Genomic DNA, 54,095 nt, shown 5'->3' on the forward strand with positions numbered 1-54,095 from the left:
ATCGGCATCGACAGCAAACACCTGCCGCGCCTGACCGAACGCTTTTACCGCGTCGACTCCAGCCGCAACTCCAACACCGGCGGCACGGGCCTGGGTCTGGCCATCGTCAAACACGTACTGCTGCGCCATCGCGCACGGATGGAGATCAGCAGCGTGCCCGGTCACGGGAGCACGTTTACCTGCCATTTCGCTCCGGCCCAGATCGCTCAGGCACGGGTCATCAGCGCCGCTGAGTAATGCCGGACTAGGCAATCGCCAGGTCAGCCGCTACATTGGCTGACTTGCGCCTGCCTTTTCAGGTGCGGATTTTTCTTTCTTCGAATCACACGGAACCCGCAAAACTCCATCATGGACCCTTCCCCTGGCTTGTCCCTCGCAACAATATTCGCCGATTTCGGCATGATTCTTTTCGCTCTGATCCTGGTTCTGCTCAACGGCTTCTTCGTTGCGGCGGAATTCGCCATGGTCAAACTGCGCTCGACCCGGGTCGAAGCGATCGCCGAGCAGCACGGCTGGCGCGGGCACATCCTGCGCACGGTGCACAGTCAGCTCGATGCTTACCTCTCGGCGTGCCAGCTCGGTATCACCCTCGCCTCCCTCGGTCTGGGCTGGGTCGGCGAGCCGGCATTCGCGCATATCCTCGAACCGCTGCTGAGCGCAATCGGCGTGCAGTCGGCCGAAGTCGTCAAAGGCATCTCGTTCTTCACCGCGTTCTTCATCATTTCCTACCTGCACATCGTGGTCGGCGAGCTCGCACCCAAATCCTGGGCGATCCGCAAACCCGAGCTGCTGTCGCTGTGGACTGCGGTGCCGCTGTACCTGTTCTACTGGGCCATGTACCCGGCGATCTACCTGCTCAACGCCAGCGCCAACACCATCCTGCGCATCGCGGGGCAAGGTGAGCCCGGCCCGCACCACGAGCACCATTACAGCCGTGAAGAACTGAAACTGATCCTGCATTCCAGCCGTGGCCAGGACCCGAGCGACCAGGGCATGCGCGTACTGGCCTCGGCGGTGGAAATGGGCGAACTGGAAGTGGTCGACTGGGCCAACTCCCGGGAAGACTTGATTACGCTCGAATTCAACGCGCCGCTGAAAGAAATCCTGGCGATGTTCCGTCGCCACAAGTTCAGTCGTTACCCGGTGTACGACAGCGAGCGCAAGGAATTCGTCGGCCTGCTGCACATCAAGGACCTGCTGCTGGAACTGGCGGCGCTGGATCACATTCCCGAGTCGTTCAACCTCGCCGAGCTGACCCGCCCGCTGGAGCGGGTGTCGCGGCACATGCCGCTGTCGCAGCTGCTGGAGCAGTTCCGCAAGGGCGGCTCGCACTTCGCCGTGGTGGAAGAAGCCGACGGCAACATCATCGGCTACCTGACCATGGAAGACGTGCTGGAAGTGCTGGTCGGCGACATTCAGGACGAACACCGCAAGGCCGAGCGCGGCATCCTCGCCTACCAGCCGGGCAAGTTGCTGGTACGAGGCGATACGCCGTTGTTCAAGGTCGAGCGCCTGCTGGGGATCGACCTGGACCACATCGAAGCCGAAACCCTCGCCGGGCTGATCTACGAAACCCTGAAACGGGTGCCGGAAGAGGAAGAAGTGCTGGAAGTCGAAGGCCTGCGGATCATCATCAAGAAGATGAAAGGTCCGAAGATCATTCTGGCCAAGGTACTGATGCTCGACTGACGGGGTTTACTGCTTGCCCAACGCAAAGTTGGGCAACGCCCCCAGCGGCTGGTTGAACTGATACGGAATCGACACCAGCCCCATCCCGGTATTGCGCTGCACCACAAAGTGCAGGTGCGGACCGGTGCTGTTGCCGGTGTTGCCGGACAGCGCCAGCGGACTACCTACCGTCACCCGCTGACCTTCCCGCACACTCACCGATCCTTGCTTGAGATGCAGGTACACGCCCATCGTGCCGTCGTCGTGCAATATCCGCACGAAGTTGCCGGACGGATCGGTGCCGCGCCCGTTCTGGGAATTCTCGGTCTTCACCACCACCCCGGCTCGCGCGGCGATGATCGGCGTGCCGACCGGCATGGCGATATCCATCGCGTATTTGTTCTTCGGCCCGAAATGGCTGTAGTCGCCATTGGCGCCCTGACTCAGACGGAACGGCCCGCCCCGCCACGGAAACGGATAGCGATAGCCCTGAGCCGCGCCAGCCGGGTCACCGAGGGAATACTGGAACATCGGCGTGTACACCAGCGGCTTGCCGCCGGACACCGCCGTCAGCAGCGCCAGCCGCGTATTGCTGCGCGCCGGCAACACCCGGCGGATCGTTTGCGCCGGCGCGCCACGCACGTTGCTCAACCCGGTAAACGCCAGCGCAACCTCGACCGGCGCATACAGGTCGTTGCGCACGAACACCACGTCCGCGCCCTTCTGCTTCTTGATGTCGAGATAGACCTGGCGCTCGAGGCGCTCGACCATCCGGTCCTGAAACACGAACACCTGGGAGCCTTTGCTCGGACGGTCGCTGTACGAAACCACTCCGTTGGCATCGGTGGACTTGTAGATCGTCATGGCTACAGTCGAGGTGGAGGCCATGAACAGACCACAGAAAAACAGCAGGCGCAGGGGCATGGGCAAACGTTCTGTCGAGTAAGGCCTGGGAATGAGCCTAGCAGCTGAAGCAGACCAGGCTAGTCGACAGATGTTTCAAATTGGCGTGAATGATCGTCCCCACGCTTTGCGTGGGGGGACGCGGAGCGTCCCTTGAGGCATTCCCACGCGGAGCGTGGGAACGATCAATGTCAGGCGACGAAGATTACGCGCCTGGAACGAAGTGCTTCTGCGCCGTGCCGCGGGCGATCAGGCGGGAGATGTAGTCGAGCTTCTGCGCGTCCTGGTCAACGAAGCGGAAGGTCAGTTGCAGCCAGTCACTGTCGGGTTTCGGCTCGTGGGCGACGACGGCGTGCAGGTAGCCGTTGAGACGGGCGATTTCGGCGTTGTCGCCCTGCTCCAGGTCCAGCACGGCGCTGTCGAGGACCTGAGGCAGGGTGTCGGTGCGTTTCACCACCAGCAGCGCTTCCTTGATGCTCAGGGCCTTGATCACGCATTGCTGGGTGCCGCTCGGCAGGCGCAGCTGGCCCTGACCGCGACCACCGGCCGGAGCGCTGGAAGCTGCCGGGGCTTTCACGGGCGGGCTGTTGAGCAGGCCGCGCTGCGGCGCGGCGGCAGGTGCCGGGGCCGCAGCGGCAGGCTTGGCAAACGGGTTGGCCGCAGCAGCAGTCGGTGCGGAACCGGCTACGGCAGCCTTGCCGCCGGTCAACGCGCTCAGGGAGTCGTTGCCGAATGCCGAGTTCATCTTGGTCGGAGCGCTGTTCATCAGGGTGTCGAGCTTGCCGACCTTGTTCAGGGCCTGCTTGACCTTGGTCAGCAGTTGCTCGTTGGTGAACGGCTTGCTGACGTATCCGGTGACGCCGGCCTGGATCGCCTGCACAACGTTTTCCTTGTCGCCCCGGCTGGTGACCATGATGAACGGCATGGTCTTGAGGTTGTCCTGCTCACGGCACCAGGTCAGCAGTTCGAGGCCGGACATTTCCGGCATTTCCCAGTCGCACAGCACCAGGTCGAAGGCTTCCTTGGCCAGCATGGCCTGAGCCTTCTTGCCGTTGATGGCGTCCTCGGCGCGGATCCCCGGGAAGTAATTACGCAGGCACTTTTTCACCAGGTCACGAATGAACGATGCATCGTCCACGACCAACACACTGATCTTGCTCATCCAACACCCCTATTAAAATCCCGGCAAGCATAACGCTGGCTGATGGCACATTGCCAAAACTCTTCAGTCACGCCGGGACTTTTCGTTCGCGGGTGCTGCTTTTTAATTCGCTCTTCAACTCGGATCCGCTTTCTGAAAGCAGAAACAAAAACGCCCGGCCAAAGGGCCGGGCGCTTTTCTCAGGCAATCTTACTTATCGTCAGCATCGTCCGGAACATTAGCGGTTTCGCCACTTGTCCCTTCAACTTCTTCCTTCATGCGCTTGAGGCCCATGTGGCGCACGTCGGTGCCGCGCACCAGGTAAATCACCAGCTCCGAGATGTTGCGCGCATGGTCGCCGATCCGCTCCAGCGAACGCAGTACCCAGATAATGCTCAAGACCCGCGAGATAGAGCGCGGGTCTTCCATCATGTAGGTCGCCAGTTCGCGCAGGGCGGTCTTGTATTCGCGGTCGATGATCTTGTCGTACTGCGCCACCGACAACGCCAAGTCGGCGTCGAAACGGGCAAAGGCGTCCAGCGCATCACGCACCATGTTGCGCACCTGGTCGCCGATGTGGCGCACTTCGACGTAACCGCGCGGCGCTTCACCCTCTTCGCACAGCTGAATCGCACGACGGGCGATCTTGGTCGCTTCGTCGCCGATGCGCTCCAGGTCGATCACCGACTTGGAGATGCTGATGATCAGACGCAGGTCGGACGCCGCCGGCTGACGACGGGCCAGAATGCGCAGGCATTCTTCGTCGATGTTGCGTTCCATCTGGTTGATCTGGTCGTCGATCTCGCGCACTTGCTGGGCCAGGCCCGAGTCGGCCTCGATCAGCGCGGTGACCGCGTCGTTGACCTGCTTCTCGACCAGCCCGCCCATGGCCAGCAGGTGGCTGCGCACTTCTTCCAGTTCGGCGTTGAACTGCGCGGAAATGTGATGGGTAAGGCCTTCTTTACTAATCATGTTGGCGTCCTTGGAGCGTCCGGTAAGGTGCGAGCGTCAATTCAGTGAGCGACAACCAGTGTCTGCTAGCCGTAACGACCGGTGATGTAGTCTTCGGTCTGCTTCTTGGCCGGATTGGTGAACAGGGTATCGGTGTCGCCGAATTCCACCAGTTTGCCCATGTACATGAATGCCGTGTAGTCGGACACCCGCGCTGCCTGTTGCATGTTGTGGGTCACGATGACGATGGTGAACTTGGATTTGAGCTCGTAGATCAGCTCTTCGACTTTCAGGGTCGAGATCGGGTCGAGTGCCGAGCACGGTTCGTCGAGCAGCAGCACTTCCGGTTCCACGGCGATGGTACGGGCGATCACCAGACGCTGTTGCTGACCACCGGACAGGCCGAGGGCCGAGTCATGCAGACGGTCTTTCACTTCGTCCCACAGGGCCGCGCCCTTGAGTGCCCACTCGACGGCTTCATCGAGGATGCGCTTCTTGTTGATGCCCTGGATGCGCAGGCCGTAGACCACGTTTTCGTAGATGGTCTTGGGGAACGGGTTCGGCTTCTGGAACACCATGCCGACCCGGCGACGCAGCTCGGCCACGTCTTCGCCCTTGCGGTAAATGTTGTTGCCGTACAGGTTGATCGCGCCTTCGACGCGGCAGCCGTCCACCAGGTCGTTCATGCGGTTGAAGGTACGCAGCAGCGTGGACTTGCCGCAGCCGGACGGGCCGATGAAGGCGGTCACGCGCTGTTTCGGGATGTTCATGCTGACGTCATACAGCGCTTGTTTGTCGCCGTAGAACAGGCTCAGGCCCGGCACTTCGATGGCCACGGTTTCCTGCTCGAGGTTCAGGCTCTGCTTGTCGCGGCCCAGGGCAGACATGTTGATGCCGTGGGTATGTGTTTCGTGCTGCATGGGAGATCCCCTGTGCTAACAAATTCGGTTCGTTTTTTGTGGGAGCCAGCCTGCTGGCGATTCAGGCAACGCGGTGTCTCTGTGAATCCGCGGTGATGCCTTCGCGAGCAAGCTCGCTCCCACATAGAAATCAGTGCTGCAAATCAGCTGTCCAGCGCCTTGTACTTCTCGCGCAGGTGGTTACGAATCCACACTGCCGACAGGTTGAGCACGGCAATCACCAGCACCAGCAGCAACGCGGTGGCGTACACCAGCGGTCGTGCGGCTTCGACGTTCGGGCTCTGGAAGCCGACGTCGTAGATGTGGAAGCCCAGGTGCATGATCTTCTGGTCCAGGTGCAGGTACGGGTAGTTGCCGTCCACCGGCAGCGACGGCGCCAGTTTCACCACACCCACCAGCATCAGCGGCGCCACTTCACCCGCGGCACGGGCCACGGCGAGGATCATGCCGGTCATCATGGCCGGGCTGGCCATTGGCAGAACGATCTTCCACAGGGTTTCAGCCTTGGTCGCGCCGAGAGCCAGCGAGCCCTCGCGCACGGTCCGCGGGATGCGCGCCAGACCTTCTTCAGTGGCCACGATCACCACCGGCACCGCCAGCAGTGCCAGGGTCAGCGACGCCCAGAGCAGGCCCGGCGTACCGAAGGTCGGTGCCGGCAGCGCTTCCGGGAAGAACAGACGGTCGAGCGAACCGCCCAGCACGTAGACGAAGAAGCCCAGACCGAACACGCCGTAAACAATCGCCGGAACGCCCGCCAGGTTGTTCACCGCAATCCGGATAACCCGGGTCAGGGTGTTCTGCTTGGCGTATTCACGCAGGTAAACCGCCGCCAGCACGCCGAACGGGGTCACGATCATCGCCATGATCAAAGTCATCATCACGGTGCCGAAGATCGCCGGGAAAATCCCGCCTTCGGTATTCGCTTCACGGGGGTCGTCGGAGAGGAATTCCCAGACCTTGTTGAAGTAGAAACCGATCTTGGTCATCGTGCCCATGGCGTTCGGCTGGTAGGCGTGAACCACTTTGCCCAGGCCGATTTCGACTTCCTTGCCGTTGGCATCGCGAGCGGTCAAAGCGTCGCGGTTGAACTGTGCGTGCAGATCGGTCAGACGGGCTTCGACGTCCTGATAGCGGGCGTTCAGCTCGGCACGTTCGGCGTCCATGTCCGCTTGCGCGGTGGCGTCGAGTTTGCCTTCCAGTTCCAGTTTGCGACCGTGCAGACGGATGCGCTCGAGACCGGCGTTGATCGCGCCGATGTCGGTTTTTTCCAGCGACTTGAGCTGCGCGGCGAGGCCATTCACGCGGTTGATCCGCGCTTGCAGCTCAGGCCAGGCCGCTTCACCTTCGGCGATCACCTTGCCGTCCTGCTTGACGTTGACCAGGTAGCCGTAGAAGTTGCCCCACTCACGGCGCTCCAGCGCCATCAGCTCCGGCGGGTTCGTCTGGTTGGTCAGCCACTCGCCGACGATCCAGGTGAAGTCGTTGCCGTTCAGGTCACGGTTGCCAACCTTGATCAACTCGCGGGTCATGAATTCCGGACCTTCGTCAGGCACCGGCAGGCCGGCGCTCTTCAGACGGGCGCGCGGCACTTCTTCTTTCTGCACCACTTCGCCCACGACCAGATGCTGGCCCTGGCCGGGTACGTCATAGCTGGCGTGGATCAGATCCGCCGGCCAGAAGTGACCCAGACCGCGCACGGCGATCACCGCCAGCAGGCCAATGGTCATGATGACCGCGATGGACACCGCGCCACCGCTGATCCAGACGCCGGGGGCGCCGCTCTTGAACCATCCTTTCAGGGAGTTCTGTTTCACAGACTTCTACCTTTCTTAAAGCGACGAGTATTTCTTGCGCAGACGCTGACGAATCAGTTCCGCGAGGGTGTTCATGATGAAGGTGAACAGCAGCAGCACCAGCGCCGAGAGGAACAGCACGCGGTAGTGGCTGCCGCCGACTTCCGACTCCGGCATTTCCACCGCGACGTTGGCGGCCAGGGTGCGCAGGCCTTCGAACAGGTTCATTTCCATGACCGGGGTGTTGCCGGTGGCCATCAGCACGATCATGGTTTCGCCGACCGCACGGCCCATGCCGATCATCAGCGCCGAGAAGATGCCCGGGCTGGCGGTCAGGATCACCACGCGAGTCATGGTCTGCCACGGCGTGGCACCGAGGGCCAGCGAGCCCAGGGTCAAGCCGCGCGGGACGCTGAACACGGCGTCTTCGGCGATCGAGTAGATGTTAGGGATCACCGCGAAACCCATGGCCAGACCGACCACCAGTGCGTTGCGCTGGTCGTAGGTGATGCCCAGGTCGTGGGAGATCCACAGGCGCATGTCACCGCCGAAGAACCAGTTCTCCATGAACGGGCTCATGTACAGCGACAGCCAGCCCACGAACAGAATCACCGGGATCAGCAGCGCACTTTCCCAGCCGTCCGGGACTTTCAGGCGGATCGATTCAGGCAGGCGGCTGAAGGTGAACCCGGCGAGCAGAATGCCGATCGGCAGCAGCATCAGCAGGCTGAAGATACCCGGCAGGTGCCCTTCCACATACGGTGCGAGGAACAGACCGGCGAAGAAGCCGAGGATCACCGTCGGCATCGCTTCCATCAGTTCGATCACCGGCTTGACCTTGCGGCGCATGCCCGGGGCCATGAAGTACGCGGTGTAGATCGCAGCGGCGACGGCCAGCGGAGCAGCCAGCAGCATCGCGTAGAACGCGGCTTTCAGGGTGCCGAAAGTCAGTGGCGACAGGCTCAGTTTCGGCTCGAAATCGGTGTTGGCCGCAGTCGATTGCCAGACGTATTTAGGCTCGTCGTAGTTCTCGTACCAGACCTTGCTCCACAGCGCGCTCCACGACACTTCCGGGTGCGGGTTGTCGAGCAGCAGCGGTTGCAGCTTGCCGCCGGCTTCGACGATCACGCGGTTGGCCCGTGGCGACAGACCGAACAGGCCCTGGCCTTCGACCACCTGATCGACCAGCAGGGTGCGATGCGCGGTGCTGTGGAACACGCCGAGCTTGCCGCTGGCGTCCAGGGCCAGGAAGCCTTTGCGACGCTCCTCAGCGGTAATTTCAACGATCGGCGTGGTGCCCATCTGGAAGGTGCGGATCTGCTTCAGGCGCAGCTCGCCATCGGTGTCGCGAGCCATGAACCACTGGGCCAGGCCACCCTTGGAATCGCCGACGATCAGCGAGATGCCACCCACCAGTTGGGTGGCGGCAGTGACTTCGGCTTCGCCGTTTTCCAGCAATTTGTAGCGACCGTTGAGGCTCTTGTCGCGCAGGCTGAACACGTCGGCCTGGGCACGCCCGTTGACCACGTACAGCCACTGCTGGCGCGGGTCGACGAAGATGTTTTTCACAGGCTCGGTCATCTGCGGCAGATCGATACGCTTCTGCTCGTTGGTGACTTCGCCGGTCATCATGTTTTCTTCGCTGGTCAGCGACAGCACATTGAGTTGCGAACCGGTGGAGCCGACCAGCATCAGGGTCGAGTCGGTGGCGTTGAGGCTGACGTGCTCCAGTGCACCGCCGCTCTCGTTCAGCGCAATCGGCGCTTCGCCGTACGGGAACTCGATCGCCGGGGTGATGGTTTTCTTGCCTTCCGGGTAGCTGACTTTATAGGTGTGACGGAACACCAGCGCCTGACCGTTGGACAGGCCCACGGCCACCAGCGGATGGCCCGGCTGGTCTTCGCCGATGGAGGTCACACTGGTGCCTGCCGGCAAAGGCAGATCGACGCGCTTCAATTCAGCGCCACTGTCGATGTCGAAGAACAGCGCCTGGCCCTTGTCGGAAACGCGCATGGCCACCTGATTCTGCTCTTCGAGCGAAATCATCAGCGGCTTGCCGGCGTCCTGCATCCAGGCCGGGGTGATTGCATCTTTCGCGGTCAGGTCAGCACCTTTGAACAGCGGCGCAACCACATAGGCGAGGAAGAAGAAGATCAGGGTGATGGCTGCCAGCACCGCCAGGCCGCCGACGAGGACGTACCAGCGAGTGAAGCGATCCTTGAGCGCGCGAATGCGGCGCTTGCGTTGCAACTCAGGCGTATTGAAGTCAATGCGCTTGGGAGGGTTCGTAGTCATTTTGGAATTGGCCAGATCATTCATGCGCACACCCTAGCGATCCTGTATGACAGAAAGATGACAATGCAGTGACGCACCAAATCCGCCGCCAGCAGGGCACTGGCAGTGGATAGAAGAATTCGGGGAGTGTGGGGCCGGGCCGCTTGCGGGCCGGGCCCCACACATGAGTCAGGCGGGGTTCACCCCTGACTCAGTTTGTTACTTTTTTGCGACTTCAGCGCCGCCTTCCTTCAGACCCAGGTCAGCCAGTGCTTTTGCAGCAACCTTGGCTGGCAGTGGGATGTAACCGTCTTTCACGACCACTTCCTGACCCTGTTTCGACAGAACCAGTTTCACGAACTCGGCTTCCAGCGGGGCCAGAGGCTTGTTCGGGGCTTTGTTGACGTATACGTACAGGAAACGCGACAGCGGGTACTTGCCGTTCAGGGCGTTTTCTTCGCTGTCTTCGATGAAGTCAGTGCTGCCTTTCTTCGACAGAGCAACGGTTTTCACGCTGGCGGTCTTGTAGCCGATGCCCGAGTAACCGATGCCGTTCAGCGAGGAGCTGATCGACTGCACAACCGAAGCCGAGCCTGGCTGTTCGTTGACGTTAGGCTTGTAGTCGCCTTTGCACAGGGCTTCTTCCTTGAAGTAGCCGTAAGTGCCGGATACCGAGTTACGACCGAACAGTTGAACCGGCTTGTTGGCCAGGTCGCCGGTCACGCCCAGGTCACCCCAGGTTTTCACGTCGGTCTTGGCGCCGCACAGACGGGTGGACGAGAAGATCGCGTCAACCTGTTCCATGGTCAGGTGCTGGATCGGGTTGTCCTTGTGCACGAATACAGCCAGGGCGTCCACGGCAACCGGGATAGCGGTTGGCTTGTAGCCGTATTTCTGCTCGAAGGCCGCCAGTTCGGTGTCCTTCATCTTGCGGCTCATCGGGCCCAGGTTGGAGGTGCCTTCAGTCAGCGCAGGTGGCGCAGTGGCGGAGCCTGCGGCCTGAATCTGGATGTTTACGTTCGGGTATTCTTTTTTGTAGTTCTCAGCCCAGAGGGTCATGAGGTTGGCCAGGGTATCGGAGCCGACGCTGGACAGGTTGCCCGACACACCAGTGGTCTTGGTGTAGCTCGGGATAGCAGGGTCAACAGCGGCAACCGCGTTGGCAGTCGCAACGCCAGCAGCGACAAAAGTCATTGCCGCCATCAAACGCTTCAGTTTCATGCCTTACTCCTAGCAGATAGGGTGTGTTAAGTCGGGGCCAAGTATCAGCAGGCCGTGTGAACACTCTATGGCTGAAATATGACAATTGGATGAAAGGCCAGCATGTCGTGACAGATCGTTCCCACGCTCTGCGTGGGAACGCCGCCATGGACGCTCCGCGTCCGCTTCAAGACGTGACGCGGAGCGTCACAGGATGCATTCCCACGCAGAGCGTGGGAACGATCAGCGTGAGGGGAATTTAGCGACCTTTGCTCCACAACCACGCGCCGACCAGGATCCCCATCCCGCACAGCACCGCTACATAGTAGGCAGGCCCCATCGCGCTTTCTTTCAGCAGCAGGCTGACGACCATCGGGGTCAGGCCGCCGAAGATCGCGTAAGCGACGTTATAAGAAAAGGACAGACCACTGAAGCGCACGACCGGCGGGAACGCTTTCACCATCACATACGGCACCGCGCCGATGGTGCCGACCAGCAGTCCGGTCAGCGCATACAGCGGGAACAGCCAGTCCGGGTGATCGACGAGGCTGTGATAGAAGGTCCATGAGCTGGCCAGCAGCGCCGTGCAACCGACCACGAATACGCGTCCGGCACCGAAGCGATCCGCCAGTGCGCCGGAAATGATGCAGCCAAAGCTCAAGAAAACGATGGCAAGGCTGTTGGATTGCAGCGCGGTGGTCGGCGAAAAGTGATAGACCGTTTGCAGCACGGTCGGGGTCATCAGGATCACCACGACGATCCCGGCGGACAGCAGCCAGGTCAGCAGCATCGACACGGCGATGGCCCCGCGATGGTCACGCAGCACTGCACGCAGCGGCACTTCTTCGGCCAGCGCCTTGCGCTGTTGCAGTTCGGCGAACACCGGAGTTTCATGCAGCCAGCGACGCAGGTAGACCGAGAACAGGCCGAACACGCCACCCAACAGGAACGGGATCCGCCAGGCGTAATCCGAAACTTCCGTTGGCGTATAGATGCCGTTGATCGCAGTGGCGACCAGCGAGCCGAGCAGGATGCCAGCGGTCAGGCCGCTGGTCAGGGTGCCGCAGGCATAGCCGATGTGCTTGCCGGGTACGTGTTCGGAAACGAAGACCCACGCCCCCGGAACCTCACCGCCAATCGCAGCGCCCTGGATCACCCGCATCAACAGCAACAGGATCGGCGCCCACAGGCCGATCTGCGCGTAGGTCGGCAGCAGGCCCATGATCAGGGTCGGCACGGCCATCATGAAAATGCTCAGGGTGAACATCTTCTTGCGCCCCAGCAGGTCGCCGAAGTGCGCCATCACGATCCCGCCCAGCGGCCGCGCGAGGTAACCGGCGGCGAAGATGCCGAAGGTCTGCATCAGGCGCAGCCACTCGGGCATGTCGGCCGGGAAGAACAATTTGCCGACCACGGTGGCAAAGAACACAAAGATGATGAAATCGTAAAACTCCAGCGCGCCCCCCAGGGCCGATAGCGACAGAGTCTTGTAGTCATTGCGGGTCAACGGTCGTGCGGGTTGGTCGGGCTGCGCGAGGCTCGAGGGCGCTGTGGTCATGGCAAGGTCTTCTCTTATAGTCGGATCTGCCGCCACAACAACGCTGGCTGTGGCTCGGGCAGGTTCGGCACCATAGCAAATTGTTCGAAAAAGCACATAGAGACGCGTATTTGCCGGTCGAAATGAGAACCGGACGGTCGTCGCGGAGTCTACCGACCGATATACTCGCAACCTTGCTCCGGTTTGTAAGGGGTTGCTGTGCGAAAACGCCGTTGGCCCGACCCTTGCTCGGGATTAGCCGGTTTCGCAGAGTTTCTCCTTAGGCGCCTGATGGAAAACGTGACGAACGTAGTATGTTCGGTGCTGAATCGTTTTTCCCGAAGACGGCTACCACCAGCAATACCCAACGAAGAGTCACGGGTCAGAGGCACCCCAGGCATGATAGAGCTCGAACAAGAAGATCCGATCCCGCAAGGCGACCTGGCCCTGCAAATCACCGCACTTCCCCGCGAAACCAACGGCTTCGGCGATATTTTCGGCGGCTGGCTGGTGGCGCAGATGGACCTGGCAGGCACTGCCATGGCCAGCCGCGTCGCCGGTGGCCGTGTCGCAACCGTCGCCATCGACCGCATGGCTTTTCTGGTGCCGGTGGCTGTCGGCGCGCAATTGTCCTTTTATACCCAGACCCTGGAAATCGGCCGCAGCTCGATCCAGATGATGGTCGAGGTGTGGAGCGACGACCCGCTGTCCAGCGAGTGGCGTAAAGTGACCGAAGCCGTGTTCGTGTTCGTTGCCATCGATGGCAGCGGTCGCACCCGTTCGGTTCCGCCGCGCGCCTGTTAAACCTCGCGGCCGTTTCACGGTCGATAGTCGTCCAAGTTGCTGATCGAGAGTTGCCCCATGAACACGCCCAACGTTGAAGCCGTGAAACTGGATGAACTGAACTGCTGGCGCATCCGCCACGGTCAGGCCGAAGTGCTGGTGGCCCAGCAAGGCGCGCACATCCTCAGTTATCAGGTAGACGGCCAGCCGCCACTGATCTGGCTGAACGACAAGGCCGTGTTCAAGACCGGCAAGAGCATCCGCGCCGGCGTGCCGGTGTGCTGGCCGTGGTTCGGCATCTTCGCCCGCAACCCGCAGAGCGTGCAGGCGATGCGCACGAGCGAAGAACCGGCCGGGGCCCACGGATTTGTCCGGGCGATGGATTGGGAACTGGGCGGCATCGAAGCCGAAGGCGAAAGCCTGAAAGTGGAATTCAAGCTGCCTTACCCCGAGGGCGGTTTTGCGGAATGGCCGCATCAGGTCGACCTGACCCTGACCCTGCGCCTCGACGATCAGTTGCACATCAGCCTGACCAGCCACAACCGTGGCACCGACACCGTCAGCATCAGTCAGGCGCTGCACAGCTATTTTGCGGTCAGCGATGTGCGCAACGTGCGCGTCGAAGGCGTGAATGGCCTGGACTACATCGAGACCCTGGATGACTGGAAGACTCACACCCAGCAAGGCGATCTGCGTTTCGCCGCAGAAACCGACCGCATCTACCTCGACGCCCCACCGCAATTGAGCATCATCGACCCAGCCTGGGAACGACGCATCGTGCTGAACACCACCGGCTCACGCACGGCGGTGATCTGGAACCCGTGGATCGACCGCGCCGCCGCGCTCAGCGACATGGATAACGACGGCTGGCAACGCATGCTGTGCATCGAGACGGCGAACGTGATGAACGATGTGATGAACCTGGCGCCGGATGCCAGCCACACCCTGGGTGTGAGCGTCGGCAGCCAGCCCCTCTGAAAACAAAAATCGCAGCCCTGGGGCTGCGATTTTTTTTGCGGGTCGCAATTACAGATCCGATTCCTGCACCACCCGCACCTTGTCCGCGTCCAGCGCATACGCCGCATCGGCCAGGTCATTGCTGACCTTTTCGATCTTCAGCGTGCCGGTCACCCACAGCGGCGTGTAGATGTCATCCAGCTTCAAGCCTTTTGGATAACGCACCAGCACCAGTTGATTCGGCGGCGGTGGCGGCACATGAATGCACGCGCCCGGATACGGCACGAGGAAGAACAGCGTGCTGCGCCCCTTGGCGTCGGACTCCAGCGGCACCGGATAACCGCCGATACGGATGTGCTTGTCGTTCATCGACGCCACGGTCTTGGTCGAATACATCACCGCCGGCAAACCCTTGGCCTGCTTCATCCCGCCTTTCTGGGTGAAGGTGCCGGTGGCTTCCGGGGAGTTGTGGTCGATTTCAGGCATGGCCTCAAGGGCTTTCTGATCCGACTTGGGCATCAGTTCCAGCCAGTCGGTTTCCGGCAGATCGCCGGCGTGAGCCAGACCGCTGCCCAGCAAAAGGAGAGTCAATAGAAGACGGCGCATGGAGGTGCTCGGTAAAGGATGCTCGAATAAGGAGGGAACGCTGAATCGCCGAGCATTCTAGCCCTCCCTGCCGGATTGGCAGAGAGGGCTTTGTCGCTTTGGATCAGTTCTTTTTGATCAGGCCGTAGATCACCAGCAGGATGATCGCGCCGACCAGCGCGCCGATGAAGCCTGCGCCCTGACCCGCCTGATAGATGCCCAGGGCCTGGCCGCCGTAAGTGGCTGCCAGCGAACCGCCGATACCGAGCAGGATGGTCATGATCCAGCCCATGCTGTCATCGCCCGGTTTCAGGAACCGCGCCAGCAGGCCGACGATGAGGCCGATAAAGATGGTTCCGATAATTCCCATGGCATTTCCCTCTGAATAGTAGATATGCCCAAGCCTAGTCAGACTTTGGCATCCTGCCATGAGAGAGCGGCGGCCCCTTAATGGTTCCGCCGCTGCCAGATGAAACTGTCGTTACTCGGCGATCAGCGCTTCGACCTTGAGGATCTGCTGCTCGAGAGTCGCCTTGTCCTTGCAGCGCAGATTGGCGTGACCGACCTTGCGCCCGGCCTTGAAGGCCTTGCCGTAGTGATGCAGGTGGCAATCGTCGATGGCAATGACCTTCTCGACCGGCGGAACCACACCGATGAAGTTGAGCATCGCGCTCTCGCCGACCTTGGCAGTCGAACCCAGCGGCAGACCGGCAACTGCTCGCAGATGGTTTTCGAACTGGCTGCACTCGGCGCCTTCGGTGGTCCAGTGCCCGGAGTTGTGCACGCGCGGAGCGATTTCGTTGGCCTTGAGGCCACCGTCGACTTCAAAAAACTCGAACGCCATCACGCCGACATAATCCAGTTGCTTGAGCACGCGGCTGGAATAGTCTTCGGCCAGCGCCTGCAGCGGGTGATCGGAGCTGGCGACCGACAGCTTGAGGATGCCGCTGTCGTGAGTGTTGTGCACCAGCGGATAGAACCTGGTCTCGCCATCGCGGGCGCGCACGGCGATCAGCGACACTTCACCGGTGAATGGCACGAAGCCTTCCAGCAGGCAAGGCACGCTGCCCAGTTCGGCGAACGTACCGACCACGTCTTCCGGCTTGCGCAGGACTTTCTGGCCCTTGCCGTCATAACCCAGGGTGCGGGTTTTCAGCACGGCCGGCAGACCGATCGAAGCAACGGCGGCGTCCAGGTCGGCTTGCGACTGGATGTCGGCGAATGCCGGGGTCGGAATCCCGAGGTCCTTGAACATGCTCTTTTCGAACCAGCGGTCGCGAGCGATGCGCAGGGCTTCGGCACTCGGGTAGACCGGTACGAATTGCGAAAGGAAGGCCACGGTTTCGGCCGGGACGCTTTCGAACTCGAAGGTCACCAGATCGACTTCATCGGCCAATTGGCGCAGATGATCCTGATCGCCGTAATCGGCCCGCAGGTGTTCGCCCAGCGCAGCGGCGCAAGCGTCCGGCGCAGGGTCGAGGAAAGCGAAGTTCATGCCCAGCGGGGTGCCCGCCAGGGCCAACATGCGACCCAACTGGCCGCCACCGATTACACCGATCTTCATCTCAACAACCTCAGGCAATACGTGGGTCTGGATTGTCCAGGACGCTGTCTGTCTGCTCGGCACGGAAGGTCTTCAGTACCGCGTGGAATTGTGGATGCTTGGCGCCCAGGATGCTCGCCGACAACAGCGCGGCGTTAATCGCGCCCGCCTTGCCGATGGCCAGAGTCGCAACCGGAATACCGGCCGGCATCTGCACGATCGACAGCAGCGAGTCGACGCCCGAGAGCATGGCCGACTGCACCGGCACGCCCAGCACCGGCAGGTGGGTCTTGGCCGCACACATGCCTGGCAGGTGGGCTGCGCCACCGGCACCGGCGATGATCACCTCGATGCCGCGGCCTTCAGCCTCTTCGGCGTACTGGAACAGCAGATCCGGGGTGCGATGGGCGGAAACCACCTTGACCTCGTAAGGGATGCCGAGCTTTTCCAGCATATCGGCGGTGTGGCTAAGGGTGGACCAATCGGACTTGGAGCCCATGATCACGCCAACCAGTGCACTCATCGTCGCGCCTCTTCTCTCTGGGCGCCCGCAGGCGCGTCAAAAACAACAAGCCACGCAGGATGCGTGGCTTGTTGTAGGAAAAATGGCCGGACGAACCGGCCGAAGGCCGCGCAGTATACCGCAAAGAAAGCAATAAACAGCCCCCGTTGCGACCATCTGTCAAATGAGCCAAAGCCCCGGTTTTATTGACTCAAAGGTCAGCGCCAGCGCATTCAGGAAGATTGTGCGGCACCGCCTTCCAGCTTGCGCCACAACAACCGCACATTAGCCTTGCGCACCAGCGCACAGCGGTACAGGCGAATCTCCAGCGGCACATGCCATTGCGGACCACCGCAGATCACCAGTTCGCCCCGGGCCAGTTCGTTCCGCACACTCAACTGCGGAACCCAGGCAATGCCGAGGCCTTCCAGGGCCATGCTTTTAAGGCTGTCAGCCATAGCGGTTTCATAGATGGTGGTGAAGCGCAGCTGACGCTGACGCAGCAATCCGTTTACCGAACGCCCGAGAAACGCCCCGGCGCTGTACGCCAGCAACGGCACACTGCCCTCGCCTTCCAGATCGAACAGCGGTTTGCCGTTGGCATCCGCCGCACACACAGGAAGCATTTCGGTGTGGCCCAGGTGCAGCGACGGGAAGATTTCCGGGTCCATCTGCATGGCCGCGTCCGGGTCATAGAAGGCCAGCATCAGATCGCAGCCACCTTCACGCAGCGCGTGCACTGCGTCGCCGACGTTGGTCGCCACCAGCCGCGTGGCGATGTTCAGGCCTTCGTTGCGCAGTTGCGCGATCCAGCGCGGGAAAAAACCGAGGGCCAGCGAGTGCGCCGCCGCGACCTGGATCACTTCGCCCTGCCCGCCTTCCAGATGATGAAGATGGCGCAGCACTTCACCGAGCTGCTCGACCACGGTGCGCGCGGTCACCAGGAACAGTTGCCCCGCCGCTGTCAGCTCGACCGGCGTACGCGAGCGGTTGACCAGCGTCAGGCCCAGTGCTGCCTCCAGGCTGCGGATCCGCCGACTGAACGCCGGCTGGGTCACGAAGCGCCGCTCGGCCGCCTGCGAGAAGCTGCGGGTGGCGGCCAGAGCACTGAAGTCCTCGAGCCATTTGCTTTCCAGATTCATCACGTCCTCCCGGACACGCACCAAAACGGGTCACACGTCTGCCGCGCACGCGGCGTCACACGGGCATTATGCCGAATGTGCATAGGGCAGTGTTTAACAGCATTGGCCCAAAAACTCCCACAAGCCTAGCATTCGCAGCGTTCCGGCACAGACCGGGTCCATATCGAGATGATTTCTATCATGTCCTCCGCTGCATCATTCCGCACAGAAAACGACCTGCTTGGCGCCCTCGAAGTCCCTGCTCAAGCGTATTACGGCATCCAGACCCTGCGAGCGGTGAACAACTTCCGCCTCTCGGGCGTTCCGATTTCGCACTACCCGAAGCTGGTTGTCGGTCTGGCGATGGTCAAACAGGCCGCCGCTGACGCCAACCGTGAGCTGGGCCATCTGAGCGAAGCCAAGCACGCTGCCATCAGCGAAGCCTGTGCACGTCTGATCCGCGGTGATTTCCACGAAGAGTTCGTGGTCGACATGATTCAAGGTGGCGCCGGTACCTCCACCAACATGAACGCCAACGAAGTGATCGCCAACATCGCGCTGGAAGCGATGGGTCACCAGAAGGGCGAGTACCAGTACCTGCACCCGAACGACGACGTGAACATGGCGCAGTCGACCAACGACGCCTACCCGACCGCGATCCGTCTGGGTCTGCTGCTGGGTCACGACGCGCTGCTGGCCAGCCTCGACAGCCTGATTCAGGCATTCGCGGCCAAGGGTGAAGAGTTCAACCACGTCCTGAAGATGGGTCGTACCCAGCTGCAAGACGCCGTGCCGATGACTTTGGGTCAAGAGTTCCGCGCCTTCGCCACCACCATGAGCGAAGACCTGGCCCGTCTCAAAACACTGGCTCCGGAAGTCCTGACCGAAGTGAACCTGGGCGGCACCGCGATCGGCACCGGCATCAACGCCGACCCGCGCTATCAGGCCCTGGCCGTAAAGCGTCTGGCGCTGATCAGCGGTCAGCCGCTGGTTCCAGCCGCCGACCTGATCGAAGCCACCTCCGACATGGGCGCCTTCGTGCTGTTCTCCGGCATGCTCAAGCGCACCGCAGTCAAGCTGTCGAAGATCTGCAACGACCTGCGTCTGCTGTCCAGCGGCCCGCGCACCGGCATCAACGAAATCAACCTGCCGGCGCGTCAGCCAGGCAGCTCGATCATGCCAGGCAAGGTCAACCCGGTCATCCCGGAAGCCGTGAACCAGGTGGCCTTCCAGGTCATCGGTAACGATCTGGCGCTGACCATGGCAGCCGAAGGCGGCCAACTGCAACTGAACGTGATGGAGCCACTGATCGCTTTCAAGATCCTCGACTCGATCCGTCTGCTGCAACGCGCCATGGACATGCTGCGCGAGCACTGCATCGTCGGCATCACCGCCAACGAAGCGCGCTGCCGTGAACTGGTCGAACACTCGATCGGTCTGGTCACCGCACTGAACCCGTACATCGGCTACAAAAACGCCACCCGCATCGCCCGTATCGCCCTTGAAAGCGGCCGCGGCGTGCTGGAACTGGTGCGCGAAGAAGGTCTGCTCGACGAAGCCATGCTCGCCGACATCCTGCGCCCGGAAAACATGATTGCTCCGCGTCTGGTGCCTCTGAAGGCCTGATCCGACGCGTTACTTGTAGCACCGCTCACCAGGTCGAGGGACTAGACACCTCTCACCTTTTGAGGGCTTGGGGAGCATTCCCCGAGCCCTTTTTTTTAACTGTTTGAACCTGAGAACCGTATGTATGGAAGCTGGCCGCAAACCGGCTCCCAGACAAGCCCGACGCCGGTAACGTCGGGTGTTTCAAAGCTTCGTTTCGTCGCTTGCACCACAACCGTGCAGACGGGCGCCGCACTGATCGGTATAGTGCCGCCCCTCTTCGCGTGAGCGGTCGTCGGTAACGAGGCCATAACCCATGCGAAACCCGAACTAATAACAAACCCGCGATATGGATCCGGGACGAAACCCTCGCCTCGCCCGTTGTGCCGCGCGCACACCGGTGTAACGCGATGTTTCCGACCATCCAGCATTTGCTTACACAATAAACAGCGAGGAAAAATCCATGCTCGAAGTCATCAACGACTTCCTCTCAGGGAAAGTACTGATCGTGCTCATTGTCGGGCTCGGTAGCTACTTCACGATTCGCTCGCGTTTCGTTCAATTGCGCCACTTCTTCCACATGTTCGCGGTGTTCCGCGACAGCCTCAAAGGCAACGCCGGGCAGCTCAGTTCGTTCCAGGCCCTGATGCTCAGCCTTGCCGGCCGCGTCGGTGCGGGCAACATCGCCGGTGTCGGCATCGCCGTGACCCTCGGTGGTCCGGGTGCGGTGTTCTGGATGTGGGTGACCGCTCTGGTCGGCATGTCCAGCAGCTTCTTCGAATGCACCCTGGCCCAGGTCTACAAGCGCGCCGACGGCGACGGTCTGTACCGTGGCGGTCCGGCTTACTACATCCAGCACGGCCTGAAACTCAAAGGCATGGCGGTGGTGTTCTCGATTCTGCTGCTGGTCACCTACGGCTTCGCCTTCATCGGCCTGCAGTCCTACACCGTGACCCACTCGCTGCAAAACGCCTTTGCCTTTGACCCGCAACACACCGGCATCGTCCTGGCTGTGCTGCTGGCCATTACCTTCATCGGTGGCATCAAGCGTATTGCCTCGGTGTCCGACCTGCTGGTACCGATCAAGACCCTGGCCTACATCGGCGTGACCCTGTACGTGATCGGCACCCAGATCGAACACGTGCCAGCCATGCTGGAAACCATCTTCAAGAGTGCCTTCGGCCTCGACCCGGCTTTCGGCGGCCTGCTTGGCAGCGCCATCGTCATGGGCGTGAAGCGTGGCGTATTCGCCAACGAAGCCGGTCTGGGCAGTGCGCCGAACGTCGCCGCCGTGGCCGCCGTGAAGCACCCTGGCGCTCAAGGCGTGGTTCAGGCGTTCAGCGTGTTCCTCGATACTTTCGTGATCTGCACCTGCACCGCGCTGCTGATCCTGCTGTCGGGCTTCTACACCCCGGGGTTCGAAGGTGACGGCATCGTCCTGACCCAGAACTCGCTGGCCGCCGTGGTCGGTGACTGGGGCCGCCTGTTCGTCAGCGTCGCGCTGTCGCTGTTCGTCTTTACTTGCATCCTCTACAACTACTATCTGGGCGAAAACAGCCTGCAATTCCTCACCCGCAACCGCGCTGTGCTGATGACGTTCCGCGGTCTGGTGCTGGCCCTGGTGGTCTGGGGTTCGATGCAGGATCTGTCGACCGTGTTCGCCTTCGCCGACATCACCATGACCTGCCTGGCCTTCGTCAACCTGATGGCCCTGGCCATGCTGTTCAAGGTCGGCATGCGCGTGATGCGCGACTACGATGCGCAGCGCCGCGCCGGCGTCGACCAACCAGTGTTCGACTCCAGCAAGTTCAGCGACCTGGATCTGGACCTCAAAGCCTGGCCTGTCAATCCGTCGGCCGACACCCAGGCCAACACTCAGCCGCAAGGCATCCCGGCAGCGCAACGCTGATCGGGTAAAAACCGGGCGCAGCTCTTGCGCCCGGCGTGACACAGGCAGCGGTCGGCGTCATGCTCGACCGCCTGCTGTCCTCGCTCAGGAGAACTCCCCATGAATTCCTCGACCTACCCTGCCGCCCAGCACGTCATGGTGCTGTACACCGGTGGCACCATCGGCATGCAAGCCAGCGCCAATGGCCTGGCCCCGGCCTCCGGTTTCGAAGCGCGGATGCGCGACTACCTGCACAGCCAGCCTGAGCTGGTGGTACCGCAGTGGCGCTTTCGCGAGATGTCGCCGCTGATCGACAGCGCCAACATGACCCCGGCCTACTGGCAGCAACTGCGTGAAGCGGTGGTCGACGCCGTTGATGTGCAGGGCTGCGACAGCGTGCTGATCCTGCATGGCACCGACACCCTGGCCTACAGCGCCGCCGCCATGAGTTTCCAGTTGCTCGGCCTGCATGCCCGTGTGTGTTTCACCGGCTCGATGCTGCCGGCCGGGGTCACCGACAGCGACGCCTGGGAAAACCTCAGCGGCGCGCTGGTCGCCCTCGGCCAGGGCCTGGCGCCGGGCGTGCATCTGTATTTCCACGGCGAACTGCTGGCCCCGACCCGTTGCGCAAAAGTGCGCAGCTTCGGCCGTCATCCGTTCAAACGTCTGGAGCGTCAGGGCGGTGGCGTGAAAGCCACTTCCCTGCCGGCAGCGCTGAACTACAACCAGCCGAAGCAACTGGCCAGGGTTGCCGTGCTGCCGCTGTTCCCGGGCATCGGCGCCGAGATCATCGACGGCCTGCTCGACAGCGGCATCCAGGGTCTGGTGCTGGAGTGCTACGGCAGCGGCACCGGGCCGAGCGATAACCCGGCGTTCCTGGCCAGCCTTGATCGGGCGCGCAATAACGGCGTGGTCGTGGTTGCGGTTACGCAGTGCCATGAGGGCGGTGTGGAGCTGGATGTCTACGAAGCCGGCAGCCGTCTGCGCGGGGTTGGCGTGTTGTCCGGCGGCGGGATGACTCGTGAGGCGGCATTCGGCAAGTTGAATGCATTGCTCGGCGCAGGACTGGATGTCGCGCAGGTTCGCCGGTTGATGGAACTGGACTTGTGCGGGGAACTGCTCTGAGTAACACAAACCTGCGATCTGATGCCTGAAACAAGCAGGCCCTCCCCAAGGAGAGCCTGCACCAACAATTACTCTTCAGCCAAATCAAAACTTCCCGCAAACTTCCTTTTTCCATTGTCGAAATCAACACTGACGATACCTTTGAACGCCATCCACGGAAACCCCGTTACACGCTCCAGCTTTACTGTCCCTACCCCATCGAGATACAAAACATCGTCCGTCGTAATCTCGAAATGTGCGTGCTCCGGAATTTTAACTTCCGTGCCCAGGTATTCTTGTTTTACCAGCAGCGTAATTTTGTTCTTGAAACTTTGGCCGTCATAGTCAGCAAACACTAGAGCAACGCCTTCTTTATCGAGGCGCAATCCAGGTAGCGCAAAGTTTCCACCATCCAAAAGCCCTCTGATCATGCCCTTCGGCAGGGAAGTCGCTGAAGATCGGGTGTTGTTGACCTGCGAACCATTGTTATCCATAGCCGTTCTCCGAAATTTATTGGAACCTCAAAACAACAAGTGCACTTACAATCGAAACTAGCAACAGACCCACTGGCAGTCAAATATCAACACGACAAATAAAAAAATGTTTTCAATCAGCCAATATAACTGACGAACGGCAGCGTTTTCGCGAAAAACCTGTCAACTTTGACAGTTGTCGAATGATTGTTTTTATTTTAAGTTTCAAGTGCCAACAGCAATAATTTTAACTTAACCGAAAAATAAAACTTCAGTTATCAACATCGACAAGTTATTAACCGGGCCATCGCTTGATTAATGCAGGCATGCTGGCGGCACACAATTTGCTCATTATTCCGGTATCCCCAAGGCTGGAAGTCCTCGATGCTCCACTCCCACCTCACCACCCTCAACGCCGTCGCCCTGGTGCTCAACACCTTCAGGGATCAAGGCCTGTCCAGCGAAGCGCTGCTGGCCGGCAGCGGTATCAGCGCGGCGGATCTGAGCCGGGCCGACACCCGCATCACCACCAATCAGGAGATGCAGGTCTGCGCCAACGCGGTCGCGCTCAAGCACGACATTGGCCTGGAACTGGGCCGGCGCATGCATGTTTCCTGCTACGGCATCCTCGGTTACGCGCTGCTGACCTGTGCCACCTTCGGTGACGCTTTGCGGCTGGCGATCCGTTATCCGGCGCTGCTGGGAACACTTTTCGAACTGAGCCTGGAAGACGACGGCGAGCGCGTCTGGTTCGTCGCCGCCGATTACCGCGAGAGCCCGGCAATGGCGGTGTTCAATGCCGAGTTCTGCCTGGTGTCGCTGAAAGTCATCTGCGATGACTTGCTCGGTCATCCGCTACCGCTGCTCGCCACCCGCTTCGAGCACACCGCGCCAGATTATCGCGACAGCTACGCCGAACACTTCAAGGCACCTGTGCACTTCGGCGCCAAGGACAACGCTTTTGCCTTCGACCGGCGCTGGCTCGACCAGCCGCTGCCGCTGGCCGACATCATCACCCACCAGGCCATGGCCGAGCGCTGCCGCAAGCAGAACACCGAGTTCACCGGTCGTCAGGCGTGGCTGGGGCGGATTCGTCAGTTGCTCAGCGCGCAACTCAACGCCGCACCGGGGCTGGAAGGTCTGGCGCAGCAGATGAACTGCTCGCCGCGCACCTTGCGCCGGCATCTGAAGGACATGGGTTGCAGTTATCAGGAACTGCTCGACGAACTGCGTTTCGAGCGTGCCAAACAGATGCTGTGCGAGGACCAGTTGCCGATCTACCGCATCGCCGAAACCCTGGGTTTCAGCGAAACCGCGAGCTTCCGCCATGCATTCGTGCGCTGGAGCGGCGTGGCGCCGAGTCAGTTCCGCCCACACGGTTAAACCGTCCAGGGGCGATATCAGGTCAGCATTTTTGGCCACATCGATCCCCTTTTGGCCTCTCTGGCCGTTCTCCGATTCGCTCCGCGCCGCAACACTGGGATCAACCGAATCAGCCCCTGCGGAGAACAACAAATGCTGACGATCTACTCTGACGATCACCACCTGCACCATGGCCGCTGCGAATTGATCGACGGGCAACTCAAGCCTTGCTTCGAGATGCCGTCGCGCGCCGACCACGTGCTGCAACGGGTAAAACATCAAAACCTCGGCCCGGTCGAGGCGCCGAAGGATTTCGGCCTCGGGCCGATCGAGCGCATCCACAGCCGCGACTACCTCGACTTCTTCAAAGGCGCCTGGGCGCGCTGGACCGAATTCAACACCGACGGCGACTTGCTGCCTTACACCTGGCCGGCGCGCACCTTGCGCCAGGTCAAACCGACCAGCCTGCACGGCCAGCTCGGCTATTACAGCTTCGACGGCGGCGCACCGATCACCGCCGGTACCTGGCAAGCCGCCTACAGCGCGGCGCAAGTGGCGCTGACCGCACAAGCGGAAATCCAGCGCGGCGCCCGTGGCGCCTTCGCCCTGTGCCGTCCGCCGGGACACCACGCCGCCGGCGATTTGATGGGCGGTTATTGCTACCTCAACAACGCCGCCATCGCCGCGCAGGCTTTCCTTGATCAGGGCCACAAGAAGGTCGCGATCCTCGACGTCGACTACCACCACGGCAATGGCACCCAATCGATTTTTTATGAGCGCAGCGACGTGCTGTTCACCTCGATCCACGGCCACCCGGAAGCGGAATTCCCGTTCTTTCTCGGCTACGAGGATGAGCGCGGCGAAGGGGCCGGCGAGGGCTTCAACTTCAACTATCCGCTGCCGGCCGGTTCCGGCTGGGATGTCTGGAGCGCGGCGCTGGATCAGGCCTGCCAGGAGATCGACAACTACGGCGCCGACATCATCGTCGTGTCGCTGGGTGTCGACACCTTCAAGGACGACCCGATCTCGCAGTTCAAGCTCGACAGCCCCGATTACCTGGCGATGGGCAAGCGCATCGCGGCCCTCGGCAAACCGACCCTGTTCGTCATGGAAGGTGGCTACGCGGTGGAAGAAATCGGCATCAACGCGGTGAACGTGCTTGAAGGTTTCGAACAATGAGCAGACTCAAGCACCTCATCGCGCCGGCGTTGTGCGCAGCACTGCTGAGCGGCGCGGCGCACGCGGAGGAACGCACCCTGCGCGTCTACAACTGGTTCGACTACATCACCCCCAAAGCACTGGAAGACTTCAAGGCGCAGAACAGCCAGACCAAACTGGTCTACGACATCTTCGACACCAACGAAGCACTGGAGGCCAAACTGCTGACCGGCAATTCGGGCTACGACGTGGTGGTGCCGTCCAACGTGTTCCTCGCCAAGCAGATCGAGGCCGGGGTATTCCAGCCGCTGGATCGTAGTCAGTTGCCGAACTGGAATCACCTCGACCCGAAACTGATGAAGCTGATCGAGGCCAACGATCCGGGCAACAAATTCGCCGTGCCTTACATGTACGGCACCATCCTGATCGGCTTCAACCCGGCCAAGGTCAAGGCAGCGCTGGGCGACAACGCGCCGGTGGACAGCTGGGACCTGATCTTCAAAGAGGAGAACATCAGCAAGCTCAAGCAGTGCGGCGTGGCCCTGCTCGACTCGCCGTCGGAAATCCTGCCGCTGGCCCTGCAACACCTCGGCCTGGATCCCAACAGCAAGAACCCGGCGGACTACGCCAAGGCTGAAGCGCTGCTGTTGAAGATCCGCCCGTACGTGACCTACTTCCATTCGTCCAAGTACATGGCCGATATCGCCAACGGTGACATCTGCGTCGCGGTCGGTTACTCGGGCAGCTTCTCGCAAGCCGCCAACCGCGCCAGGGAAGCGAAGAACGGCGTGATGGTGGACATGCGCCTGCCGAAGGAAGGCGCGCCGATCTGGTTCGACATGCTCGCCATCCCCAAAGGCGCGAAGAACCCGCAGGACGCCTACACCTTCATCAACTACCTGCTGCAACCACAGGTGATTGCGCCGGTGAGTGACTTCGTCGGTTATCCGAACCCGAACAAGGACGCCACCGAACGTGTCGACCCGGCGATTCGCAACAACCCGAATCTGTACCCGACCGATGCGGCGATGAACACGCTCTACACCCTGCAACCGTTACCACGGGATGCAGAACGGGCGCGGACCCGGGCGTGGACCAGGATCAAGTCCGGCACTTGAAACCAGCCATTGAAAAAGACCCGCCTTCGCGGGTCTTTTTTTGCGCTATCCCTGTACCGCACCGTGTCGCCGGCGCCCTTATCTATCTACCACCGCATAGGCAAAAACCCGGCTTACCGTGGACCGGAATCGAAGTAGCAATCCCGCTACCTTCTTCACCCATGGAACAGGCCCGTGAATACACCTGCAGTGACACACGACGTGTCCCCTCCCTTGCTGAAACAGAGCCGACTGGTCGAAATGGCCAGTCAAGGCTATTCGCTGCATCAGATCGCCTCGACACTGTTGCGTACAGTATTGAGCGAACGCTACCCCGACCAACACCTCGATCCGGATAACACCCTGCTCGCCACACCGGTACGCAACATGGATGCGCCGCAGATGACCGTCGAAGCCTGCAACTTCGAAACGCTGACCCACGTCCTGATACAACAAAGCCTGCACAAGACCACCGCCGAGTTCATCGAAGGTGAACACTTCCTGACAGGCATGCCCCTCTCCAATCCACCGCTCCATCTGGCGGTGAGCATGGATGAGCTCACCTTATTGATGAACGAACATGCCCCTCTGCTGTTCGTCGCATTTCAGCAGCGCCAGCTGGATTACTGGAATGAAACCGAACAGGACCAGCCCCGTTGGCGAGCACTGTCCGACCAACTGCGCTCGGCTGTCGATGTTCAGACCGCCAGTGGCTGGGATAGCGACGCGTGCCTGCTGGCGCGCTTTGTCGCGCAGTACCCGGACAAAGCCGAACGCCCGACCGCCAGCGATCATTTCACCGGACTGCGAGCCTGCATCATGGACATCGACCAGGTCGATGGCAGCACCGTCACGCATGCGCTTGTCGCCGGCGCCCTGGTCATCACGGCAACCCTCGGCAAACGGCAGCGAATTCTGCTGCACACCATTGACGACGGCTATGAATCGTTCGATTCACTGGAACAACTGGGAGACTCCCTGCCGGAACGTATCGATCCCGAACACCCACAACCACCGCTGCAGTGGCGCCTGATCGAACCCGACGGCAATATCTTCGACGCTGTTGCCCAGGCACTCGTTGCCAATCAATTGGTCGCCATCGCGGCAATGGATCCCGCCAGTCAGCACCTCGACAACCGGGTCATGGCTGGCTCACAGAACACCAACCGACTCAGCCCGCCGGAACGAAACCGGATCAACCAGTTGGAAAAGGCCATTCCAGACTGGTTGAAAGCGGCGTCGGCGACGGACCTGCAAACCTACAGCCGCTACCTGGTCGACCTCGGCGCGTTGCGTCAGAAGGCTGCGGACGGCGCGTTCAAGGTCGATGACCTTCCTGCAATCAAACCCTACGCCGAGCAAAAAATGCAGGAGGCAATACTGGCCGATACCCGCGCGGAGGGGGCCGCCGACCTGCCGCTGGACCGCTTGCGAATCACCGTGACCGACAGCGTGGAAACGGCTGGCTTCACCCTCGCCAATCCCTTGAGTCGGGTTCGCGAGACGCTGGGTGAATTCGCCTTGCAAAACACCCCGCCGTATCAGGCAAGCATCGACTTCGACGATGGCAGGACTTTACCGGCGTGGCTGACGGTCGATTACCTGAGTGCCCTGGCAGAACAGGTCGACATTGGCCTCCACTACCCGAAACTGATCAAACGCAACCTTATCGACGACCCGATCCGTGCTGCCGAACAGAAGACTCGCTACACGCGCCAACTGCCCATTCTCCTGCCGTTGCTGGCGCTGGAATGCAAACTCCGACATCTGGGTGGCGTCGATGAACGGGGTCACGCCTGCATCCGTCAGTTGATGGACGCCATCACAGGCGATCAACCGTCACAGGAGCATCCGGTGACCATCCGCCCACTGGCGTTTACCCCCGTTCGCCGCCTGAGCGGTCAGTCAGACACCGTGACCAACATGTTCATCATTGCCCCCCGCGATCATCGCCAGGGGCCTTGCCTGTTGTATCGACCGATGACGGACATGCCACTGATGCAGTTCGCATCCCTGCAAAATCTGATGTACGCGCTGTACCAGCCCGGAGAATTGCGCAGTTCCGTACTGGCCTGGCTCGGCTCGCCTTCGTTGAGTTTCGAATACTCGCAGTATGTTTTTGCAACAGGGCTCCCTTCCCCGTGGACGGTGACCCAACTGGTGTTCGAACCCTTCATGCATCTGGACCTGACCGGCCCCATCAAACTGGCGAACCAGCCTCTGACGGGAGACATTCTGGGCACCTTGCATGCAGCCAATAGTCGGGCATTGATCGAACTCGCCGACCGCCAATCAGTGTCCAACAGCGAGCGGCGCTGGGCATTGCTGGCCGAAAGCGGCTGGGCGATCTTCAGTATCGCCTCCAATTTCATGAGCGGAGCGGCAGGTGCCGCCGTATGGGTCTGGCAGACCATCGAACAGATTCAGCAAGCCATCGATGCCCATGAACGCGGCGATGACCTGATGACCTGGCAATCGACTGCCGACATTCTGATGACACTCGGCATTCTGTTGACCCACCGGGTCGTCGCACGGCGCAACCGCTCGCTGAATCCGCAATTGAGCGCGACCCATGAAACGCCGCAAACCTTGCGGGAAGCCGAAGAACCTTTCGAAAACCAGCCAACGGAGTTGTCACCTGCCCCGAAGGCTGTCACCCACGATCCTGTCACCCTCACCGGAGACATCCCCGCCGGCCATCTCACACTGCTGGAACCTGCGCTCCTCCCGCGACCGGACTCCAGCGAGCGCTTCACTGCGATGCTCGACAGTTTCAAGGTCGAGGCCCCTGACCTGCACGACAAACAGGTGTCATCGACCAACCACCTCTATACGGTCGCGGACAAGACCTATGCCCAGGTCGGCAGCCGCTGGTTTCAAGTCAGTGCCCGCAAGGACGAGCCGGTGTACATCATTCATCCGCACGACCCGCTACGCACCGGCATGCCCCTGAAATATGACGACAAATCCGGACAATGGCACTGGGACCCGAAACTGCGCTTGCGTGGGGGCGGTCCGACCGGTCGCCTCGACGCGCTACGGCGCGCCAAGGAACAAGAGAAGGACGCCGCGTGGCAAGCCCTGCAACTGTTCTTCTCACGTGAACCGGCAAACAAGCGCGACATGCTGACCGAATTGCTCGCCTTGCCCAATGACAACAGCGAAGCCACCTATTCGCGCGCTGCGCCACGTTACCTGGACCTGGCCATGACGAATGGGACGGGCTACACCCAGGCGCTGGAACAGCTCGCGACCTGGCACCAGAACGGTGGCGGCGGTGTTTTCTACCAGGCACAACTGATGCGCATGACCGCCGAGCAGCATCGCTGCCTGGGTTCATGGCTGCGGGTGAAGATACGCCTGTATGCGATGACGTCCAAAAGGATCGCGGACAGCTTTGACAACAGTTCTCCCCTGTCACGCAGTGAACAGATCGACATCGCGACCCGAGCCACAGCACTCAGTGACGAAATGATCGCCACCCTTCAGACGCTGAATCGCTCTCTGCTTGTACTGGTCAAGCATTCCGGCAAAAGCGCAAAACTGGCCGCAGACTTGAAACGGTTGATGCCCGCTTACGGCGAACTTGATCTGAAGGCCAACGAAATCGGCATGTCCTTTGAACGCTGCGTCGTCGAACATCCCGGACCGGAAATGGACGCCGCCCGGCAGGACATCGGCATCATCACCGTCAAGGCTGCAGACGCCGCTCACGAGCTGCTCGGACTTTCACGCACAACCGCCACTGCGGACGGAAAAGCCGCGCGTATCGAGCAGTTTTCACACTGGAATGACCTTCTCTCCAGTCTCGACGATCAGATGGAACAGTTGCCCGCCAAACACCCTGCACAGTTCATCCAGGCCAGGATCGACAGGATTCGCGAACTGATCGGCGAGTTCCGCGAGCTGGCCCGCGAGCGCCTGATCGCCGAAGTCCCCGAGCCTCAAGTCGAGCCCGTCGCGACACCCGCCAGACAGGATCCGCAGCCCTCGACTTCGCAACCGAAGGTCAAAGTCAGCAAAACCCGTCCGCGCCAGAATACCGCCGAACAGGCCCGCTTGCCCGGTACGACCCAGTCGGACGAAGAATCACCGTTCGTGAAAATTTCCGCTCGACCACCGAAACCGGCACAGTCAGTCGAGGACAGTGACCTGATCAACAAAGCGCAGGAGCTGAGCTATGACATCAACGACTTCATCACGAGGACTCGCGAAAGTGCCCGGCGTCCGGGGCGCATTCCCGCTGATATCAGAGACATGTTCGACCAGCAGGCCGCACGCCTGGAACAGGCGGCCAATGACGTGGACACGGTATTTGCCAAAAGGCGCGCAGCCAAACTGGATTCCTGGCCGGTTGCCGCTCTCAGTCCGGATCTGCGTGCCGGCGCGACCATCACACGCACCGAAGGCAACGCCGTCTACGGGGAGATGCTCAAGCAGCGCAAGCCCCGGGAAACCTATTTCCACTGGCTGTACGACAACGGTCAGGTCGACGTCGTCAAGGACGAACGCGGTCGCATCCGAACCCGACAGCGGGGTGATTACTTTCAGGAATACCGGATTCTCGACAAGGCCAAAGGAGGACGACCGATGTGGGTGGCGCATTTCCACTACGAACGAAAGAGTGACGCGGATGCCCAGTACACCATCGCCCACCTGAAATTCGCCGATGCCTATCTGCAGACCCTCGATGAAAAGACCCGTCAGACATTGAGCACCTTCGATGCCGTCGACAATGCAATGCGCCGCATCGTCGACCCGACGGTGCGTGACCTGTTCCTCAAGCCACAGCCGGCGGGCACCCGATAACTATTCACACCAGACAGAGCGCAGGCGGGCCAGAGCCGACTCGATTGCCGGCTCCGGCACCGCCGCAAAGCCCAGCACCAGACCGGCCCGCTGATCGAGCGGCGTCACCGAATCCGGCAGCCAATACTTGCTCAGGCCCTGGACTTCCACCTCCACACTGGCGGCTTGCTCTATCAACTGCTGCTCACGGGCCACGCTGTCGACTGCCACCGTGAGATGCAGTCCGGCCGACACAGCCGGCAATTCGCCGACGCCCGCCAGGCCTCGAGGCCAGCCGTTGATCAGGGCATTGCGCCGATTCACAGCCGCGCGACGCATCCGCCGGATGTGCCGCTGGAAGTGCCCGGCCGCCATGAACTCGGCCATCACCGCCTGGGTGCTGACTTCAGAATGCCGGACATCCACCGCACGTCGTTGCGCAAACGCTTTCACCAACCCCGGAGGCAGCACCAGATAACCCAGACGCAGCGCCGGGAACGCGACTTTGCCGAAGGTGCCGACGTACAACACACGACCCTGGCGGTCGAGCGCAGCCAGCGGGGCCAAGGGCGCGCCGGTGTAGCGATATTCGCCGTCGTAGTCGTCCTCGACGATCCAGCCCCCGGTGCGCTCGGCCCAGTCCAGCAGTTCCAGACGTCGCGCCAGGCTCATCACTACCCCGGTCGGGTACTGATGAGACGGCGTGACATACGCCACCCGGCAATCTTCGGCAGCCGCCAGTGCCGCGCAGTCGATGCCCTCTTCGTCCACGGCAATGCCATGCAGCCGACCACCGGCCAGCGCGAAGGCATGACCCGCTGCGCGATAGCCGGGATTCTCGATGCCCACTCCGGCGCCCGGTTCAACCAGCAACTGTGCACAAAGGCTGATTCCCTGTTGTGCGCCACTGGTGATCACAATTTGCTCAGCGGAACACTGCATGCCGCGCGAACTGCGCAAATAAGCGGCGATCAGACCGCGCAGGCGCGCATCGCCCGCCGGGTCGCCGTAACACAGTTGCTGCAAATCGGGTTTGCGCCAGAAGGCCGCGTTCAGCTTGGCCCAGACGTCGAACGGAAACAGATCGAAGGCCGGAACACCGACCCGGAATGCTCGTGGCGGACCACTGGGTGGCGTCGGCAAATGGTTGCGCTCAAGCCGCTGCAACGCACAGCTGTGGATAACTTTGCTGGATAAATTACCAGTGGAATTGAGCGAAATTGTGGATAAGGCTGTGGGTAAGGTTGTTGAAAACCCTGTGGATACTTTTGTGGATAATTTTCGTGCCGGTGTCACCGATTGCGGCAACTGCGCCACATAAGTGCCGTCCCCGACACGGCCTTCGATAAAACCTTCGGCATACAGCTGATCGTAAGCGCGCACCACGCTGTTTCGGGAAATCCCCAACGCTGTCGCCAGATCGCGGCTGGCAGGCAGGCGCGTGCCGCTGGCCAGGCGCCCGTCCAGCACCCGCATGCGCAAGGCCTGGTAGAGCTGACGGCTCAGGCCTTTGCGGCGGTCGAGTTCGACACCGGCGGGGTTGAACGGCAGCGACAGAGTGGGCGAATCGGGCATGAAAATGGACCTATGAAATTGGTCATGAATGGCTCTTACAACAGACCAATAGCCTGCCTACGATGCAGGCATTCGCCAAGGAAATTTTCTCCATGTACACGCCCCGCGCCTTTGCCATCGATGACTTGTCCCAACTGCACGAATTGATCCTCGCCACCCGCCTCGCCATCCTGGTGACCCACGGCGAACAAGGCTTGCAGGCCAGTCATGTGCCGGTGCTGCTGCATCGCGAGCAAGGTCCGAACGGCACGCTGTACGGGCATCTGGCCAAGGCCAATCCGCAGTGGAAAGACCTGCGTGACGGCGCCGAGGCCATGCTGATTTTTCCCGGTGCCGATGCCTACGTCAGCCCGGGCTTTTACCCGAGCAAGGCCGAGCACGGCAAAGTCGTGCCGACCTGGAACTACGTCGCCGTGCACGCCTACGGTCACGCCGAAACCTTCAGCGATGGCGGTCGGCTGCTGGACATCGTCAGCACCCTCACCGATCGCCATGAAGCGGGCCGCGCCCAACCGTGGTCGGTCGACGATGCCCCGGCCGATTACATCGACGGCATGCTCAAGGCCATCGTCGGGTTCGCCATTCCGATCGAGCGCCTCGAAGGCAAGCGCAAGCTCAGCCAGAACCGCAGCGCCGAAGATATCGCCGGCGTGCGCGAAGGCCTGGCTGCCAGCCCCGACATCAACGATCAAACCCTCGCTCACTTGATGCGTTAAGGAAATCACCATGAGTCAGATCGACATCCGTCCGGTCAGTGCTGCCGATCACGCGGCCTGGCTGCCGCTGTGGCAGGCCTACCTGCGCTTCTACAACACCGAGCTGCCGGACACCGTCAGCCAAAGCACCTGGCAGCGTTTTCTCGACCCGAACGAACCGACCCACGCCGCCCTCGCCTGGGCCGACGGCAAAGCGGTGGGCATGGTGCACTTCATCTACCATCGTTCGAACTGGAGCATCGAAAACTCCTGCTACCTGCAAGACCTGCTGGTGGAGCCGCAAACCCGTGGCACCGGCGTCGGCCGCCTGCTGATCGAACACGTCTACGCCACCGCCAGGGCCGACGGTTGCTGCAAGGTGCACTGGCTGACCCATGAAACCAACGCCACCGCGATCCAGCTCTACGAGCGCATCGCCGAGCGCCCGGGCTTCATCCAGTTTCGCAAAGCCATTTAAGGAGCCACGTGCATGACGATTTCTCTCGCTGACTGGAAAGGCGTGCCGCCGCCCTCCACCACCCTGATCGAAGGCCGCTTCATCCGCCTGGAAAAACTCGACCCGGCGCGCCACGGCGACGACCTGTTCAACGCTCTGCAAGGCCCCGGCGCCGATCCGAAACTCTGGGATTATTTGCCCTACGGCCCGTTTCCGGAGCGCAGCGCCTTCAACGACTGGCTGAATAATCACGCCGCCCACAGCGATCCGTATTTCTTCAGCGTCATCGACCGCGCCAGCGGCCAGGTGCAAGGCATCCTCAGCCTGATGTCGATCGTCCCGGCCCAGGGCCGCATCGAAATCGGCCACGTCACCTTCGGCGCCCCGATGCAGCGTTCGCCGAAAAGCACCGAGGCGGTCTACCTGCTGGCCAAGGAATCCTTCGCCCTCGGCTACCGTCGTCTTGAATGGAAATGCAACAACGGCAACGCCCGCTCCAAATACGCGGCCGAGCGCCTGGGCTTCAGCTTCGAAGGCGTGTTCCGCCAGCACATGGTGGTCAAGGGCCAGAACCGCGATACCGCGTGGTACTCGATTCTGGACTCGGAATGGCCGGCGATTGCGGCAGGGTTCGAGCGCTGGTTGAGCGATGAGAATCAGACGGCCGAGGGGCAGGTGAAGGGGTTGGTTGAGTGCCGCGCTTAAAGCTCAATAGAGATTAAGTGTGTTGCGGGTTCAGCTGTTATCGCGTCGAACCCGCACCACCCCCATCTTCAGCCCGAACGGTCGAAACACGGCGTTCAGCGATTTGAGCGTCTGATTGCCCTCGCCGTGTTCGATGTGCACCAGCGTACGTACCGAAATTTTGCACATCTTCGCGAACTGGGTCTGATGCAGCCCGGTGACCTCAACGCGCAAACGGCGAACGGCCTCACCGATTTCTACGGTTCCTTCAGCCAGCGCTTCCTGGATGCTTTCGATGAGCACAGTGCGTTCGGCAACGGTCATGCTCATTTCAAATCCCACTCTTTCAAACGTTGCTCCAGGTTTTTCAGGTGGACGCCCGGATGATTCATTGTCCGCTCAGGCAAACCACCCGCGTTCAATATGTCCGGCAACTCGGCCAGGCACTGCGCATCTTCACGCAACCGCTCGAAAGATTCCGGTGCATCGGACATCGCTGCCAATGGGTCATCCGGATCGGAAATATCCGCCAATGCGCGGCAAACACCCCGCCAATCGACATCTCCCGCCCTCTCCAGCTCTTTTGGCCATTTGGTCGTGCGAGTCACACCTTCGTCATCCATGACCATGGGGGCCAAGTCATAAATGGGGGCCAAACGGTACGAGTCGGCGTCACGAATGATTGCGGTGTTGCGACCGTGGTTATCCGAGTTGCCAAGAATCTTGTTGATCAGGTCCCGACGCAAATAGTCTGCGACAAGTGCCGGAATCTCGTGCGCTTGCCCCGCTTCCCGCCAAAGCCTGGCAAGCATGCGAATGACATCCATATGATTCATAGCGCTCCCCGGCGTCGTCACCTCGGCCAGCGAGTAGATCGACTCCACGGCAAAACGCTCTACACCTCGCTCAGTCACTTGGCGATCAAAACGCCGCATCCACAAGCTGGGTTTGTTCGCTTCCTCTAACGCCAGACCTTCCGCAGCGACGGTTTCGATACCAAGCGCCTGAAGCGCCTGATAGTAGTGGTATTCGCTGCGCAGGATGTCTTGATCGGTTTGACTGCCTTTATTCCGGGCAAACTTCACAAACCAGTGCTGACGGACGTTTTCATCGTCCAGCACAGCATCGGGGTAAAGAAGTCCGGCACGATCTTCAGCCAGAAGAATCTTGGGCGCTTCGCCTCCAGCCCCTGTCGCACCACCAATCGCAGCTCCCATTTCATACGCGTATTCAAGAAACCGGTAGTCACGGCTGATGACATCCTGGCGTTGAAACCCGATGGGTTTGCGCTCGTCGACAGTCTCGGCTGATTCTTTTATCCGCATGTTGCCGATCGGAGCCGGAGTGCAGCGTCCGAGCAGATAAAGGTCAGCACTGATGTCTGCAGGTTTCTCCTGCCCCATACGTGCGAGGAGAAACCTTCTAGCGGCGCCTGCCGGTGCAATGTCATGCACGAATGCAGGCGTGATGGATCGCCGACCCTCCCAATCCAGGGGATACAACGCACTCACGGCTTTGGAAAATGGAGAGCCAATAAACTCAATGTTTTCGACCAGATACGCCGACTCGTAACCAAAGCTGCAACGGCTTTCGAAGCCTTTCTCGGGCGAGTCGAAACTCAACACCATCGCGTCGTGCCATTTGCCGGCGTCGAATATTTGCAATGTCAGGTTGTGCATGCGGCTCTCATCTGCAATTAAATGCATTGCTGCGGTCGTTTGGTTAACTAAAAATGCAATATAGTGCATCTCAGAAGATCGAGACACTCAGTGATCTGCAGTAAAGTGCAGATGCAGGATTTAAACCTCCAAATAAACGCAAAATAATGCAGATGCCGCTGAGTCCGCCACGGACATCATTCTGTAAAAACCCTCCGCTATACAGAACGCCCTCACTTATAACTAAAAGGACGTTCTCCCCATGCCGCTCCCGCCTCAGCGCCTGTCGCTTGCCATCGCCCTGTTGATCGCCACCAGCGCCGCCCACGGCAAGACCGTGCAGATCGACACCGCCACCACCGCGTCGCAGACATTGGGCGGCAGCGACACGCTGACGATTTCGGCGCCGGGCAGCATCACCAACAGCGGCAAGGCCGTAAGCCTCAAGGACAGCACCAGCGGTGTCGGCGTGATCATCGATAACGCCGGCAAGATCATCTCCACCGGCGGCCGGGCCATCGACAGCAGCGGCGATCTGACCCAGGCACGCAATTACGCGATCCATAACCGCAGCGGCGGGCAGATTCTCGGCTCCAATGATGCGATTCGCATCGACAGCAACTTCATCAGCGGCAGCCTGTTGATCGACAACAGCGGCACCATTCGCTCAAGCACCGGCCAGGGCCTGGATCTTGATGCGTTGCGCAGTGACGGGGTGAAAACCACGATCATCAACCGTGCGGGCGGACTGATTCGTGGCGACGCCAGCGACGGCATGAAGACCGGCGCCAATGCCACCATCAGCAACTACGGCGAGATCTCGACCGGAGACTCGCGCAACGCCGACCAGAAGTTCGACGGCATCGATGTCGACACCGCGACCGGCGTCAGCGTGACCAACTACGGCGTGATTTCCGGTGGCCGGCACGGCATCACCACTGACCTGGGGGCGACGCTGGTCAACTACGGGCAGATCACCGGGCGCAATGGCTCCGGTTTCGGCTCCGATGGCGACGGCACGGTGATCAACCACGGCACCATCACCGGCGCGTATTCCGGGTTGCAACCCAATGGCGACGGCGACGGCGTGGACATCGACAAGATCGCCCACATCGAAAACTACGGCACGATCCAGGGCGTCGGCGCCGGCGGTGTGGACAAGGGCGGTTTTGCCAATGGCAGTGAAGGCATCGCGCTGGGCGGCGGTTATATCCTCAACGCCAAGGGCGCCCTGATCAGCGGCGCCAACAGCGCCATTCTGGTGGACGACGGCAGCGGCGGTTCAGGGCTGGCGGCCACCACGCTGGAAAACTACGGCACCATTCAAGGCCTCGACGGTTTCGGCGTGAAGTTAGTCGGTGAGTTCGCCGACAACGTGATCAACGGCGGCACCTTCAGCGGCAGCAATGGCCTGGCACTGGACCTGGGTGGCGGTAACGACAATCTGACCCTGCGCAGCGGCAGCCGCTTTGTCGGCATGGTCGATGGTGGCAGCGGTTATGACCGCGTAGTGATGGACGATGCGGCGGGCGGCAGCTTCGGTGCCAGCCGCAACTTTGAATGGCTGGAGGTCAAACAAGGCGTCTGGACACTCACCGGCAGCGGCGACTTCAGCGACGGCGGTGCCGTGCGCAACGGCGCCACACTGATCAACCAGGGCGGTATCGCCGGCAATCTGACCGTGGACGCCGGTGGCGTGTATGCCGGCGGCGGGTCGCTGGGCAACCTCAACCTGAATGGCACGTTGCGCACCGACACCCGCCTCGGTACCGCGACCGTCGTGCACGACTTGAACATGGGCAGCGCCTCGACCCTCGCCTACGGCGTCAACGCCGATGGCAACAGCGCACCGGTCCAGGTCGGCGGCACGGCCAACCTCAACGGCGCGACGCTGGCGGTCAATCCCGGCAGCGGCACCTATCCGTGGCAGAGCCACTACACGGTGCTGCAGGCTGCGCGGGTCAACGGCACGTTCGGCGCGGTCACCAGCGACTACGCGTTCCTCACGCCAACCCTCGCTTACACGCCGACTCAGGTCGATCTGACCTACACCCGCAATGACGTGGCGTTCAATGAATTCGCCGCCACCGGCAACGCCAGCAACGCCGCCAACAGCCTGGCCTCAATGAGCAAGAACAACGCGCTGTACAACGCCTTGCTCAACACCACCCAATCCACCGCGGGCGCGGCCATCGAGCAACTGGCCGGCGCCAGCAACGCCAATCTGACCAGCGCCACCCTCGGCGCCAGCAGCCAGATCGGCAGCAGCATGCTCTCGGCGATGCAGCAGATGGGCGGCAGTCCCGGCTTGATGGTCGGCCTCGATCAGCGCGACACCCCGATCCTTGCCGCCAACGGCGTACCGTCCGAAGCACGCAACCTGAATGATCCGAACGCCCGGGGCCGGTTCTGGCTGCAGGCCATCGGCGGCTACGGCAAGCTCGATGGCGAGCACGGCAGCAGCGGTCTGGAACAACGCACCAAGGGCAGCGTGCTTGGTGCCGACTGGGCATTGAATCCACAATGGCGACTGGGCGTGCTCGGCGGTTACTCGAAGACCGACCTGGACGCCACCGGTGTCGACGGCAATGTCGAGAGCTGGCACGCCGGCGTTTATGCGCTGCATCAAAACGGCCCGCTGGCCCTGCGCCTGGGCGCGGCATACAGCGGCCATCAGGGCGAAAGCAAACGCACCATCGCGTTCAATGGTTTCAGTGATCGTCCCAAAGGTGATTACGACGCCGACAGCCAGCAAGCCTTCGCCGAACTCGGCTACGCCATGGGCAGCGGCCGCCTCAGCGCCGAACCGTTCGCCAGCCTCGGCTACCAGCGCTATCACCGCGACCGCTATCAGGAAAAGGGCGGCGCGGCGGCCTTGCAGGTCGACAGCCAAACCCAGGACAACTTCAGCAGCACCTTCGGCGTTCGCCTGGCGCACCTCAGCTCGCTGGACAATGGCATGAGCCTGACCCCACGGATGGCCGCCGGCTGGAAGCACACCTACGGCGATGTCAGCAGCTCGACCCGCCAGGCATTCGTCGTCGGCGGCACGGCGTTCAGCGTCGATGGCAGCTCGCTGGATCGGGACAGTCTGGTGCTGGAAGCGGGGCTGGATCTGGGCGTTTCGGCGCGGCATACGCTGGGGTTTGGTTACAGCGGCGAGATTGGCAACAACAGTCGCAATCACGGGTTGGTCGGGCAGTGGCAGATGAGTTTTTGAGATTTCGCCAATCCGGATTTCAGCGGGCGTTGTAGGTAAAGGCGTCTGGATGGTTGGGTAATCATGGCGGGCTCGCCTCCCGCCGACGACCGAGCTACAAACGCAGACGCCATCACCTGCACACGGTTCGGAATTGCCCGGCATCGGCGCATTGGCACCGACTTTTACAGTTTGTTCTCTTTTCACATGAGACGAACTGAATGCCCATTCAATGCAAATACAAGCTCCAACATCTTGTCCTGGCGGTTGCGCTGGCAGTCGGTTGCGTGGAATTTTCTCTAGCGGAGCAGCCGGAGCCGGACGCGCCCGTCGCGAAAGAGGTGAAAACCAGGAGCCCGCGCACACCTCCTAAGGTGAAACCTGCTCCGCTTCTCATGGCAGAAACAGTGAGTGAGGAAAAGATTGCTCCACCACCGCAAGCCCTCCCTACCAGCACTGAGACTCCAACCGCGCCACTTCATGCAGCCGATGACCTCCACGCCAAGAGAGTCGCCACTACAAAGAGCGGCAGTGCACTTGAAGCAAGCATTGAAAAACCAACGCCTCCAGCACAACCCGTTCTGAGCGAAGCGCCAGCAACCCCCGAATCCAAAGAGGTGTCCACTTCAGGCAACGCAGCCATCGACGCCCTGCTCGCTGCCGACGAATACACGGCCACCCTCGCCTACTTTCAACTGGCGGGCGGCAGCAATGCCAAACTCGCCAATGCGACCCTGAGCAGCGTCACGCCGGTCAGCGCCAGCCTGCTGTCGGCCATGCATCAACTCGACAATGCCCACGACTCGACGGGAAACTCACCACGCCATGTGGCCGGCAACGCAGACACCGGCAGGGTGTGGCTGCAAGCCATCGGTCACAGCGGGAAACTCGATCGCGAATTTGAACCGATGCAGCACTCCACCAAAGGGCTGCTGCTCGGCGCCGACTGGCGCCTCGATGAAACATGGCACCTGGGCTTGATGGGCGGCACCTCCGACACGCGCATCGACAGCAAGGAGCTGGACGGCGATCTCGACAGTTGGCACCTCGGTGCCTACGCCTTGCGCCAGGCCGGCCCGCTATCACTTCGGCTCGGCGCAGCCTGGAGCAACCATGAAGGCAGCACCCGTCGCGAAGTCGCGTTCGGCCGCTTCCATGACCGACTCAAAGGCAACTACCAGGCCAGTACCCAACAAGCGTTCATCGAGTCGGGATACAACCTGGGGAGGGCCAACGTCAGCATCGAACCGTTTGTCGGCCTCGGCTACCAACGCTACCAGCGTGACGGCTACACAGAGAAAGGCGGAGCGGCGGCGCTCAAGGTTCACGCTCAATCCCAAGGCAACTTCAACACCACCGTCGGCCTGCGCATGGCGAAAGTCAGCACGCTGGATAACGGCATGCGCCTCACGCCACGATTCAGCGCGGGGTGGAAACACGTGTACGGCGAGACCTATACCAGCACCCGGCAACGTCTGGTCACCGGCGGCCATGACTACACCGTTTACGGCGCAGAGCTGGATCGCAACAGCCTGACGCTCGACACCGGTCTTGATCTGGCCGTCTCGTCCAACCACACACTCGGTGTTGGCTTGTCGGGTGAGATCGGTACCGACAGCCGCAACCACGGCATTTCGGGCCAGTGGCGAATGGCGTTCTGAGTTCCGGTCAGGCGCTGCCGCACCTTGCGGCAGTGCCTGAAAAGCAAAAAAAAGGGGAGCACATGCCCCCCCGAGGTTTAAAGCGTTGTATCGAGGCCGTTATCTCAGCCTTCGATCTCGATCAGAATTTCGCCCGGATTCACCCGGTCGCCCTTGGCAACATGGATGGCGGTGACCTTGCCGGCAATCGCGGCCTGGACTTCGGTCTCCATCTTCATCGCTTCGGTGATCAGCACGGCCTGGCCCGCCTTGACGGTGTCGCCTTCCTTGACCAGCACATCGACGATATTGCCCGGCATGGTGGTGCTGACATGGCCCGGTGCCGAAGCCTGCTTGCGCTTGCTGCTGCCGCCGCCGACGAATTCATTGAGCGGTTCGAACACCACCTCTTCCGGCATGCCGTCGATGGACAGGTAGAAGTGACGCTTGCCTTCAGCCTTGACGCCGACACCGGTGATGTCCACGCGATAGGTTTCGCCGTGGACGTCGATGACGAACTCGGTCGGTACACCTTCGCCGCCGGCCGAAGCCACCTTGCCCGCTTCCGGGATCGGCAGCAGCACTTCCGGGGTGAGGGTGCCGGCGGCACGCTCTTCGAGGAACTTGCGGCCGATGTCCGGAAACATGGCGAAGGTCAGCACGTCTTCTTCGGATGTAGCCAGAGCGCCGATATCGGCGCGCAGCTTGGTCATCTCCGGCTTGAGCAGATCGGCCGGACGTACGTCGATCACCTCTTCGCTGCCGATGGCCTGGCGACGCAGCTTCTCGTTCACGGTGCCCGGCGCCTTGCCGTAGCCGCCTTGCAGGTAGAGCTTCACCTCGTTGGTGATGGTCTTGTAGCGCTCGCCGGCCAGCACGTTGAAGAACGCCTGGGTGCCGACGATCTGCGAAGTCGGGGTCACCAGCGGCGGGAAGCCGAGGTCTTCACGCACGCGCGGAATCTCTGCCAGCACTTCGCCCATACGGTTCAGAGCGCCCTGCTCTTTCAATTGGTTGGCCAGGTTGGAAATCATCCCGCCCGGCACCTGATTGACTTGAACGCGGGTGTCGACGGCAGTGAATTCGCTTTCGAACTGGTGGTACTTCTTGCGCACGGCATAGAAGTACAGGCCGATCTCTTGCAGCAGCTCCAGGTTCAGACCGGTATCGAACTCGGTTCCTTTGAGCGCAGCAACCATCGATTCAGTCCCAGGGTGGCTGGTGCCCGAAGCGAAGCTGGAGATCGCGGTGTCGATGTGGTCGGCACCGTTTTCAATGGCCTTGAGTTGGCACATCGCGGCCAGGCCGGCGGTGTCGTGGGAGTGGATGAACACTGGCAGCGACTGTTCGGCTTTCAGTGCACGCACCAGTTCACCGGTCGCATACGGGGTCAGCAGACCGGCCATGTCCTTGATCGCCACCGAGTCGCAACCCATGGCTTCCATTTGCTTGGCCTGAGCGACGAACGCGTCGATGGTGTGCACCGGGCTGGTGGTGTAGGCGATGGTGCCCTGAGCGTGCTTGCCGGCAGCTTTCACCGCTTCGATCGCCACGCGCAGGTTACGCACGTCGTTCATCGCGTCGAAGATGCGGAACACGTCGATGCCGTTGACCGCGGCCTTGGCAACGAACGCCTTGACCACGTCATCGCTGTAGTGGCGGTAGCCCAGCAGGTTCTGCCCGCGCAGAAGCATCTGAAGACGAGTGTTGGGCAGCGCCGCACGCAGCTGGCGCAGACGCTCCCACGGGTCTTCTTTCAGGAAGCGCACGCAGGCGTCGAAGGTCGCGCCGCCCCAGCATTCCAGCGACCAGTAGCCGACCTTGTCGAGCTTGTCGCAGATCGGCAGCATGTCTTCGGTGCGCATGCGGGTGGCGAGCAGCGATTGGTGAGCGTCGCGCAGGATGGTATCGGTGACAAAGATTTTCTTGCTCATTCTTGTATTCCTCACAGGCCTGCGTGGGCGGCGATGGCGGCGGCGATGGCCAGGGCCAGCTCTTCGGGTTTGCGCTTGATCGAGTAGTTGGTCAGTTCAGGGTGGCTTTCGACGAAGCTGGTATTGAACTGGCCGCTACGGAATTCCGGGTTGCGCAGGATTTCCTGGTAGTACGCGGCGGTGGTCTTCACGCCTTGCAGACGCATGTCGTCGAGGGCGCGCAGGCCACGATCCATCGCCTCTTCCCAGGTCAGTGCCCAGACCACCAGTTTCAGGCACATCGAGTCGTAGAACGGCGGGATGGTGTAGCCGGTGTAGATTGCCGTGTCGGTGCGCACGCCAGGACCGCCGGGGGCGTAGTAGCGCGTGATCTTGCCGAAGCTCGGCAGGAAGTTGTTTTTCGGGTCCTCGGCGTTGATCCGGAACTGCAGGGCAAAACCGCGATGCTGAATGTCTTCCTGCTTCACCGACAGCGGCAGGCCGGAAGCGATGCGGATTTGTTCGCGAACGATGTCGATCCCGGTGATTTCTTCGGTAATGGTGTGTTCCACCTGCACCCGGGTGTTCATCTCCATGAAGTACACCTCGCCCTCGGCGAGCAGGAACTCCACGGTGCCGGCGTTCTCGTAACCCACGGCCTTGGCTGCGCGCACCGACAGGTCGCCGATGTAGGCGCGCTGTTCCGGGGTCAGCTGCGGGCTCGGGGCGATTTCGATCAGCTTCTGGTTGCGGCGCTGGATCGAGCAGTCACGTTCGAACAGATGCACGACGTTGCCGAAGCTGTCGCCGAGGATCTGCGCTTCGATGTGCTTGGGATTGACGATGCACTTTTCCAGGAACACTTCCGCCGAACCGAAGGCCTTGGTGGCTTCGGAAATGACGCGAGGGAAGTTCTGTTCGAGTTCTTCTCGGCTGTTGCAGCGACGGATACCGCGCCCGCCACCACCGGAAGTGGCCTTGAGCATCACCGGGTAACCAATGCGGTCGCCCTCGCTCAACGCTTCCTCGATGCCCGAGACGTTGCCTTCGGTGCCCGGCGTGACCGGCACGCCAGCCTTGATCATGCTGCGGCGCGCTTCGGTCTTGTCGCCCATGCGGCGGATGACTTCCGCCGCCGGACCGATGAATTTGATGCCGCGTTCGGCGCAGATGTCTGCCAGCTCAGCGTTTTCCGAGAGGAAACCGTAGCCGGGGTGCAACGCATCGCAGCCGGTTTCCACGGCCAGGTTCACCAGCTTGCGCGGGTTCAGGTAACCGGCCAGCGGCTCGGCACCAATGCTGTGGGCCTCGTCCGCACGCTTCACATGCAAGGCGTGCCGGTCGGCGTCGGAATAGATCGCGACCGAGCGGATGCCCATCTCGGCGCAGGCACGCACGATTCGTACGGCAATCTCACCACGGTTGGCGATCAGGATCTTTGTTATCACTTGGAGGTTCCCTTGAGCCGGTGGCACCACGACCTGCTAGACCCAGGTCGGCACGTGACCAAATGTTTCAATCTGGTCTCGGCTCCACACTAGCGCTGCCAAGGGATTAACAAAAATGAATAAAAATTGGGTCAGGCATAAGTAAAGACTTATAGTCAGCGCATCAGCCAACGGCCAGAGTCGGTAGAAAATGCGTAAGTCCTTGATGCGTATGACATTGCGTCAATTGCAGATCTTCAACGAAGTGTGTGATTTACGCTCCTACAGCCGCGCAGCCGACGAAATGTCGCTCACACAACCGGCCGTCAGCCTACAGATTCGTCAGCTTGAAGAGCTGATCGGCCAACCATTGTTCGATTACGTCGGCAAAAAACTCTACATGACCGAAGCGGCCGAAGCACTTCAGCGTGCCAGCCGGGACATATTCGGCCGACTGGAAAACCTCGACATGCAGCTGTCGGACATGCAGGGCTCACTGCAGGGCCAGTTGAAACTGGCGGTGGAATCGAGCGCCAAATACTTCGTGCCGCACCTGTTCGCAGCGTTCAAGCGCCAGCATCCGGAAGTGAACCTGCAACTGACGGTGGTCAACCGTGGCCAGGTGATCCGCCGCCTCTCCGACAACCGCGACGATCTGGTGATCATGTCGATGGTGCCGCAGGACATGGGCCTGGAATTTCTGCCGTTCCTCAACAACCCGATCGTCGCCGTGGCACGCCCGGATCATCCGCTGGCGCACATGGGCCCGCTGCGCTTGCAGGATCTGGAACCTTACACCTTGCTGATCCGCGAACCCGGCTCGGGTACGCGACTGGCCTGCGAAGAGTATTTCAAGGAGAAGCGCGTGCACTTCACCCAGACCCAGGAAGTGGCGTCGGCCGAAGCCCAGCGTGAATGCGTGGTGGCGGGTCTGGGCCTGGCGCTGTTGACGCGCCACGCCCTGAACCTGGAGCTGGCGACCGGCGGCCTGGTGGAGCTTCCGGTCGAAGAATTGCCGCTGTTTCGCAGTTGGTGCCTGGTGCAAGCCAAAGCCAAACGGCTGTCACCGGTGGCCCACGCCTTCCTGGCGTTTATCCGCAGCGAACGGGTGCAAATCAGCGCGCTGGTTGAGCGCTTCGACGGGAAGCTGCTGGCGCTACCTGCCAGTAGTTGAGTTCGATGTCCTCGGGAAAATCGCTGATTTCGCTCTGAAGCTGGCGAAGTTCGAAGCGATCTTCGATGGCGCGGCGAAATTCCATGCGGCGCTGGTCTTCCTGCTGACGGCGGGTTTTCGCGGCGCTGTTGCGTTCTTCGTAGGGCTGAGCCATTTCGAGTCTCCCAAGGCGAGTACGGGAGTTTCACGATAGGCGCGGTGGATGACGATTTGGCTGCGGGGGGATGACAGTGCGATGAACTTGCAAATGGCGATGGCGTTTTTGAGGCCGCCATCGCGAGCAAGCTCGCTCCCACAAGGGATGTTTTACGTACAAAAATTCTGTGTCATATCGAAATCAAATGTGGGAGCGAGCTTGCTCGCGATCAAGGTCGGAACGACCTTGCGATGACGTCAGTCATCCAGTGCTTTCACCGACTTTGGCGACAGCCGCAGGCTGCGCAGACTGCGCTTGACGCTCTTGAGGTGGTTGACCAGGCTCGGCCCGCGCGCCATGGCCACGCCCATCGCCAGTACGTCGATCACCACCAGATGAGCGATACGCGAGGTCAGAGGGGTATAGATTTCGGTGTCTTCGTGAACATCGATCGCCAGGTTGACGGTCGACAGCTCGGCCAGCGGTGTCTGGCTCGGGCACAAGGTGATCAGCGACGCACCACTCTCGCGAACGAGGTTGGCGGTGATCAGCAGGTCTTTGGAACGGCCGGACTGGGAAATGCAGATCGCCACGTCGGTGGGCTTCAGTGTCACCGCCGACATTGCCTGCATGTGCGGGTCGGAATATGCCGCCGCCGTCAGCAGCAGACGGAAGAACTTGTGCTGCGCATCCGCCGCCACCGCGCCTGACGCACCAAAGCCGTAGAACTCGACACGCTGGGCCTGGGACATCAGCGTCACCGCCCGTTGCAGCTCCAGAGGATCGAGCTTCTCGCGAACCTCCATCAGCGTGTGCAACGTGGTGTCGAAAATCTTCAGGCTGTAGTCGGCGACAGAGTCGTCTTCATGGATCGCGAACTGACCGAAGCTGGCGCCGGCCGCGAGGCTTTGCGCGAGCTTGAGTTTCAGATCCTGGAAACCGGAACAGCCGATGGCCCGGCAGAAGCGCACGATGGTCGGCTCGCTGATGCCGACGCTGTGGGCCAGGTCGGCCATGGAACTGTGCATCACTGCCGCAGGGTCAAGCAGCACGTGGTCGGCGACCTTGAGCTCCGACTTGCGTAACAGGTGACGTGACTGGGCGATGTGTTGCAGCAGATTCAAGGGGCTGGACTCTTGTTATGGAAAGATGTGCTGTGGCCAGATGCCAGGGATGTAGCAAGCTTGTAGTTATACTACATGAATCGGCTTTTTGCCTGCTCAATGCGTAACTCGATACCCCCGGATCAGGCGACATGCGCTGTATGTAGCCCTTACAGCGGTTTTTCCTGTTCACGCAGCAACGCGGCAAGGCCGACCGCCTCCACCGGACGGCTGATCAGATAACCCTGCACTTCGTCGCAACCTTCAGCTTTCAGAAATGCCAACTGCTCGGATCGCTCGACACCTTCGGCGACAACTTTCAGTGACAGCCCATGAGCCATCGCAATGATCGCCCGGGTGATCGCTGCGTCTTCGCTGCCCTCGCCCAACCCGCGAATAAAGGCCTGATCGATCTTCACGTAGTCCACCGGAATCCGTTTCAGATAGCTCAGCGATGAATAGCCGGTGCCGAAATCGTCGATGGCCAGTTTCACTCCCAGATCCCGCAACTGCTGGAACGCGGCGATGATGTATTCGACGCTGTCGAGCAACTGACTTTCGGTCAGCTCCAGTTCGAGGTAGTGCGGCGCCAGGCCGGTTTCCTCCAGCACCTGACGCACCAGACTGACCAGTTTGCCCTGACGCAGCTGATGCACCGACAGGTTCACCGATACCCGGATCGGCGCCAGTCCCTGACGCTGCCATTCGCACGCCTGCCAGCAGGCCTGACGCAGTACAAACTCGCCGATCGGCCCGATCAGCCCTGTCTCTTCGGCCAGACCGATGAAGTCCCCCGGCGGCACCCGGCCCATGGTCGGGTGGTCCCAGCGCACCAGCGCCTCTGCCGCATTGAGACGACCGGTCGCCAGGCACAGTTTCGGTTGATAGAAGACGTTGAGCTGCTTGTCTTCGATGGCTTTGCGCAGCTGGTTTTCCAGCTGCAAACGCTCCAGCGTGCTGGCCTGCAGACTGTCGGTGTAGAACTGAAAATTGTTGCCGCCCAGGTGCTTGGCATGCTGCATGGCCATGTTCGACTGGCTGACCAGCGCGGAAATCTCCCGCGCATTGTCCGGCAGCATGCTGATGCCCATCGAGGCGCTGACCACCAGTTCATGCCCTTCCACGGTCAACGGCAGACGCAGCTTGGTCGACAGCCGCGTGGCGACCCGCGCCAGGCTCGACAGGTTGCCGTAGGCATCGAACAGTACCGCGAACTCATCACCGGACAACCGGGCAATGGTGTCGGCCTCCGGCAGAGCACTGACCAGACGACGGGACATCTTTTGCAGCAATTGGTCAGCAATCTCATGGCCGAGACTGTCGTTGAGCAGCTTGAAGCGATCCAGATTGATGTGCAGCAACGCCAGACTCCGGCGCCCGCCCTGCCGCACGCGCTGATGGGCTTCGTGCAGGCGTTCGCGGAACAGCGAGCGGTTGGCCAGACCGGTGAGTTCGTCGTAGTGGGTCAGGTAGCGCATGCGCTCCTCGGATTCGCGGCGCGCCGACAGATCGGCGAAGAAGCCGACGATATGGCTCACACTTCCCCGACTGTCGCGCACGGCGTTCAATTGCAGCCACTGCGGATAGAGCTCGCCGTTCTTGCGGGTTTCCACCAGTTCGCCCTGCCAGCTGCCGTGCTGCTCCAGCGCGTGGCGGATCGCGACGTAATGCCTGCGGGCATCGCGACTGCACGGCAACTCAACGACATTGCGCCCGAGCATGTCGTCGATGTCGTAACCGGTGACCCGGCTGAAAGCCTGATTGACGGCGATCAGCGAATAATTCGGGTCGAGGATCACGATGCCTTCGCTGGCGGCCTCGAACACCGTCGCCGCCAGTTGCTGCTGGGCTTCCAGGCTTTTGCTGACGCTGATGTCGCGGCGGGTGCCGACCATGCGGATGACCCGGCCGTCCTCGTCGCGCTCCACTGCCCGGCCACGGTCTTCGATCCAGACCCAGTGACCGTCGCCATGGCGCACGCGGTATTCGATCTGATAATCCTCGGTGCGGCCCTTCAAGTGCTCGATCAACGCCCGCTTGAGTGGTGGCACATCCTCCGGATGCAGGCGCGGCCGCAGATGCCTGAGCAGTCCGGTGACGTATTCCGGATCCAGACCGAACAGTTCCTGGATTTGCGTGTGGTGAACTTCGTCGGTCTGCAGGTTCCAGTCCCACAGTCCCAGCTCACTGGCCTTCAACGCCAGCGCCAGGCGCGCCTCGCTCTTGCTCAGCGCCTGGTTGGCGACGTCCAGCTCCCGGCTGCGCTGAGCGACCCGGTCTTCCAGCTCGACCTGAGCTTCACGCAGCTTGCCCTCGGCGCAACGCCGGTGTTCGATTTCCTTCGCCAGTTCCAGATTGAGCTGTTCGCTGCGGGTTTGCGCTTGTTGCAGGTGCTCGATCAGGTGCTGGTTCTGGAAACGCCGCAGCAAACCACGATCGATCAGCCGGTTGACCTGCCACGCCACCACGCTCAGCGACCCGAGCAGGATCAGCCCGAGCCAGCCCCAGCCGCGCGCCAGTTCGTCACCGCCCCAGAACAGGTAGCCGATGGCCGGCAACAGGCACGGCAAGGTAAAGGAAAGAAACGCCGGAATGCTCACGGCGTAGGCCACGCTGGCCGACAGGGTCGCGGCGCCGATCAGGCCGAATACCCAGGCCTGCTGCATGAAATTGTCGGCGGGCACCAGGGCGATGCCGGCGCCGGCCAGGGTCAGGCCGGTCATGGTCGAGCCGAGCAGGAACATCCGCCCCCAGATCGGCTGGGCCTGACGATCAGGGATCGCCGAGTCGAACGCGGCGACCTGAATCACTCGCAGGGCCACCAGCGACAACAGCCACACCAGCCAGACGCTGACCACGAAATAACGCTGCGGACTCCAGAGCAGACCGGCGCAGACCAGACCATTGATCAACATGAACAGGGTGGGCAACAGCGAACCCTGATAAAGAAGGCGCGTGCGCTCGACCGCCATCTGGGTGGCGTAAAGCTTGCGGATCGCCCGAGGCTCCACGGAGGGGCCCGACAGGTCGAAGCTGAGGGTCATAGGCAACGTTCTTGTTCTTATAAGTGTGAGCATGCGCCCGGAAACGTGGACGGAGCATACACAAGCCGAACCACTTGCCAAACTGCCCCAGATCATAATTTCACCGAAACTTTTCCACCGCTCGTCCCCCTCCAAAGCCCCGACGCCAGGCGGGTCAACGCCTGTAGCCGGTGACCGACCGGTCGTCATCGACAGCACTTTCATCGGCTAATGCAAAGCTCGGTTTGCCCGGGCCTGCGGCGCACCCTAGAATGCCCCGATGCGCGATGATCTCTCCCTTCTGCTGAACTCCCTCAACGATGCCCAACGGCAGGCCGTAGCGGCTCCCGTTGGTCGTCAATTGGTCCTGGCCGGTGCCGGCTCCGGCAAAACCCGAGTGCTGGTGCACCGTATCGCCTGGTTGATCCAGGTCGAAAACGCCTCGCCGCACTCGATTCTGTCGGTGACCTTCACCAACAAGGCCGCTGCCGAGATGCGTCACCGCATCGAGCAATTGCTGGGCATCAACCCGGCCGGCATGTGGGTCGGCACCTTCCACGGCCTGGCGCACCGCTTGCTGCGGGCGCACTGGCAGGAAGCCGGGCTGAGCCAGACTTTCCAGATTCTCGACAGCGACGACCAGCAACGACTGGTCAAGCGGGTGATCCGCGAGCTGGGGCTGGACGAGCAACGCTGGCCGGCCCGTCAGGCCCAGTGGTTCATCAACGGGCAGAAAGACGAAGGTCTGCGTCCGCAACACATTCAGGCCAGCGGCGATCTGTTCCTGGCGACCATGCGCGGCATTTATGAAGCGTACGAGGCAGCGTGCCAGCGTGCCGGTGTCATCGATTTCTCCGAACTGCTGCTTCGCGCCCTCGACCTGTGGCGCGATCACCCGGGCCTGCTGGCGCACTACCAGAAGCGTTTCCGACACATTCTGGTGGACGAATTCCAGGACACCAACGCCGTGCAGTACGCCTGGTTGCGTCTGCTGGGCAAGGGTGGCGACAGCCTGATGGTGGTCGGCGACGACGATCAGTCGATCTACGGCTGGCGCGGCGCGAAAATCGAGAACATCCACCAGTACTCTTCGGACTTCCCGGACTCGGTGACCATCCGTCTGGAGCAGAACTACCGCTCTACGGCCGGCATCCTCAAGGCCGCCAACGCCCTGATCGCCAACAACACCGGACGTCTCGGCAAAGAGCTGTGGACAGACGGCGGCGATGGCGAAGCGATCAACCTCTACGCCGCGTTCAACGAACACGATGAAGCGCGCTACGTTGTCGAAACCATCGAAAGCGCGCTGAAAACCGGCCTGGCGCGCAGCGATATCGCGATTCTCTACCGCTCAAACGCCCAATCGCGCGTTCTGGAAGAGGCGTTGCTGCGTGAACGCATTCCGTACCGCATCTATGGCGGCCAGCGCTTCTTCGAACGGGCGGAAATCAAGAACGCCATGGCTTACCTGCGCTTGCTGGAAGGTCGTGGCAACGATGCGGCTCTGGAGCGGGTGATCAACGTCCCGGCTCGTGGCATCGGCGAGAAAACCGTCGAGGCGATCCGTGACCATGCACGCCACAGCGATGTGTCGATGTGGGAAGCCATGCGCCAGCTGGTGGCCAACAAAGGCCTGACCGGTCGCGCTGCCGGTGCGCTGGGCGCGTTTATCGAGCTGATCGAAAACCTCGCCGCCAAGTGCGCCGAGATGCCGTTGCACCTGATGACCCAGACCGTCATCGAGCAGTCCGGTTTGATCGCCTACCACGAAGCGGAAAAAGGCGAGAAAGGCCAGGCCCGGGTAGAAAACCTTGAGGAACTGGTCAGCGCCGCGCGCAACTTCGAGAACACTGAAGAAGACGAAGAGCTGACGCCACTGGCCGCGTTCCTCGGCCACGCTTCGCTGGAAGCCGGCGACACTCAGGCCGACGAACACGAAGACAGCATTCAGTTGATGACCCTGCACAGCGCCAAGGGCCTGGAATTCCCTTACGTATTCCTGGTGGGCATGGAAGAAGGCCTGTTCCCGCACAAGATGAGCCTGGAAGAACCTGGACGCCTTGAGGAAGAGCGGCGTCTGGCCTATGTCGGCATTACCCGGGCGATGCAAAACCTGGTGATGACCTATGCTGAAACCCGACGCCTGTACGGCAGCGAAACCTACAACAAGGTGTCGCGTTTCGTACGGGAAGTACCGAAAGGCCTGATTCAGGAAGTACGCCTTTCGAACAGCGTTAGCCGACCGTTCGGCGGCAACCCGTCGATGGGCAGCAGCAACCTGTTCAGCGGTAGCGAGATTCCGGAAACCGGCCTGAGCCTTGGCCAGGCTGTGCGTCACTCGATCTTCGGCGACGGCGTGATCCTCAACTTCGAAGGCGCCGGCGCCCAGGCCCGGGTGCAGGTCAACTTCGCCGAAGGCAGCAAGTGGCTGATGCTCGGGTACGCGAAGCTGGAAGCCATATAAGTCAACGTCCGTTCCCGCGCTGAGCACGGGAACGGACACTGGAGGCAACATCCATGGGCTCGGGATTTTTTTCCTCCTGGACATTCTGGGCCCTGCTCTCGGCCACTTTTGCCGCGCTGACAGCCATCTTCGCCAAGATCGGCATCGAAAACGTCAACTCCGACTTTGCCACCCTCCTGCGCACAATCGTCGTATTGATCAGCCTGGCCTTGATTTTGTACGTCACGGGCCAATATCAGTCCTTGGGATCGATCTCCGCCAAGAGCTACCTGTTTCTGTTGTTGTCGGGCCTGGGCACCGGTGCTTCGTGGCTGTGCTACTTCCGGGCGTTGAAAGTCGGCCCGGCGTCGCTGGTCGCGCCGGTGGACAAGCTAAGCGTGGTCTTCGTGGCGGTGCTCGGTGTGATCCTGCTGGGTGAGAAACTCGACCTGCGACAATGGAGCGGCATCGGCCTGATCACCGCCGGAGTGGTGATGCTGGCCTTGCGGCGTTGATCCATTTCCTGCTGAACCTATCTCCTTTTCCTACAGACAAAAGTACATGGCCTTATTGCCCCGACCGAGCTGAACGTAACCTGTCAGGCAAAAGCCCGAAACACTCTCTCGCTAGCCAGTAACACTTCAGCTGTGCAACATGGCGCGCGTGTCTCCACAAACGGGAATTCCCTTTATGAAACGTTTTCTTAGCATCGCCATGGCGTTGTGCATCGGCCTGACGATGAGCCTCGACGCCAACGCCAAGCGCTTTGGTGGTGGCAAAAGCGCCGGCGCTGCGCCGACGCACCAGACCAGCCAGATGGCTCCTTCTTCTCCAGGCATGGGCGGCGCTGCGGCAACCGCTGGTGCTGCCGGTGCCGCGGGCGCTGCGGCCAAGGCCGGCGGTGCTTCGAAATGGCTCGGCCCTCTGGCGGGCATCGCGGCCGGTGGCCTGCTCGCTTCCATGTTCATGGGCGGCGGCTTCGAAGGCATGCAGTTCTTCGACATCCTGATCATGGCCGTGATCGCGTTCGTGATCTTCCGCTTCATCGCCGCCCGTCGCCGCAAGCAGCAGGAGCAGTTCGCTCCGGCCGGCGCGCCGATGCAGCGTGAAGTGTTCGAACAGAAGCCAGCAGCCATGGGTTCGATCTTCGGTGGTTCGGCCGCGCCTGCTGCCGCCCGTCCGGTGATCAACGCACCGGCCTGGTTCAACGAACAGCGCTTCCTTGAAGCCGCCCGCAGCCACTTCCAGGCGCTGCAGCAGCACTGGGACGCCAACGAGATGGACAAGATCGCCGAGTTCGTGACCCCGCAAATGCTCGAGTTCCTCAAGCGCGAGCGCGCGGAGCTGGGCGACGCGTTCCAGTCCACCTACATCGACAACCTCCAGGTACAACTGGATGGCGTGGATGACCGCGCGGACAAGACCATCGCTACCCTGACCTTCAACGGCGTGTCGAAGACCTCGCGTTTCGATCAGCAGGGCGAAGTGTTCAGCGAAAGCTGGAACATGGAACGTCCACAGGGCGACAACCAGCCTTGGCTGGTCGCCGGTATCCGCCAGAACGGCTGATCACCTCCGACGTTTACGCGCAGTAATGAAAACCCCGGCCTCGGCC

42 protein-coding genes (1 of these 42 cut by a window edge) are annotated in these 54,095 nt (G+C 61.2%); 20 read left to right on the top strand and 22 right to left on the bottom strand.

Annotation, left to right across the window (positions count from 1 at the left end):
• Positions 1 to 237, top strand: partial view of a phosphate regulon sensor histidine kinase PhoR gene (gene phoR / locus AC1MDC_RS15995; protein WP_480393337.1) — the final stretch only. The gene continues 1,050 nt to the left of window position 1, outside the view; 237 of the gene's 1,287 nt are visible here — the last part of the coding sequence; the start codon falls outside the window, past its left edge; its stop codon occupies positions 235 to 237.
• Positions 238 to 348: 111 nt separating this feature from the next.
• On the top strand, positions 349 to 1,689 hold the full coding sequence (locus AC1MDC_RS16000; protein WP_085696765.1) for a hemolysin family protein: 1,341 nt from the start codon (positions 349 to 351) through the stop codon (positions 1,687 to 1,689).
• Positions 1,690 to 1,695: 6 nt separating this feature from the next.
• On the opposite strand, the gene AC1MDC_RS16005 is transcribed toward AC1MDC_RS16000, so the two are convergent.
• The 8 genes from AC1MDC_RS16005 to AC1MDC_RS16040 form a co-directional block, all read right to left on the bottom strand.
• Positions 1,696 to 2,592 carry a peptidoglycan DD-metalloendopeptidase family protein gene (locus tag AC1MDC_RS16005; protein ID WP_480393324.1) on the bottom strand — a complete coding sequence of 299 codons (897 nt, stop codon included), beginning with the start codon at positions 2,590 to 2,592 and terminating at the stop codon, positions 1,696 to 1,698.
• A 184-nt stretch (positions 2,593 to 2,776) separates the two neighbouring features.
• On the bottom strand, positions 2,777 to 3,733 hold the full coding sequence (locus AC1MDC_RS16010) for a response regulator (RefSeq protein WP_480393325.1): 957 nt from the start codon (positions 3,731 to 3,733) through the stop codon (positions 2,777 to 2,779).
• A 189-nt stretch (positions 3,734 to 3,922) separates the two neighbouring features.
• Complete coding sequence (phoU, locus tag AC1MDC_RS16015; protein WP_085696759.1) at positions 3,923 to 4,684, bottom strand: phosphate signaling complex protein PhoU; 762 nt, start codon at positions 4,682 to 4,684, stop codon at positions 3,923 to 3,925.
• Positions 4,685 to 4,749: 65 nt separating this feature from the next.
• The gene (gene pstB, locus AC1MDC_RS16020; RefSeq protein WP_085696757.1) at positions 4,750 to 5,583 is read right to left on the bottom strand and encodes a phosphate ABC transporter ATP-binding protein PstB; all 834 of its coding nucleotides are present in this window, start codon (positions 5,581 to 5,583) and stop codon (positions 4,750 to 4,752) included.
• A 143-nt stretch (positions 5,584 to 5,726) separates the two neighbouring features.
• Positions 5,727 to 7,397, bottom strand: a complete 1,671-nt coding sequence (gene pstA / locus AC1MDC_RS16025; protein WP_085696755.1) for a phosphate ABC transporter permease PstA — start codon at positions 7,395 to 7,397, stop codon at positions 5,727 to 5,729.
• 15 nt (positions 7,398 to 7,412) lie between these two features.
• Positions 7,413 to 9,446, bottom strand: coding sequence for an ABC transporter permease subunit (locus tag AC1MDC_RS16030; RefSeq protein WP_170929696.1), 2,034 nt, complete (start codon positions 9,444 to 9,446; stop codon positions 7,413 to 7,415).
• A gap of 423 nt (positions 9,447 to 9,869) precedes the next feature.
• Positions 9,870 to 10,871, bottom strand: coding sequence for a phosphate ABC transporter substrate-binding protein PstS (locus AC1MDC_RS16035; RefSeq protein WP_085696751.1), 1,002 nt, complete (start codon positions 10,869 to 10,871; stop codon positions 9,870 to 9,872).
• A gap of 238 nt (positions 10,872 to 11,109) precedes the next feature.
• Positions 11,110 to 12,408, bottom strand: coding sequence for an MFS transporter (locus tag AC1MDC_RS16040; protein WP_085702296.1), 1,299 nt, complete (start codon positions 12,406 to 12,408; stop codon positions 11,110 to 11,112).
• 378 nt (positions 12,409 to 12,786) lie between these two features.
• On the opposite strand from AC1MDC_RS16040, the gene AC1MDC_RS16045 reads away from it, so the two are divergent.
• On the top strand, positions 12,787 to 13,191 hold the full coding sequence (locus AC1MDC_RS16045) for an acyl-CoA thioesterase (RefSeq protein WP_085696748.1): 405 nt from the start codon (positions 12,787 to 12,789) through the stop codon (positions 13,189 to 13,191).
• A gap of 57 nt (positions 13,192 to 13,248) precedes the next feature.
• Positions 13,249 to 14,148, top strand: a complete 900-nt coding sequence (locus AC1MDC_RS16050; RefSeq protein ID WP_480393326.1) for a D-hexose-6-phosphate mutarotase — start codon at positions 13,249 to 13,251, stop codon at positions 14,146 to 14,148.
• 48 nt (positions 14,149 to 14,196) lie between these two features.
• Here AC1MDC_RS16050 and AC1MDC_RS16055 read toward each other — a convergent pair whose 3' ends face one another.
• The 5 genes from AC1MDC_RS16055 to AC1MDC_RS16075 all read right to left on the bottom strand — a co-directional run bounded on the left by AC1MDC_RS16055 (position 14,197) and on the right by AC1MDC_RS16075 (position 17,899).
• Positions 14,197 to 14,733, bottom strand: a complete 537-nt coding sequence (locus AC1MDC_RS16055) for a DUF3299 domain-containing protein (RefSeq protein WP_085696744.1) — start codon at positions 14,731 to 14,733, stop codon at positions 14,197 to 14,199.
• Positions 14,734 to 14,836: 103 nt separating this feature from the next.
• Positions 14,837 to 15,082, bottom strand: coding sequence for a GlsB/YeaQ/YmgE family stress response membrane protein (locus AC1MDC_RS16060; RefSeq protein WP_085696742.1), 246 nt, complete (start codon positions 15,080 to 15,082; stop codon positions 14,837 to 14,839).
• A 111-nt stretch (positions 15,083 to 15,193) separates the two neighbouring features.
• The gene (locus AC1MDC_RS16065; protein WP_085696741.1) at positions 15,194 to 16,276 is read right to left on the bottom strand and encodes a 5-(carboxyamino)imidazole ribonucleotide synthase; all 1,083 of its coding nucleotides are present in this window, start codon (positions 16,274 to 16,276) and stop codon (positions 15,194 to 15,196) included.
• 10 nt (positions 16,277 to 16,286) lie between these two features.
• Positions 16,287 to 16,778, bottom strand: coding sequence for a 5-(carboxyamino)imidazole ribonucleotide mutase (gene purE / locus AC1MDC_RS16070; RefSeq protein WP_007954291.1), 492 nt, complete (start codon positions 16,776 to 16,778; stop codon positions 16,287 to 16,289).
• A 212-nt stretch (positions 16,779 to 16,990) separates the two neighbouring features.
• Positions 16,991 to 17,899: a LysR substrate-binding domain-containing protein gene (locus tag AC1MDC_RS16075; RefSeq protein WP_085702292.1), complete on the bottom strand. Its 909-nt coding sequence runs from the start codon at positions 17,897 to 17,899 to the stop codon at positions 16,991 to 16,993.
• A gap of 180 nt (positions 17,900 to 18,079) precedes the next feature.
• Here AC1MDC_RS16075 and aspA point away from each other — a divergent pair, with 180 nt between their 5' ends.
• The 3 genes from aspA (at position 18,080) to AC1MDC_RS16090 (ending at position 22,496) form a co-directional block, all read left to right on the top strand.
• Complete coding sequence (aspA, locus tag AC1MDC_RS16080; RefSeq protein ID WP_085696738.1) at positions 18,080 to 19,504, top strand: aspartate ammonia-lyase; 1,425 nt, start codon at positions 18,080 to 18,082, stop codon at positions 19,502 to 19,504.
• A 442-nt stretch (positions 19,505 to 19,946) separates the two neighbouring features.
• The gene (locus tag AC1MDC_RS16085; RefSeq protein WP_480393327.1) at positions 19,947 to 21,392 is read left to right on the top strand and encodes an alanine/glycine:cation symporter family protein; all 1,446 of its coding nucleotides are present in this window, start codon (positions 19,947 to 19,949) and stop codon (positions 21,390 to 21,392) included.
• A 99-nt stretch (positions 21,393 to 21,491) separates the two neighbouring features.
• Positions 21,492 to 22,496, top strand: a complete 1,005-nt coding sequence (locus AC1MDC_RS16090; protein ID WP_085696736.1) for an asparaginase — start codon at positions 21,492 to 21,494, stop codon at positions 22,494 to 22,496.
• Between the two features lie 68 nt (positions 22,497 to 22,564).
• On the opposite strand, the gene AC1MDC_RS16095 is transcribed toward AC1MDC_RS16090, so the two are convergent.
• Positions 22,565 to 22,969 carry a hypothetical protein gene (locus tag AC1MDC_RS16095; protein WP_480393328.1) on the bottom strand — a complete coding sequence of 135 codons (405 nt, stop codon included), beginning with the start codon at positions 22,967 to 22,969 and terminating at the stop codon, positions 22,565 to 22,567.
• A 363-nt stretch (positions 22,970 to 23,332) separates the two neighbouring features.
• Here AC1MDC_RS16095 and AC1MDC_RS16100 point away from each other — a divergent pair, with 363 nt between their 5' ends.
• The 4 genes from AC1MDC_RS16100 (at position 23,333) to AC1MDC_RS16115 (ending at position 31,374) form a co-directional block, all read left to right on the top strand.
• Positions 23,333 to 24,331, top strand: coding sequence for an AraC family transcriptional regulator (locus AC1MDC_RS16100; RefSeq protein WP_085696734.1), 999 nt, complete (start codon positions 23,333 to 23,335; stop codon positions 24,329 to 24,331).
• Between the two features lie 132 nt (positions 24,332 to 24,463).
• Positions 24,464 to 25,489, top strand: coding sequence for a histone deacetylase family protein (locus AC1MDC_RS16105; protein WP_085696733.1), 1,026 nt, complete (start codon positions 24,464 to 24,466; stop codon positions 25,487 to 25,489).
• A complete protein-coding gene (locus tag AC1MDC_RS16110) occupies positions 25,486 to 26,586 on the top strand; it encodes a polyamine ABC transporter substrate-binding protein (RefSeq protein ID WP_480393329.1) in 1,101 nt (366 codons plus the stop codon). The genes AC1MDC_RS16105 and AC1MDC_RS16110 overlap by 4 nt, the downstream gene beginning before the upstream one ends.
• Positions 26,587 to 26,760: 174 nt before the next feature.
• Positions 26,761 to 31,374: a dermonecrotic toxin domain-containing protein gene (locus AC1MDC_RS16115; RefSeq protein ID WP_480393330.1), complete on the top strand. Its 4,614-nt coding sequence runs from the start codon at positions 26,761 to 26,763 to the stop codon at positions 31,372 to 31,374.
• Here the strand turns inward: AC1MDC_RS16115 and pdxR are convergent, their stop codons facing one another.
• Positions 31,375 to 32,928 (bottom strand): MocR-like pyridoxine biosynthesis transcription factor PdxR, encoded by a 1,554-nt coding sequence (gene pdxR / locus AC1MDC_RS16120; protein WP_480393331.1) that lies wholly within the window; start codon positions 32,926 to 32,928, stop codon positions 31,375 to 31,377.
• 92 nt (positions 32,929 to 33,020) lie between these two features.
• On the opposite strand from pdxR, the gene AC1MDC_RS16125 reads away from it, so the two are divergent.
• From AC1MDC_RS16125 to AC1MDC_RS16135, 3 genes are read left to right on the top strand one after another with little or no spacing between them, the layout of a single operon-like run.
• Complete coding sequence (locus AC1MDC_RS16125; RefSeq protein ID WP_085702286.1) at positions 33,021 to 33,644, top strand: FMN-binding negative transcriptional regulator; 624 nt, start codon at positions 33,021 to 33,023, stop codon at positions 33,642 to 33,644.
• A 10-nt stretch (positions 33,645 to 33,654) separates the two neighbouring features.
• Positions 33,655 to 34,101, top strand: a complete 447-nt coding sequence (locus AC1MDC_RS16130) for a GNAT family N-acetyltransferase (protein ID WP_085702285.1) — start codon at positions 33,655 to 33,657, stop codon at positions 34,099 to 34,101.
• 12 nt (positions 34,102 to 34,113) lie between these two features.
• Positions 34,114 to 34,785 (top strand): GNAT family N-acetyltransferase, encoded by a 672-nt coding sequence (locus AC1MDC_RS16135; protein WP_085702284.1) that lies wholly within the window; start codon positions 34,114 to 34,116, stop codon positions 34,783 to 34,785.
• A gap of 30 nt (positions 34,786 to 34,815) precedes the next feature.
• Here AC1MDC_RS16135 and AC1MDC_RS16140 read toward each other — a convergent pair whose 3' ends face one another.
• The gene (locus tag AC1MDC_RS16140) at positions 34,816 to 35,094 is read right to left on the bottom strand and encodes a helix-turn-helix domain-containing protein (protein ID WP_085702283.1); all 279 of its coding nucleotides are present in this window, start codon (positions 35,092 to 35,094) and stop codon (positions 34,816 to 34,818) included.
• Positions 35,091 to 36,443, bottom strand: a complete 1,353-nt coding sequence (locus AC1MDC_RS16145) for a HipA domain-containing protein (protein WP_085702387.1) — start codon at positions 36,441 to 36,443, stop codon at positions 35,091 to 35,093. Before AC1MDC_RS16145 ends, AC1MDC_RS16140 begins: the two co-directional genes overlap by 4 nt.
• Before the next feature lie 241 nt (positions 36,444 to 36,684).
• Here AC1MDC_RS16145 and AC1MDC_RS16150 point away from each other — a divergent pair, with 241 nt between their 5' ends.
• Together AC1MDC_RS16150 and AC1MDC_RS16155 are read left to right on the top strand one after the other, a co-directional pair.
• Positions 36,685 to 39,642: an autotransporter outer membrane beta-barrel domain-containing protein gene (locus AC1MDC_RS16150; RefSeq protein WP_480393332.1), complete on the top strand. Its 2,958-nt coding sequence runs from the start codon at positions 36,685 to 36,687 to the stop codon at positions 39,640 to 39,642.
• 596 nt (positions 39,643 to 40,238) lie between these two features.
• Positions 40,239 to 41,282: an autotransporter outer membrane beta-barrel domain-containing protein gene (locus tag AC1MDC_RS16155; RefSeq protein ID WP_480393333.1), complete on the top strand. Its 1,044-nt coding sequence runs from the start codon at positions 40,239 to 40,241 to the stop codon at positions 41,280 to 41,282.
• Positions 41,283 to 41,386: 104 nt separating this feature from the next.
• Here the strand turns inward: AC1MDC_RS16155 and oadA are convergent, their stop codons facing one another.
• Both oadA and AC1MDC_RS16165 read right to left on the bottom strand, forming a co-directional pair.
• Positions 41,387 to 43,195: a sodium-extruding oxaloacetate decarboxylase subunit alpha gene (gene oadA / locus AC1MDC_RS16160; RefSeq protein WP_085696724.1), complete on the bottom strand. Its 1,809-nt coding sequence runs from the start codon at positions 43,193 to 43,195 to the stop codon at positions 41,387 to 41,389.
• Between the two features lie 11 nt (positions 43,196 to 43,206).
• Positions 43,207 to 44,622 carry an acetyl-CoA carboxylase biotin carboxylase subunit gene (locus tag AC1MDC_RS16165; protein WP_085696723.1) on the bottom strand — a complete coding sequence of 472 codons (1,416 nt, stop codon included), beginning with the start codon at positions 44,620 to 44,622 and terminating at the stop codon, positions 43,207 to 43,209.
• 190 nt (positions 44,623 to 44,812) lie between these two features.
• Here AC1MDC_RS16165 and AC1MDC_RS16170 point away from each other — a divergent pair, with 190 nt between their 5' ends.
• A complete protein-coding gene (locus tag AC1MDC_RS16170) occupies positions 44,813 to 45,775 on the top strand; it encodes a LysR family transcriptional regulator (protein ID WP_085702280.1) in 963 nt (320 codons plus the stop codon).
• Here the strand turns inward: AC1MDC_RS16170 and AC1MDC_RS16175 are convergent.
• The 3 genes from AC1MDC_RS16175 to AC1MDC_RS16185 form a co-directional block, all read right to left on the bottom strand.
• Positions 45,717 to 45,929, bottom strand: coding sequence for a PA3496 family putative envelope integrity protein (locus AC1MDC_RS16175; RefSeq protein WP_480393334.1), 213 nt, complete (start codon positions 45,927 to 45,929; stop codon positions 45,717 to 45,719). The two genes, AC1MDC_RS16170 and AC1MDC_RS16175, sit on opposite strands and share 59 nt — an antisense overlap.
• A 239-nt stretch (positions 45,930 to 46,168) precedes the next feature.
• Positions 46,169 to 47,035, bottom strand: a complete 867-nt coding sequence (gene hexR / locus AC1MDC_RS16180) for a transcriptional regulator HexR (RefSeq protein WP_007954250.1) — start codon at positions 47,033 to 47,035, stop codon at positions 46,169 to 46,171.
• Positions 47,036 to 47,184: 149 nt separating this feature from the next.
• On the bottom strand, positions 47,185 to 50,058 hold the full coding sequence (locus AC1MDC_RS16185) for a putative bifunctional diguanylate cyclase/phosphodiesterase (protein WP_480393335.1): 2,874 nt from the start codon (positions 50,056 to 50,058) through the stop codon (positions 47,185 to 47,187).
• Positions 50,059 to 50,317: 259 nt separating this feature from the next.
• On the opposite strand from AC1MDC_RS16185, the gene uvrD reads away from it, so the two are divergent.
• The 3 genes from uvrD (at position 50,318) to AC1MDC_RS16200 (ending at position 54,049) form a co-directional block, all read left to right on the top strand.
• Entirely contained in the window at positions 50,318 to 52,501 is a 2,184-nt protein-coding gene (gene uvrD / locus AC1MDC_RS16190) for a DNA helicase II (protein WP_227233962.1), read from the top strand.
• A gap of 53 nt (positions 52,502 to 52,554) precedes the next feature.
• Positions 52,555 to 52,995, top strand: coding sequence for an EamA family transporter (locus AC1MDC_RS16195; protein WP_085702277.1), 441 nt, complete (start codon positions 52,555 to 52,557; stop codon positions 52,993 to 52,995).
• A gap of 175 nt (positions 52,996 to 53,170) precedes the next feature.
• Complete coding sequence (locus AC1MDC_RS16200; protein WP_085686042.1) at positions 53,171 to 54,049, top strand: Tim44 domain-containing protein; 879 nt, start codon at positions 53,171 to 53,173, stop codon at positions 54,047 to 54,049.
• Positions 54,050 to 54,095: the final 46 nt, after the last annotated feature.

It is taken from the genome of Pseudomonas sp. 1 (genome assembly GCF_056626735.1).

Excerpts from the sequence above, each read along its gene's own strand:
- AC1MDC_RS16000 (WP_085696765.1), top strand. The coding sequence starts at position 349 with ATGGACCCTTCCCCTGGCTTGTCCCTCGCAACAATATTCGCCGATTTC.
- AC1MDC_RS16005 (WP_480393324.1), bottom strand. The coding sequence starts at position 2,592 with ATGCCCCTGCGCCTGCTGTTTTTCTGTGGTCTGTTCATGGCCTCCACC.
- AC1MDC_RS16010 (WP_480393325.1), bottom strand. The coding sequence starts at position 3,733 with ATGAGCAAGATCAGTGTGTTGGTCGTGGACGATGCATCGTTCATTCGT.
- phoU (WP_085696759.1), bottom strand. The coding sequence starts at position 4,684 with ATGATTAGTAAAGAAGGCCTTACCCATCACATTTCCGCGCAGTTCAAC.
- pstB (WP_085696757.1), bottom strand. The coding sequence starts at position 5,583 with ATGCAGCACGAAACACATACCCACGGCATCAACATGTCTGCCCTGGGC.
- AC1MDC_RS16030 (WP_170929696.1), bottom strand. The coding sequence starts at position 9,446 with ATGCAGGACGCCGGCAAGCCGCTGATGATTTCGCTCGAAGAGCAGAAT.
- AC1MDC_RS16035 (WP_085696751.1), bottom strand. The coding sequence starts at position 10,871 with ATGAAACTGAAGCGTTTGATGGCGGCAATGACTTTTGTCGCTGCTGGC.
- AC1MDC_RS16040 (WP_085702296.1), bottom strand. The coding sequence starts at position 12,408 with ATGACCACAGCGCCCTCGAGCCTCGCGCAGCCCGACCAACCCGCACGA.
- AC1MDC_RS16045 (WP_085696748.1), top strand. The coding sequence starts at position 12,787 with ATGATAGAGCTCGAACAAGAAGATCCGATCCCGCAAGGCGACCTGGCC.
- AC1MDC_RS16050 (WP_480393326.1), top strand. The coding sequence starts at position 13,249 with ATGAACACGCCCAACGTTGAAGCCGTGAAACTGGATGAACTGAACTGC.
- AC1MDC_RS16055 (WP_085696744.1), bottom strand. The coding sequence starts at position 14,733 with ATGCGCCGTCTTCTATTGACTCTCCTTTTGCTGGGCAGCGGTCTGGCT.
- AC1MDC_RS16060 (WP_085696742.1), bottom strand. The coding sequence starts at position 15,082 with ATGGGAATTATCGGAACCATCTTTATCGGCCTCATCGTCGGCCTGCTG.
- AC1MDC_RS16065 (WP_085696741.1), bottom strand. The coding sequence starts at position 16,276 with ATGAAGATCGGTGTAATCGGTGGCGGCCAGTTGGGTCGCATGTTGGCC.
- purE (WP_007954291.1), bottom strand. The coding sequence starts at position 16,778 with ATGAGTGCACTGGTTGGCGTGATCATGGGCTCCAAGTCCGATTGGTCC.
- AC1MDC_RS16075 (WP_085702292.1), bottom strand. The coding sequence starts at position 17,899 with ATGAATCTGGAAAGCAAATGGCTCGAGGACTTCAGTGCTCTGGCCGCC.
- aspA (WP_085696738.1), top strand. The coding sequence starts at position 18,080 with ATGTCCTCCGCTGCATCATTCCGCACAGAAAACGACCTGCTTGGCGCC.
- AC1MDC_RS16085 (WP_480393327.1), top strand. The coding sequence starts at position 19,947 with ATGCTCGAAGTCATCAACGACTTCCTCTCAGGGAAAGTACTGATCGTG.
- AC1MDC_RS16090 (WP_085696736.1), top strand. The coding sequence starts at position 21,492 with ATGAATTCCTCGACCTACCCTGCCGCCCAGCACGTCATGGTGCTGTAC.
- AC1MDC_RS16095 (WP_480393328.1), bottom strand. The coding sequence starts at position 22,969 with ATGGATAACAATGGTTCGCAGGTCAACAACACCCGATCTTCAGCGACT.
- AC1MDC_RS16100 (WP_085696734.1), top strand. The coding sequence starts at position 23,333 with ATGCTCCACTCCCACCTCACCACCCTCAACGCCGTCGCCCTGGTGCTC.
- AC1MDC_RS16105 (WP_085696733.1), top strand. The coding sequence starts at position 24,464 with ATGCTGACGATCTACTCTGACGATCACCACCTGCACCATGGCCGCTGC.
- AC1MDC_RS16110 (WP_480393329.1), top strand. The coding sequence starts at position 25,486 with ATGAGCAGACTCAAGCACCTCATCGCGCCGGCGTTGTGCGCAGCACTG.
- pdxR (WP_480393331.1), bottom strand. The coding sequence starts at position 32,928 with ATGCCCGATTCGCCCACTCTGTCGCTGCCGTTCAACCCCGCCGGTGTC.
- AC1MDC_RS16125 (WP_085702286.1), top strand. The coding sequence starts at position 33,021 with ATGTACACGCCCCGCGCCTTTGCCATCGATGACTTGTCCCAACTGCAC.
- AC1MDC_RS16130 (WP_085702285.1), top strand. The coding sequence starts at position 33,655 with ATGAGTCAGATCGACATCCGTCCGGTCAGTGCTGCCGATCACGCGGCC.
- AC1MDC_RS16135 (WP_085702284.1), top strand. The coding sequence starts at position 34,114 with ATGACGATTTCTCTCGCTGACTGGAAAGGCGTGCCGCCGCCCTCCACC.
- AC1MDC_RS16140 (WP_085702283.1), bottom strand. The coding sequence starts at position 35,094 with ATGAGCATGACCGTTGCCGAACGCACTGTGCTCATCGAAAGCATCCAG.
- AC1MDC_RS16145 (WP_085702387.1), bottom strand. The coding sequence starts at position 36,443 with ATGCACAACCTGACATTGCAAATATTCGACGCCGGCAAATGGCACGAC.
- AC1MDC_RS16150 (WP_480393332.1), top strand. The coding sequence starts at position 36,685 with ATGCCGCTCCCGCCTCAGCGCCTGTCGCTTGCCATCGCCCTGTTGATC.
- oadA (WP_085696724.1), bottom strand. The coding sequence starts at position 43,195 with ATGAGCAAGAAAATCTTTGTCACCGATACCATCCTGCGCGACGCTCAC.
- AC1MDC_RS16170 (WP_085702280.1), top strand. The coding sequence starts at position 44,813 with ATGCGTAAGTCCTTGATGCGTATGACATTGCGTCAATTGCAGATCTTC.
- AC1MDC_RS16175 (WP_480393334.1), bottom strand. The coding sequence starts at position 45,929 with ATGGCTCAGCCCTACGAAGAACGCAACAGCGCCGCGAAAACCCGCCGT.
- AC1MDC_RS16185 (WP_480393335.1), bottom strand. The coding sequence starts at position 50,058 with ATGACCCTCAGCTTCGACCTGTCGGGCCCCTCCGTGGAGCCTCGGGCG.
- uvrD (WP_227233962.1), top strand. The coding sequence starts at position 50,318 with ATGCGCGATGATCTCTCCCTTCTGCTGAACTCCCTCAACGATGCCCAA.
- AC1MDC_RS16195 (WP_085702277.1), top strand. The coding sequence starts at position 52,555 with ATGGGCTCGGGATTTTTTTCCTCCTGGACATTCTGGGCCCTGCTCTCG.
- AC1MDC_RS16200 (WP_085686042.1), top strand. The coding sequence starts at position 53,171 with ATGAAACGTTTTCTTAGCATCGCCATGGCGTTGTGCATCGGCCTGACG.